The following is a 56,982-nucleotide window of genomic DNA, read 5'->3' on the forward strand; positions in this document are numbered from 1 at the left end:
GAATTCCGGCCAGCGTGTTTGATGGGGCGCCTAAGATCAAAATCAAGGTCAAAAGCCAGATCAACAGCCTGGTCCTGCGGTTAGCTTGCGTTCGCGGGTTTGTTGAATTCAGCCGCTTCACTCACTTCTTTCATCTGTTTACGGCCCATCAACAGCACCATCACGGCGCCCGCTGTGCACAGCGCTGCGAGTGGCAGCAGCGCAATGGCGTAGCTGCCTGTAGCGTGATGAATTGTGCCGTAGACGTTGACCATGATCCCGCCACCTATCAGGTTGGCCATCGCGCCGACAGCGGCCAGGCCAGCGGCGGCGGTGGAGGAGGACAGCCAGGTGGAGACCAGTGCCCAGAACGGTCCCTTCATGGAGTACGCACCAATCAGCACCATCGACAGCATCAGCACGGTGGCGACCAAAGACGACGTCACCAGCGCCATCAGCAAGCCGGCGGTGATCAGCAGCAAGGTGGTCGCGGTGTGCCAGCGGCGTTCACCGGTTTTGTCGGAGCTGCGGCCCCACACGATCATCAGGATTGAGGCCAAGCCGTAGGGGATGGCGTTGACCAGGCCGATTTCCAGGTTGTTCAGGCCGAAGGTCTTGAGCAATTGCGGCGCCCACACGCTCATGGTGCTGCCTGCTGCCGAAGCGCCGGAGTAGATCAGGGCCAATACCCAGATGTGTTTGTGGCGCAGCAGTTTCCACAGTGAGATATGCCCGATGGCGGTCTTGCGGCTGCGTTCTTCATTCAGTCGGCTGGTCAGCCAATGACGTTGTTCGTTGCTCAACCAGGTGGCGTGTTCAGGGCGGTCGGTGAGCACGAACAGGCAAGCGATACCCAGCAGTACAGCCGGAATACCTTCAATAATGAACAGCCAATGCCAGCCGCGCATGCCGAACCAGCCGTCCAGGCTCAGCAATAATCCCGACAGGGGCGAGCCGATGAAGTTGGCGCCGGGAATGGCCACCATGAAGATCGCGACCATGCGTCCACGGTAGGCCGCCGGCAGCCAGTAGGTGAGGTAAAGCAGTACGCCTGGAAAGAAGCCCGCCTCAGCCGCGCCCAACAGGAATCGCATGACGTACAGGGAGTTGGCGCCGGTGACAAAGGCGGTGCCGGCGGAGATCAGCCCCCAGGTGATCATGATCCGCGCAATCCACACCCGCGCGCCGAAGCGTTGCAGGGCCAGGTTGCTCGGCACCTCCACCAGGAAGTACGAGACAAAGAACAAGCTGCTGGCAAAGCCGAAGATCGCCGGGGTTAGGCCCAGGTCCTGATTCATCTGCAGGGAGGCCATGCCGATATTGCCGCGGTCGATGATCGCGAGCAGGTAACAAACGATCAGGAACGGCAACAGTCGCCACGCCACCTTGCGCATGGTTGCGCGCTCGAGCGCGCTGATTTCGGTAGAACTGATAGGCATGACTCTCTCCCGTGTTGTTTTTTTTGGAGATAGGTAATGAACCCGCACCCAAAGTGCGGGCGATGTCAGTGTGCGTAGAGGTGGCGGTTGACCACCGCTCGCGGCTCCGGTGCGGTGCCATCCCAGAAATCGATGATTTGTTGCAGCGCCAGCAGACCCACGCGGTCACGCGCTTCAGCGGTGTTGGCGCCCACGTGCGGGGTAGCCACCAGTGTCGGCAAGCCCCACAGCGCCGAGTCCGCAGGCGGCGGTTCGGGGTTGAAGGTATCAAGGCCGGCGCCGGCGATCTGGCCGGTGCTCAGGGCGTGCACGAGGGCGTCGGTGTCGATCAACTCACCGCGTGCCGTGTTGATCAGAATGCTGCCCGGGCGCATGCGCTTGAACTGCGCCGGACCAAAGAGGTTGCGGTTCTGCTCGGTCAGCGGGCAATGCAGGCTGATGATATCGCAGCTCGCCAGCAGCTCATCAACGCTGTCGACACGCTGCACATTGGGCAGGTCTGCGAGATACGGGTCGAATACCTTGACGGTCATGCGCAGCGGGGCCACCAGCTCCATCAGGATCCGGCCAATGGCGCCGAGGCCCACCAGGCCGAGTGTCTTGCCCGACAGCTCGATGCCCACCGACGTGGCTTTGTCCCAATGCCCATCACGCATGCGCGCATCGAGCAGGGCGGTCTGGCGGGCGACGCTGAACATCAGCGCCAGTGCGTGCTCGGCCACGGACTGGGCGTTGGCGCCCAGGGCGATGGTCACCGGGATACGGCGTTCGGCGGCGGCGGCAATGTCGATGGTGTCGTAGCCCACGCCGTGTTTGGCAATGATCTTCAGCGAGGTCGATGCGTTGATCATCTCCCGGGTCAATTTGCCCTGGCGCACGATGATCGCGTCGGGCTGTTCGCGGGCAATGATCGCGGTGAGTTCCTCGGCGGGTGCGTAGGGCGTCGTGGGGATGACACGCACGCCATGGGCGGCGGCGTGGGCCATGGCTTCGACGGTCAGTTCCGGGCCGGTCAGCAGCAGGGTTCGGGTCATTTTGTGCACCTTGGTGTTCTTATCGGTGTGCAGTTGGAGCGCGTTGCAGCGTTCAACAGTGGTTGAAACCTATCATAATGAAATGGCGTTGCAATAAATAAATTTTTAGAGCGGCGCCGGAATACACGCGATATTTTTGGTTAAGTCCTTTGCCCACTGAGATTTAAGGCCTTTTTGGCGTTTGTTTACCGTTGGTGGCAAGCGATCTGACGTCAGCCTGGAGTCTTGTTGATTTCAATTCATGATGTTAATTTTGAAATAGCGTTTCGAAATTAAATAAAAATTAGCAGAGGAATACCCCATGTCCATTGGATTCAGAGTGCTCAAGCAGCAACGCAAAGTCGCTGCCGAATGGGTCGAACGTTATCGGACCGTGCCTGTTGCCAATGTCAGCGACTCGATGAACCGCATGACGGCGGGCGGCGCCAGCCTGCAACCGATGCATCGCTCTGGTGTGCTGGCGGGGCCTGCACTCACGGTCAAGGCGCGTCCCGGGGACAACCTCATGCTGCACCACGCGCTGGATATCGCAGAGCCGGGCGACGTGATTGTGGTGGACGCCGGCGGTGACCTCAGCAATGCGTTGATCGGCGAAATGATGGTGGCTTACGCGATCAAGAAAGGCGTGGCGGGCATTGTCATCAATGGCGCCATCCGTGATGCGGCCAGCATTGGCGCGGGAGAGTTTCCGGTGTTCGCCGCCGGCGTGACCCATCGCGGCCCTTACAAAGACGGCCCGGGCGAGGTCAATGTGCCGATTGCGGTGGGTGGCATGGTGATCGAACCCGGCGACCTGATCATCGGCGACGAAGATGGTTTGCTCTGTGTGCCGTTCGAACAGGTCGGCGAGGTGTATGATCGCGCCTACGCCAAACATGCCGCCGAGCAGAAGCAACTGGAACAGATTGCGCTGGGCGAAAACGACCGCTCCTGGGTCCTGAAATCCCTTGTACAAAAGGGCTGCGAGTTTATTTGAACCCTGCTTCTACCTCCCGCTGGCCCGCGCCGATCCGTGCGCTGAGCCATCGCAATTTCCAGATCTACTTTGTCGGCCAGGGCCTCTCCACCCTGGGCAAGTGGGTGCAACAGGTCGCGCTGTCCTGGCTGGCGTACCACCTGACGGGCTCGGCCGTGTTGCTGGGGGCGATTGCGTTTCTGACGCTGTTGCCTCAATTGCTGGTCGGGCCATTGGCGGGTGCCTGGTCCGACCGGCATGACAAGCGCCGCCTGTTGATGGGCGTACAAGCCATACTGGCGCTGCAATCACTGGCCCTGGCCGTGCTCACCTGGCAGCACTTGATGGGGCGTGAAGTGATCATCGCGATGGCGCTGCTGCTGGGCCTGCTCAACGCACTGGAAACACCCTTGCGGCAAGCCTTGATCGCCAGCTTTGTCGACGACCCCAAGGACCTGCCCAACGCGCTCGTGCTCAATGCCATGTTGATCAACGCGGCACGCTTTATTGGCCCGCCCTTGGCGGGTTTGTTGATTAACTGGAGTGGCGAGGCCGGCTGCTTTTTGCTGACCGCCTTCGCGTTCGGCATGTTGCTGATTGGCCTGGGCAAGGTGCAAAGTCGCGCCCAGGCGCGAGCCCAAGGCTCGACCGGCGAGATCTTTCGTGAAGGGTTGCGTTACCTGTGGGGCACGCGGTCCATTCGGCAACTGCTCATCAGCGTGGTGATGGTCAACCTCCTGGCGTCTTGCTACACGGTGCTGCTGCCGATTCTGGCCAAGCACGTGTTCAGCGGTGACGCACAAACCCTGGGTTGGTTATGGGGCGCAGCCGGTGCGGGTGCGTTTGTGGCCACGATCTTCCTGGCGTTCGCCGGCAGTTCGTCGAACCTGAGCCGTATCATCGCGGCGGGCACGGCTGTTTGCGCGGTTTCATTGTGTGCGGTGGCGGCCGACCCACCTTTGTGGTTCACCCTGGCGGCGCTCGCCGGGCTGGGCTTCGGGATCACCGTGAGTAATGTCAGCAGCAACATGACCCTGCAAAGTGCCGCACCGGAAACGCTGCGGGGCAGGGTGATCGCCTTCTACATCGCCATGCGTTTCGGTTTTGAAGCCATCGGCGGATTATTGGCCGGCCTGCTGGCGGCGGCACTGAGTGTGCAATGGACATTGCTGCTGGCGGGGAGCTTGCTCGGGTTCTATCAGCTAGTCAGTTGGCGCCTCAGCCGTGGGCGCGGCTGAAAACAACCACCGGCCCACGGCGCGTTGTCAGCGGAGCGCGGGTTCTACCTGCTGCAGAAACTGCCCCACACACGCCATGCACGCCTCGCGCTCTTCCACGTGAGGCATGTGGCTGGACTGCTCGAAAATCTGCCAGCGTACGTCAGCGATGCCGTCGGCGAACGGCTGCACGGTCGCCGGGGTGGCTTCATCGTAGCGCCCGGAAATCAGCAGCGTCGGCACCTGAATGCGCGACAGGCGATCGATGATGCTCCAGTGACGCATGCTGCCGATCACGTGGAACTCGTTGGGGCCATTCATGGTGTGGTAGACGGTGGGGTCGTCTTCGATGGCTGCGTCGGTGCGCGCCACCTCGTCGGGCACCGGGTTGAGGCGGCACACATGGCGCGCGTAATACACGTCCGAGGCGGTGCGGTATTCAGCGCTGTCGGTGGTGCCGGCAGCTTCATGCCGTTGCAGAGTGGCCTGCACTTCGGCCGGCAGCGCCCGACGCAGCTCGTCGGCCGCCTCGCACCACAGGCCCATGGAGGCGGGTGAGTTGGCGATGATCAGTGCTTTGAGGCCGGCCGGTTGGCGCACCGCGTGTTCGGCGCCGAGCATGCCGCCCCAGGATTGGCCCAGCAACACGTAGTCGCGGATGCCCAGGTGAGCGATCAGGTTGTTCAGTTCGGCAAGGAACAGCTCCACCGTCCAGAAATCGCGGGTCGCTTCGCGCAGGTGGGTCGAGCGGCCATTGCCGAGTTGGTCGTAGTGCACCACGGCGCGGCCGGTGCTGGCCAAGTCCTTGAAGCTGTCGACGTAGTCATGGGTGCAGCCGGGGCCGCCGTGGGCAATGATCAAGGGCAGGCGCCCTGAATCCAGGTCGCCCGTGACCCGGAACCACGTCCGATGGCCACGGAAATCGGCATAACCTTCACGGACTTGCATGTTCTGTACCTCCTTGGTGAGCAATGAGGTACAGGCTAGCCAAAAGTGCGCGAGAAGGGCACTGGCAAAAATGATAGGTTCTGTAGGCGCCCTTAAGATCGCTATCGCCGGTAAGCCAGCTCTTACACAAGCAGAATGGGGTGCGCCGCGAACCTGTAGGAGCCGGCTTGCCGGCGATGGCGTCCGCAAAATGGCTATCGCCGGCAAGCCAGCTCCTACACTTCGATGGCGTCCGCAAGGTCGCCACCGCCGGCAAGGTCAGAACTTGAAGCGGCCCACCAACCCCTTGAGCTGACCGGAAATATCCGTCAACCGCCCGGAACCGGTCTGCGCCGAATGGGCAAAGCCTTCGACCAACTGCGCATCCGCATGGATCTGCGCGATGTGCCGGTTGATCTCCTCGGCCACCTGATGCTGCTCTTCGGCGGCGGTGGCGATCTGGGTGTTCTGGTCGCGGATCGAATCCACCGACCCGCGGATCTTGTCGAAACTGTCGCGGGCCTGTTGGATGCGTTCCACGCTGGTGTGGGACACCAACAGGCTGCCCTGCATCTGCTGCGTGACTTCCTGGGTGCGGCGAGCAAGGTTGCCCAGCAGGCTGTCGATCTCGCCGGTGGAATCGGCGGTGCGGCGGGCGAGGGCGCGCACTTCGTCAGCCACCACCGCAAAACCACGGCCCTGGTCACCGGCGCGGGCCGCCTCGATTGCCGCGTTGAGCGCCAGCAGGTTGGTCTGTTCGGCAATCGAGCGGATGGTGTCGAGGATGGTGTTGATGTTTTTGCTGTCCTGCTCCAGCTGCTGCATGGTCTGGGTCGAGCGCTGCAGGTCTTCACTCAACTTGAGCACGCTGCCGGTGGCTTCGCCGATGTGCTGCTGGCCGTCATGCACGTCGCGGTAGCCTTCGTCGGCACTCGACGCGGCAGCGCTGCAGGAGCGGGCCACTTCGTTGGCGGTGGCGACCATTTCATTGAACGCGGTGCTCACCAGTTCCACGGCTTCCCGCTGGCGCCCGGCCGCCTGGTTCATGTTGTGCGCCACCTCGCTGGTGTCGGCGGCGGCGGTCTGCAGGTCGGAGGACGCGTTGCCGATGCGCTGCACCAGCTGGGCAATCATGCTCAGGAACTGGTTGAACCAGCCCGCCAGGCTCGCGGTTTCGTCCTTGCCCTCGACCTTGAGCTGGCGCGTCAGGTCACCTTCACCTTCGGCAATCTCCTGCAGGCCGTCGGCAACCCCGCGGATCGGACGCACGATCACCCGGGCAAAACTGGCACCGACAATCGCAAAGATTACCGCCAGCACCGCCGCGATGGCGGCGATCAACCAGGTGAGGCTAGCGGCCTGGGCCATGACCTCATCGCGCTTGATCAGGCCGATAAAGCGCCAGCCCAGGTCTTTGGAACTGACCACGTTGGCCATGTAGGTCACGCCGTTGATGTCGATCTGGGTCACGCCATCGCCACGCTTGGCCAGCTCGGCGTAATTGGCGCCCAGGTCAGCCAGGGGCTTGAAGTTGTGCTTGGCATCGCTGGGGTCCACCAGCACGTTGCCGTTAGCTTCGACCAGCATCAAGTAGCCGCTGTCGCCGAGCTTGATGTTGCGCACCAACTCAGTGAGCTGCTTGAGCGACACGTCCAGGCCGACCACGCCAAGGATATTGCCGCTGGCATCGGCCACGGTGTGCACGGTGCCGATCAGCGTCACGTCGTCCGGCGCCCAATAATAGGCGCCGGTGCGCACGGTCTTGCCCGGCGCGGCGATGGCCGCCTGGTACCAGGGGCGCACGCGTGGGTCGTAGTTGTTCAGCTTGGTGTCGTCGGGCCAGCTGGCGTAGCCGCCATCCTTCAAACCCAGGGACAGGTAGGCGGTGCTCGGGTGGCTCTTGGCGAACTGGTCGAAAATCTCCAGCAGCGTCTTGTTGGTCGGGGTGAGGGGGATTTGCGCGGCGTCGGCGCCGGCGTAGCTCTTAAGGTCCTTGGCCGCGACAACGCGCGGGTCCTTGGCCACGTAGTCGACGTTCTGGCTGATGCCGTCGAAGAACTGCTTCATGCCATTGTCGATCTGGCGGATCTCGCGGCCGCTGCTGTCGAGGAAATTGGCCAGGGCCCCCTCGCGCAGGTTCAGCACAACCAGCACCGCGACCAAAATAACCGGGACGCACGCGATGGCGGCAAACGCCCAGGTCAGCTTTTGCTTGATATTCATGACTTCACCTGCGGGTATTTATAATTTTGGCAAGGAGAAAACAGTAGCGTCGAGCGTCGCATGTGTTGTTTTGAGGGGATAGGGCCCATGCGTACCCCCTGTATATCGACTGCGGGGGAACGCACTTTAGGCCGTAAGGCGGGTTTAAACGATACGCTCGCCGCCCAGCGCATCACGCTGCATCGACTGCAGGTTTTTCTCGATGGTTTCGCAGATCGTTTCCATCTGGATCTGGTGTTCGCTGGAATGAAACGGGCTTTGCAGGTCGGTGCCGATGCGCTCGATGGCCAGCAGCATGAAGCCCACCACCGTGGAGGCCAGTGGGGTGAACCAGCCCAGGGATTCCACCAGACCCACCGGCACGATCAGGCAGAACAGCGAAATGAACAGGCGCGGAAAGTACACGTAGGGGTAGGGCAGTGGCGTATTGGCGATGCGCTCCATGCCGCCCTGGGCGTTGGACAAGTCCACCAGCGTCGACTCCAGCCGCGCCAGGCGGATGCTGTCCAGGTGGCCGGCCTTGTATTCCTTGGCGAGCAACGCGGCGGAGCCGGTGAGGATGTCATTGGCAAAGTTGTTGGTCGCGCCGCTGCGGGCGAACTCCTCTGGCGGGATAAACGCACGCACTTCGTCGGGGCACGGCTGGCCCTTGAGGTGGGCGGCCAGGCAATTCACATAGGCCACATGGCGGCGCAGCAGGGTGGCCTTGACCGGGTTGGCCTCGCTGCCGTCATCGTCCAGCAGGGTCAGCACCTGGCGCGCAAGGCTGCGCGAGTTGTTGACCATCGCGCCCCACAGCGTGCGTGCCTCCCACCAACGGTTGTAGGCGCTGCTGTTGCGAAAACTGATCAGCACCACCAGGGCCGAACCCAGCAGGGTCAGTGGCATCAGCGGCAGGTTGATCTTGGCGTTGAGGAACAGCATGAAATCCACCGTCACGGCGATGTCCCACAACAACAGCCAGAACAGGGCCCAGCCCACGTAGCCCATGGTCTTGATGATCAGGCGGTACTTCTTGAGGATGGCGGCTTTCAAACGAGAACCTCGCGGCGGTTGGCAACAGTGCCTTAGCTCGGACGCAGGTTCATGCACAAAGGTTCGACGCCGCTGAATCGTTTCTACTGCCCGGCCGCCAAGGGTTCGATGATATGCGGCCCCTCGTGGCGCGGGTTGCCCACCGCACAGTCCACCTTGAACCACTCAAAAACGTCCGAGGGCTCGCCCTGCAACAACACCATCTGCTCGGCGCGGCCGCGCGGCGTCGCCGGGTCCAGCCATTCTCGGGCAAGCGTGGGGTTCAACACCACGGGGCGGCGATCATGGATGTCGACCATACCGCCGGCGCTGTCGGCGGTGATGATCACAAACCCGTCGTGTTCGCCCGCGCCCTCATCGGCGTCGGGCAATTGGCCGATGGCCGCGCAGAGCACGGGCGCGCCATCGCGTCGACGAACCAGGTAGGGCTGTTTTTTCGGGCCGCCTTCATCCACCCATTCGAACCAGTTGTCGACCGGGGCGATGGCCCGGTGTGGCCAGATCGCCCGAAAGAACGCGCCATTCGCGACTTTTTCCACACGGGCATTGATCGGCGGCGCGCGGTCCTTGGCCCAATGCGGGCGCCAGCCCCAGCGCACACGGTCGGCATGCAACACCGCCTGCTCCAGGTGCAACAGGGCAACCCCTGTCGAGGGCGCCACGTTGTAGCGCCCAAGCGGTTGCTCGCCCACGCTGTTGACCAGGGCATTGGGCATGCTCAAGGCCGCCACGAAGTCATGGATACCGCGGTACTGCGAGAGTCGTCCGCACATGGCCGCTTCCTCCGGCTGAACCCTGAGCGTAGACGCTGTTGCAGTGGCCGTTATTCGATGGGGTATTTCCTAAACGCCGGGTGCTCCTCCAGCCGCTCGGCATGGCGCTTCAGGTGGGGGAACGCATCCGCCCTGACCACCGACGCCACGGTGAACTGGCTGAACGACCAGGCGACGGCGGCCGTAATCGACGCCTGGGTCAGTGCCTCACTGTCAGGCAGTTGTTTTTCCAGCAGCGAGTAGGCCGCCAGCAATTGGCCGCTGACCCGATCCAGCCACGGTGCATGCTGTTTCTCGGCCGGGCGCAGGTTGTGTTCATAGACGATCTGCACGCTTTTCTCGCAGGCCGCCAGGGCCAGGCCCAGCAACTGCAAGTCACGAGCGCGGGCGGCGGGCGCCTGGGGCAGCAGCTTTTTGTCGGCTGGGGCGAGGGTTTCCAGGTAGTCGAGGATCAGGCTGGAATCCATCAGCACCGTGCCGGCGTCCAGCACCAGGGTCGGGGCCTTGACCACCGGGTTGATCTGGGCGAACTCATTGAAGGTGCGAAACACCGACAGCGGTTCATGCACGAATTCCACGCCGTACAGCTCCAGGGAAATGGCCACGCGGCGTACGTAAGGCGAGTCCAGCATGCCGATCAGTTTCATGAAGCCTCCATTGCTTACAGTGACGGGCTCAAGAGAGTAAGGGCTCAGGATCGGCGTGCGCAATGGCCTCGTGCAGGGCTTGATAAGCCTCCACCAACTGCTCCAGATTGAATGCCAGGTTGCGCCCGCTGGGGTTGGGCAGCACCCACACCGCTGCGCCGCCGAAAGCCTGTGGCTGCAAACCCCAGGCGATGTCGCGCTGGCCTGACAGCGCGCTGTAGCCGGCCTTGCCCAGGAACGCCACGAAGCGGGGCGCGCAACGGCGGATTTTCTGTTCGAACGCTGCTGCTGCATCCTTGAATTCATGCCGTGCCAACTCGCCCGCGCTTGCTGTGGGCCGCTCCACCACGGTAGTCAGGCCGCAGCCGTAGTGCAACAGCGTGAGGCCATCCTGCGGGTGGAATTCATGGGGCGTGAAACCGGCGAGGTGTAAGGTGCGCCAGAAGCGGTTGCTGCGATTGGCAAAATGCAGGCCCAGGGCGGCGGAGCCCTTGCCGGGGTTGATGCCGCAGAACAGCACGTCCAGGTGGTCGGCGAGGATGTCGTCGAGGCGGTCGTTCATGTCGGGTCTACCTGCAAATGGGTCAGCAGCCACGCCGTGAAACTGCGCGCCAGCGGGTCGTGCTCGCTGTCGCGATGGGTCAGCAGCGCCCAGCTCGGCCCACGGATTGTCGCTTCCACCAAGGGCACGAGCAGGCCGTCTTGCTGCGCTTGGCGGCACAGCAACTGGCTGACCAGGCCAATCCCCAGGCCGGTGCACACGGCGTCCAACAACAGGCCAGGGTCGGAGAAGTTCAGTCCCTGGTCTTGTTGGCCCACATCAATCCCGGCTTCCACCGCCCAGTGGCTCCAATCCATTTCGCGCTCGCCGTGCAGGGTGGTGCGTTGCTCTTTGGGCTGCTCCAGCACGCGCGGGTGGCAGGCGGGAAACAAGCGATCGGCATGCAGCACCCGGAAGCTGCATTCGGCCTGGGAGCTGATGTCGTCGCGCACCGCCAGGTCGATGGTCTGGCTGACCATGTCGGGCACTTCGTCGGTGCTGAAGATCCACAGGTCGACTTCCGGGTGTTGCCGGCGAAAATCCGCAAGCCGCGGCAACAGCCAGTGACGCGCAAAGGTGGGTGTGGTGTTGAGCACCAGTTGGTTGGGTTTGCGGTACTGCCCCAGGCGCCGCACGCCCACCGCCAGTTGCTGTAACAGGGCCTGGGTGGTGCTGAGGAAATCGTGACCGGCGTCGGTCAAGGCCACGCTGCGCCCGCTGCGAAAAAACAGCGGTTGTTCCAGGTACGCCTCCAGGCTGCGGATCTGCTGGCTAATCGCCGATTGGGTCAGGTGCAGTTCTTCGGCAGCCTTGTGGAAGCTGCCCAGCCGGGCCGCGGCTTCGAAGCCGCGCAGGGTGCCGAGGGGCGGCCAGTGGTTGAGCATGCTGATAAGTTCCTCTAATCAGTTTTCTACAAAATCCATCGTTTGTCCGGCTTTGCAGCCCGCCATAGCATGTACGCCAAGACTCCGTGGGCAGTTTTAACTGAACACAATGACTTAACTGAAGGGTACTTGTCATGCAGCAGAATGCAATGCAAAGCAATGGTTGGTGGATGCCTGCGGAGTGGGCTCGGCACGCGGCGACCTGGATGGTCTGGCCGCATAACCGCGCCTTGTGGGAAACCACCTGGGGCGTGACCCTGGCGCAGGTGCAGCAGGATTTCGCACGGGTCGCCAATGCGATCGCCCGCTTTGAACCGGTGAAGATGCTGGTCGATCCGTCCGCAGTCGCGGGCGCCAGGGCCCTGTGCGGTCCCGGCATCGAACTGATCGAGCAGGCCGTCAACGACAGCTGGTGCCGCGACTCCGGCCCGAGCTTTGTCTGTCACCCGCAACTGGGTACGGCCGGGGTGAGCTGGCGCTTCAATGCCTGGGGCGGCAAGTCGGCCCATGACCTGGACGAAAGCCTGGCGCGCCGGGTGCTCAATCACCTGGGCCTGGAGTGCTTCGGCACGCCGCTGAGCAACGAAGGCGGGGCGATCCATGTGGACGGCGAGGGCACCTTGATCACCACCGAATCGGTGCTGCTCAACCCCAACCGCAACCCCGGCGTGACCAAAGCCGAGATGGAGGCGATTTTTGCGCGGCTACTGGGCATCAAGAAGACCATTTGGCTGCCCGGCGACCCGAACTACGTCACCGGCGACATGACCGACGGCCATGTCGACGGTGTCTGCGCATTCGCCCGTCCCGGAGTGTTGCTGGTCGATGCGACCCATGATCAGGGCTCTGTCTACGCCGAGGTGGTGCGGGAAAACCGCCGCGCCCTGCAACTCGCCACCGACGCCCAAGGCCGGCATTTCGAGCTGATCGACTTGTATGAAGCCACCGACGCGGTCGACACCGAGGCCGAGGTGTTCTGCGCGTCCTATACCAATTTCTACATCGCCAACGGCGCAATCATCATGCCGGCCTATGGCATTGCTGCCGATCAGGTGGCGGCCGAGGTCCTGGCCGGGGCGTTCCCGGGGCGCGAAATCGTGCCGGTGCAGATCAACCACCTGGCCCATGGCGGCGGTGGCGTGCACTGCATCACCCAACAACAACCTGCGGGGGTGCAGCCATGAGCCTGCTGACGATTGCGACGACCCAGATGCCTTGCACCTGGGACTTGCCGGGCAACCTCGACCGTGCCGAGCAATTGGTGCGAGAGGCGGCGGCGCAGGGCGCCCAGGTGATCCTGTTGCAGGAGCTGTTCGCCACGCCGTATTTCTGCATCGAACAGCATCACAAGCACCTGGCGCTGGCCGAGGAATACCAGCACAGCGGCGTGCTCAAGCGCTTTGCCGCGTTGGCCAGGGAACTGGGTGTGGTGCTGCCGCTGAGCTGGTTCGAACAAGCCGGCAATGCGTTCTTCAATTCCCTGAGCGTGGCCGATGCCGACGGGCGATTGCTCGGCGTGTACCGCAAGACTCATATTCCGAATGCCATCGGCTATCAGGAGAAGGAGTATTTCAGCCCCGGCGATACGGGTTTTCGCGTGTGGGACACGGCCTTCGGACGCCTCGGCGTGGGTATCTGCTGGGACCAATGGTTTCCCGAAACCGCCCGTTGCCTGGCCTTGCAGGGTGCCGAGGTGCTGCTGTTTCCCACGGCCATCGGCTCGGAACCGGGCTGCGCGACCCTCGATTCCCGCGACCATTGGCAGATGACCATGCGCGGCCACGCGGCGGCGAACCTGTTGCCAGTGGTGGCGGCCAACCGCGTCGGGCGTGAAGTGGCGACCACAGATCCTGCCTTGCAAATGGACTTCTACGGCTCGTCGTTCATCTGCAACCACAAGGGCAAGCTGCTGGCCGAGGCCGATCGCGACAGCACCGGCGTGCTCGTGCACAGCCTGGACCTGTCTGCCATGCGCGAAGACCGCCTGACCTGGGGCATCTTCCGCGACCGCCGCCCGGAAATGTACGGCGGCCTACTCACCCTGGATGGGCGCCCATCATGAAACGTCTATTGAGTTGCGTACTGATGCTCACGAGTGCCTGCGCCCTGGCCGACGACAAAACCCTGAGGCTCTACAACTGGGCCGACTATTTTGCCGCCGACACCTTGGCCAAGTTCACGGCCGAGACTGGTATCCAGGTGATCTACGACGTGATGGATGGCAGCGAAACCCTGGAAGCCAAGTTGATGGCGGGCGGCAGCGGTTACGACTTGATCTTCCCCGGTGACACCGTGGCCGAGCGCCTGATGCGGGCGGGCAGCCTGCAACCGCTGGACCCTGCCAAGCTCACCGCGTTGAACGATATCGAACCGGGTCTGCAAACGCTGCGCACCCATTACGTCAATTCGAACAAGGCAACGGTGCCCTACACCTGGGGCACCATTGGCCTGACCTACAACACGCGGCAGATCGAGCAGCGCTTGCCAAACGCGCCGGTCAACAGCCTGGACCTGCTGTTCAAGCCTGAGCTGGCGGCCAAATTTGCTGATTGCGGCATCTCGCTGATCGACTCGCCGGACGAGGTGTTGGCCGTGGTGCTCAACTACCTGGGCCGCGACCCGCGCAGTGCCAAGCGTGAAGACCTGGCCGCCGCCAGCGAATTGCTACTCAAGCTGCGCCCTTACATCCGCAAGTTCCAGTCGCAACCGGTCACCGACCTGGTCAACGGCAACCTGTGCCTGTCCCTGGGCTACAGCGGCGACATGACCCAGGCCCAGCGCGCCGCCGACGCTGCCGGCAAGCCGGTGAACTTTGGTTATCACATCCCCCGCGAAGGCACGACGGTGTGGATGGACACCATGGCCATTCCCGTTGACGCCAAGCACCCGGAATACGCCTACGCGTTTATCAACTTCGTGATGCGTCCGGAAAACATGGCCGCCATCACCAACTTCACCGGTTACCCCACGGCCAACGCCAAGGCCCGGCCGGAGGTGGAGGCCAGCATGCGCGACAACCCCGACATCTACCCGGACGCGGCCACGTTCGAACGGTTGATCGCCGGCAAGGACATCCCCCAGGCGGACATGCGTGCACGGATGCGCGTGTGGACTAAATTCAAAACCCAACAATGAACGTTTTTCAATTCAATACCGTATGCAGGAACCACCATGCCAACCCGTCGTACCTTCATCAAACAAGCCAGCGTGGTCTGCGCCATGACATTGCTCACTACCCACGTGCGAGCTGCCGTCAAAGGCCGCTTCTACATGCCCGACGAGGGTGAAAAACACCGCCAGGCGTTCATTGCCTTTGGCGCCCAGGATGCCATCTGGGAAGACTTCACCGCCGACGTGCAGGTCGCGTTGGGCCGTATCGCCAGGGCGATTGCCCAATACGAACCCGTCACCGTGTTCTGCCGCGAAGAAGAACGCGCCCTCGCCGAGCAGCACTGCGGCTTGCGCAATATCACCTTTGTGGAGACCGAACTGGACGACATCTGGATGCGCGACACCGGCGCCAATTTCGTCATCGACGGCACGGGCGGCCAGGCGGCGGTGGACTTCAATTTCAACGGCTGGGGCAACAAGCAGCAGCACGCAGACGACGCGCACGTGGCGGCCCTGGTCGCCGAAGAAACCGGCGCGCGCCACATTCGCAGCGAACTGGTGGGCGAGGGCGGTGCCATCGAGGTGGATGGCCTGGGCACCGGCATCATGACCGAAAGCAGCTGGATCAACCGCAATCGCAACCCCGACTGGAGCAAGGCCGACGTCGAAGCCGAACTCAAGGAGCGCCTGGGCTTGCGCAAGATCATCTGGCTGCCCGGCATCAAGGGCAAGGACATCACCGACGCCCACGTGGATTTCTACGCGCGCTTCGTCGCCCCGGGCGTGGTGCTGGCCAACCTCGACACCGACCCCGAGTCCTACGACCACAAGGTCACCCTGGCGCACCTGGACATCCTCAAAAACGCCACCGACGCCGACGGCCGGCCGCTGACCGTGCACACCGTGTCGCCACCGCTGAACCCGCGCAAAAGCAAGTTCAGCCGGGGCAATGAGGATTTCGCGGCGGGGTACATCAATTACTTCGTGATCAACGGCGCGGTGATTGCGCCAGAGTTTGGTGATGCGGTGGCCGACCGCAAGGCGCTGGACCTGCTCTCGCAGCTCTACCCGAACCGCAGGGTGGTGCAGCTCAATATCGACGCGATCGCGGCGGGTGGCGGTGGCATTCACTGCGTGACCAACCACCAGCCGATGGCTTAGTCGTCCTTGGCCAGCAGCACCTTGGCAAATTCGTCGGAGGCGATGAAGTCCAGGGTCTGGCGCAACTGCGCCGCAGCTTCGCGGCCGAACGCCTGATCGAAGCGTTCGGCCATTTTCAGCGACACCTGCCGGGCCACCGCGTGGGTCTGCACACCGGCTTCGGTCAGCAGCACGCGGCGGGTGCGACGGTCCAGTTCGTCCACGCGCAACTCCACCAGCCCGTCACGCACCAGCGGCTTGAGCGTGTGGCCCAGGGCCGACAGGTCCATCACCAGGTTTTGCGCCAACTCACCCATCTTCGGCGTGCCGGCCTTGGCTATCTGATTGAGCACTGCGTACTGGGTGGCTTTCAAACCGCAGGGGGCATACGCCTCGTCATAGATCTGGCCCAGGCGGCGCGACGTGCGACGCACGGCACCGTTCACGCAGGCGCTGGGGCTCTCGGAGCAAGGCTTCGCAGCTTTCAAGGGCGGATACTCTCTGATACAAAAAACGACGTGGCAATTATGCCGTTCGAACCCTTCAGGACAAGGCTTTTCGGCCCGAACATGCCCTTTCAGATGAAGACTGAGACAGCTTGAAACAAATTAGTTGCGTACGCCACTAAATTCGATATCGTGGCTTATGCCTCTTTGTGACCCGGATGTCGTTGCAAATTCCCCAGGAAGCGCATGGGGCGAGGCGGGAAAAATGGCGCGGCTTTGCCGGCTCGAACATCCAACCCCCTGTCTGGATCACCTCCTATGCTGAGCCTCGTGCGCATCGCGTTGCGGCGCCCCTATACCTTTCTGGTATTGGCCATTTTCATTCTGATCATCGGCCCGCTGGCGGCCTGGCGAACACCCACCGACATCTTTCCCGAGATCCGCATCCCGGTCATCGCCGTGATCTGGCAGTACACCGGCTTGCCGCCGGACCAGATGGCGGGGCGCATCACCTCACCGTTCGAGCGGGTGCTGACCACCACGGTCAACGACATCCGACACATCGAAGCGCAGTCGATGAACGGCTACGGCATCGTGAAGATCTTCTTCCAGCCCGGCGTCAACATCAGTACCGCCAACGCCCAGGTGACCTCGGTGTCCCAGGCAATCCTGCGCCAACTGCCGCCGGGCACCGTGCCGCCGCTGGTGCTCAACTACAGCGCGTCCACCGTGCCTATCGTGCAGCTGGCCTTGTCGGGCCCAGGCCTGAGCGAGCAGCAGCTGGGCGATATCGGCATCAACTCCGTGCGCCTGATGCTCACCACCGTGCCGGGCGCGGCGCTGCCGTACCCGTTCGGCGGCAAGAGCCGGCAGGTGCAGATCGACCTCGACTCGGCGCGCATGCAAGCCCGTGGCCTGTCGGCGCAAGACGTCGCCACCGCCCTGGCCACCCAGAACCTGATCACCCCGGTGGGCACGCAAAAGATCGGCAGCTACGAGTTCAACCTGCAGTTGAACAACTCGCCGTCGGACTTCCATGACCTGGAAAACCTGCCGATCAAGACCGCCGACGGCACCACCGTGCTGATCCGCGACGTGGCCACGGTGCGCGACGGCAACCCGCCACAAACCAACATCGTGCACGTGAACGGTAACCGTTCGGTGCTGCTGACCGTGCTCAAGACCGGTTCAGCGTCGACCTTGGGCGTGATCGCCGGGGTCAAGGACAAGCTGGCCGACAACAAGGCCGCGTTGCCGCCCAACCTGAACATCGACCTGATCGGTGACCAATCGCTGTTCGTGCGCTCGGCCATCGGCGGCGTAGCCCGTGAAGGCTTGATCGCAGCGGCGCTGACCAGCCTGATGATCCTGCTGTTCCTCGGCAGTTGGCGTTCCACCGTGATCATCGCCACCTCGATTCCCCTGGCGATCCTGGCCTCGATTGCCACGCTGTCGGCCCTGGGCGAAACCCTCAACATCATGACCCTCGGCGGCCTGGCACTGGCCGTGGGGATCCTGGTGGACGACGCCACGGTGACCATCGAAAACATCAACTGGCACCTGGAGCAGGGCAAGCCGGTGGAGACGGCGATTCTTGACGGTGCGGCGCAGATCGTGACCCCGGCGTTTGTCTCGCTGCTGTGCATCTGCATCGTGTTCGTGCCGATGTTCTTCCTCGACGGCGTGGCGCGCTTCCTGTTCGTGCCGATGGCCGAAGCGGTGATCTTCGCGATGATCGCCTCGTTCATCCTGTCGCGGACCCTGGTGCCGACCCTCGCCAACTACCTGCTCAAGCCCCACGTGCACGGCGAAGACGGGCATGCGCCGTCGCGCAACCCGTTGGTGAAATTCCAGCGCGGGTTCGAGCGGCACTTTGAAGCGTTCCGCGAGCGCTACCACGGCGTGCTCGACACGGCCTTGCATCATCGCCGCGCAGTGGTGGTGGGCTTGCTGGCGTTTGTCGCGGTGTCGTTTGCGCTGGTGCCGTTTTTGGGCCGCAACTTTTTCCCCGAGGTCGACTCCGGGCTGATCCTGTTGCACGTGCGTGCCCCGGTGGGCACACGAGTGGAAAGCAATGCGCACCTGATCGCCGACATCGAGAATTCGATCCGCCGCAAGATCCCGGGCGAAGACCTCAAGGCCCTGGTGGACAACATCGGCCTGTCCATCAGCGGTATCAACGTGGTGTACAACAACACCGGCACCGTGGGCTCCCAGGACAGCGACATTCAGATCAGCCTCAACGAAGGCCATCGCCCGACCGCCGAATACATGCGCGAGCTGCGCGAAAGCCTGCCACGGGAATTCCCGAGCGCGGTGTTCTCGTTCCCGGCGTCGGACATCGTCGGGCAGATCCTCAACTTCGGTTCATCGGCGCCGGTGGACGTGCAAGTCACCGGGAACAACCTGGCCGCCAACTTCACCTACGCCAGTGCCTTGCTGCGCGATATTCGCCGCGTGCCGGGGGTGGTGGATGCGCGTATCCAGCAGTCGCGGCAGTTGCCCACGTTCAACATCGACGTGGACCGCACCCGTGCGCAACTGGTTGGCCTGACCGAGCGTGATGTGACCAACAGCCTGGTGGTCAACCTGGCTGGTTCCAGCCAAGTGGCGCCGACGTTCTGGTTGAACCCGGCCAACGGCATTTCCTACCCTATCGTCATGCAAACCCCGCAGTACAGCCTGGAAAGCCTGGCGGCCCTGCATAACCTGCCACTCAGTGGCAGCGCCGGCGCGGCCACCGATCAGACCCTGGGCGGCCTGGCCACTATCCAGCGCAGCCACAGCAACTCGGTGATCACCCAGTCGGATATCCAGCCGGTGGTGGAAGTGCTCACTGCGATCCAGGGTCGTGACCTGGGCGCCGTGGCGGCCGATATCCAGAAGATCATCACCGCCCACGCCAGTGAAGTGCCCACCGGTTCCAAGGTGCTGTTGCAGGGCCAGGTGCAGACCATGAACGCCGCGTTCAGCGGCTTGTTGTTCGGCCTGCTGGGGGCGGTGGTGCTGATCTACCTGTTGATCGTGGTCAATTTCCAGTCGTGGAGCGACCCGTTCGTGATCATCACCGCCTTGCCGGCTGCCTTGGCGGGGATCGTGTGGATGCTGTTTGTCACCCATACGCCGCTGTCGGTGCCTGCGCTGACGGGGGCGATCATGTGCATGGGCGTGGCCACCGCCAACGCCATCCTGGTGGTGAGCTTCTGCCGCGAACGCCTGGCGGTGCATGGCGATGCCGTGCAGGCTGCATTGGAAGCCGGCTTTACCCGGCTGCGGCCGGTGTTGATGACCGCCATTTCGATGATCATCGGCATGGCGCCCATGGCCCTGGGCCTGGGGGAGGGCGGCGAGCAGAACGCGCCGCTCGGCCGTGCGGTGATTGGCGGCCTGGCGTTTGCCACCATCGCCACGCTGATTCTGGTTCCGCTGATTTTCAGTCTTGTCCACGGGCGTCGCCAGCACGCCACGCTGGCGACCACCGTTACCCAAGGGGTTTGACATGTCCGTTTCTCTTTCTAAACCGAAGTCTTCCCGTGGGCTGCTCTGGCTGATCGTCGGCGGGGTGTTGGTGGTTGCCATCGTGGGTGTGGGCATCGGCGTGCGCGCCAATGAATCCCGTGACCTCAAAACCTGGACCGATGCGCAGGCGCTGCCCAGCGTGAAGTTGATCAAACCGTTGGTGCAGGCCCAGGGCCCGGTGCTCAACCTGCCGGGGCGCATGGAAGCCTATTCCCGTGCGTCGATCTTTGCGCGGGTCAACGGCTACCTCAAATCCTGGAACGTCGACATCGGCACCCGGGTGAAAGCCGGCCAGGAGCTGGCTGAAATCGACACCCCGGAACTCGACCAGCAACTGCTGCAGGCCCGTGCCACCTTGGCCTCGGCCCAGGCCGATGCGCACCTTGCCGAAACCACCGCCAAGCGCTGGCAGGCGATGTTGGCGACCGACTCGGTGTCGCGCCAGGACGTGGACGAGCGCACCGGTGACCTGACCGCCAAACAAGCCAAGGTGGCGGCGGCCAAGGCCAATGTCGACCAGTTGGTGGCGACCAAGGGCTTCCAGCGCCTGGTGGCGCCGTTTGCCGGCGTGGTCACCGCGCGCAGCACCGACGTGGGTGCGCTGATCAGTGCCGGTGGCGCTGCCGGCAAAGAGCTGTTCGCCGTGGCCGACGTCAGCCGCCTGCGCGTGTACGTGCAGGTGCCGCAGACCTTTTCGCCGCAGATCCGCGAAGGCACCACGGCGCGCCTGAGCGTGCCGGAATACCGCGGCGAAACCTTCACCGGCAAGGTGATCGCCACTGCCGACGCGGTCAATGCCGCCTCCGGCAGCACCCTGGTGCAACTGCTGGTGGACAACCCGGGCGGGCGCCTGCTGCCGGGCGGCTACACCAGCGTGCAGTTCGACTTGCCGGTGCAAGCCGATGTGCTGCGGGTGCCTTCCAGCGCCCTGGTGTTCGATGACCACGGCATGCGCGTCGCCACCCTCGACAGCACGGATCACGTGCGCTTCAAGACCGTCAGCATTGCCCGCGACTTTGGCGACAGTGTGGAAATTGCCAGCGGCCTGCAAGCCGACGAACGTGTGATCGACACACCGCCCGATGGCCTGGCCGACAACGACGCGGTGCAATTGGCGGCCGCTCCCGCCGAGGTCAAACCCCATGGCTAAGCGCACTTTCTTCGGCCTGGTCGCCACCTTGAGCCTGGGGGCGTGCTCGTTGGCGCCGCCGCTCAAGGTGCCCGAAACCCCGGTGGCGGCACAGTTTCATACCCAGGCCCCGTGGACCGTCGGCACCCCCAACGACCAGGCCAGCCGCGATGGTTGGTGGCACATCTACAACGACCCGCAGCTGGACGCGATGCAGCAGCAGTTGCTGAAAAACAACCCCGACCTGAGTGCGGCACTGGCCCACTACGAGCAGTCCCAGGGCTATGTGGCCCAGGCGCGTTCGGGGCTGTTCCCGACGGTGTCGGCCATCGGCAACGGCCAGCGTATTCGCCAGTCCGACACCAAGCCGCTGCGTTCGGCCACCTCGCCAAATGTCTACAACTCGGCCACCCTGGGCCTGGAAGTCGACTATGAAGTGGATCTGTGGGGCCGCGTGCGCGACACCGTCGCCGCCGGCACCAGCGACTCCGAAGCGGCCAAGGCCGACCTCGCGTCGGTGCGCCTGAGCCTGCAGGCGCAATTGGCCGACAGCTACATTCGCCTGCGCGGCATCGACTGGCAGAACCAACTGCTGGAACAGACCCGCGACGCCTACGCCAAAGCGTTGGGCCTGACCGAAGGCCTGCACGGCGGCGGGATTGTCTCCGGCCTCGACGTGGCACGGGCGCGCACGCAGCTGTCCACGGTCAAGTCGCAGTTGAGCCAAAGCCTGGTACAGCGCGCAGTGCTGGAGCATTCGATTGCGGCGATGCTGGGGGAGTCGGCGTCGACCTACTCGGTGGCGGTCAACGTTGCGCCGATTGCCTTGCCGAACGTGCCCACCGGTGTGCCGTCGAACCTGCTGCAACGCCGGCCGGACATCGCCGCCGCCGAACGCCGCATCGCCGCAGCCAACGCACGTATCGGCGTGGCCAGGGCCGCGTGGTTTCCGCAGATCACCTTGAGCGCCCAGGGCGGCTATCAGAGCGATGAGTTTGCGCGGCTGCTCAGCGCGCCCAACCTGTTCTGGGCCATCGGCCCGTCACTGGTGGGCACGCTGTTCGACGGTGGTGCGCGCCAGGCGCAGGTCGACATTGCCAAGGCCGCCACCGATGAAGCCGCCGCCAAATACCGGGGCGTGGTGTTGGGGGCGTTCGAACAGGTGGAAGACAACCTCTCGCAGATCGCCGGGCTGGGCAGCGCCCTGGACGACCAGCGTGATGCAGCGGCCGCTGCGCAGTACGCCGAGGACCTTTCCACCGCGCGTTATCGCCAGGGCGCCGTGGCCTACCTCGATGTGGTGACCGCCCAAGTGGCTGCGCTGGAAGCCAAGCGCACGGTATTGCAACTGCAAACCCAGCAATTGAGCGCTAATGTGGGCCTGATCAAGGCACTGGGTGGCGGCTGGAACGTGGCGCAACTGGCGGCGTCGAACCCTATTCAACCCAAGGAGCAGTAACGATGACTGACTACGTACCCCCGAAAGTCTGGACCTGGGACACCGAAAGCGGCGGCACTTTCGCCAGCATCAACCGGCCCATCGCCGGAGCGACCCACGAGCAGGAATTGCCGGTGGGCAAGCACCCGCTGCAACTGTATTCACTGGCCACGCCCAACGGGCAAAAGGTCACCATCCTGCTTGAAGAACTGTTGGCCCTGGGGCACAGCGGCGCGGAATACGACGCCTGGCTGATCAAGATCGGCGATGGCGACCAGTTCGGCAGCGGCTTTGTGGGTGTCAACCCGAACTCCAAGATTCCCGCACTGCTGGACCGCAGCGGCGCCACGCCGATCCGGGTGTTCGAGTCGGGAGCGATCCTGCAATACCTCGCGGAGAAGTTCGGTGCGTTCTTCCCGACCGAGCCGGCGGCACGTGCTGAATGCCTGTCGTGGCTGTTCTGGCAAATGGGCAGCGCGCCATACCTGGGCGGTGGTTTCGGGCATTTCTACGCGTATGCGCCGAGCAAGATGGAATACGCGATCAACCGCTTTGCCATGGAGACCAAGCGCCAACTGGATGTGCTCGACCAGCGTTTGGCCGTGAGCGAATACATTGCCGGGGATGAATACACGATTGCCGACATCGCGATCTGGCCTTGGTACGGCGGCCTGGTGAAGGGCCGGTTGTACGGCGCGGCGGAGTTCCTGTCGGTGCATGAATACAAGCATGTGCTGCGCTGGGCGGACGCCATCGAGGCACGGCCTGCGGTACAGCGTGGACGCCGGGTGAACCGCGTGTCCGGCGAACCGCACGAGCAACTGCGCGAGCGCCACGACGCCAGCGACCTGGATTGAATATCTGCCTGCAGGCGCCTCGGTGCATCAGGTACACCGGGTAGAGGCCATCGCCGGCAAGCCGGCTCCTACAGGTGACTGCGCGCGGCCGCCTTTTTGTAGGAGCCCGGCTTGCCGGCGATGCAGGCGGCTCGGTGTATCAGGCAAAATCGGTTGCGCGGGAAACGCTTTCCCAGGCGCTGATCTCGGCTTGCAACGCCGTGAGCTTGGCCGTCACATGCTCCACCGCGTCATTGCCCAGCAGCAAATGCGCCGGTGGCTCGGCGCTTGCCACTACCTGCATCATCGCCAGGGCGGCTTTTGCCGGGTCGCCGTCCTGCCGTCCGCTGCGGGCGTGTCGCGCTGCTCGCACGGCATCAAACGAGGCGTCGTAGTCGGCGATGCTGCGTTCGGCCCTGACCATCGAACGACCCGCCCAATCGGTGCGAAAGCCCCCCGGTTCAATTGCGGTGACGTGAATGCCGAATGGCTTCACCTCCTTGCCCAGCGCCTCGGAGATGCCTTCCAGCGCAAACTTGCTGCCGTGGTACACGCCCAGGCCGGGGAAGGTGGTCAGGCCGCCCATCGAGGTGATGTTGAGAATATGCCCGCGACGGCGCTTACGCATAAACGGCAGCACCGCCTGAATCATCGCCACCGCGCCGAACACGTTGACTTCAAATTGCTGGCGTACATCGTCCAGGGACGACTCTTCCAGTACGCCCTCAAAACCGTAGCCGGCGTTGTTGACCAGTACATCAATCGCGCCAACGTTCTTTTCGATCTCGGCCACCACGGCCGGGACAAACAGGCTGTCGGTGACATCCAGCAAGCGTGCAAAGGAATAGCCAGGTTTGATGCGGTCGAACGCGTCGATGGCCTCCGGCGTGCGCACGGTGCCGACGACGCGCTCGCCGGCAGCCAACAGGGCCTCGGCCAGGGCTTTGCCGAAGCCGGAACTGATACCGGTGATAAGCCAGGTTTTCTGGGGTTGTGCAGGCATGGTGATCTCCCGTGAGTGTGCCTGGGATCTTTCTCCGTTAAGGCCAGGCACACAATCGGGCAGACGCTGCTCAGGCTTTGAAGCCGTGCTTCACAATGTTTACTTGTAGCGCTGTTCAAACATCGCCACTTGCTCGGGTTTGATCAGCTCGAAGGGCACCCAGACTTCTGGCTCGATGGGCTCACCCTTGATCATCCGGATGGCCGCCTGCACGGCCTGGGTCGCCTGAGCCTTGGGGTCCTGGAACACCGAGGCGGTCAGCAGGCCACGCTTGATGGCCGACAGGCCATCCGGCAAGCCATCGATGCCGATAATCGCCACCTCGCCCTTGGCCTTGCCGGATTGTTGCAGCGCCATGGCGGCGCCGATGGCCATTTCATCGTTGTTAGCGACGATCGCATCGAACTGCGTACCCGCCAGCAGCCAGTTACTGGTCAGGTCCATGCCCTTGCTGCGCTGCCATTCGGCGCTTTGCTGCTCCACCACCTTGATCCCGGGGAATTCCTTGAGCACCTGCCTGGCGCCTTCGGTGCGATCATGGGTGGCGTTTTGCGCGAGGTCTCCCATGATGATCGCCACGTTGCCTTTGCCACCGAGCTTTTCTGCGAGGTAGCGCATTTGCAACTGCCCGGCCTCGATGTCGTTGGAGGCCACGGTGACCACGCCCTTGGGCAGGGTGCGTTCATCCGGGTGGCGGTTGACGTACACCAGCGGCGTCTTCGCGGCGACGGCGGCGCGGGTCATGTTGGCGGTGGCGGCGGTGTCCACCGGCAACACGATCACGGCGTCGACCTTCTGATTGAGAAAGCCTTCGACCTGATTGAGTTGGCGCACCACGTCGCCCTGGGCGTCTTCGAACTGGATCTGCACATCTTGCTGTTTGGCGGCGGCTTCGAGGCCGGTGCGCACATAGGTCATGAAGTTATCGTCGACCCGGGCGATGCTCACACCGATGCGGTAGGCGGCGAAGGTCCATTGGCTGAACAGCAACAACAGCGTGGCAACGAGCAATGAATAGCGATGCATGAGGGTGGTCCTTTTATTGTTATAGGGTGAAGGCCTGGCGGAAACGCTCCAGGGCCAACTCGCTGTCGCCACTGGCCCAGCCTTCCAGCCCGACCACGCCGGTATAGCCCATGGCGTGCAGGGCCCTGGCAATGGCCGGGTAGTGGATTTCGCCGGTGCCGGGCTCCTTGCGGCCTGGCACATCGGCCACCTGGATTTCACCGATGGAACCGCCGGCGCGCTGGATCAGTTCAATCAGGTTTCCTTCGCCAATCTGCGCGTGGTACAGGTCCAGGTTCATCTTCAAGTGCGGGCTGCCCACGGCTTCGATGAGCGCCAGGGTGTCGTCGGCGCGGGCGAAGGGCGTGCCGGGGTGGTCGACCTCGGTGTTGAGGTTTTCCAGCAGGAACACGCGACCGGCGTCCTCTCCCAGGCGGGCGATTTTTTCCAGGGTCTTGCAGGCGCTCAGCCACATGCGCCCGGTGGTCTGGTTGACCGGTTGCACGGGCAGGCCGCCTTCACCCAGGCCGGTGCCGTGCAGGTTGAGGCTGGGGCAGTCGAGTTGCTCGGCGATGCCGATGGATTCGCGGGCGCTGTCGAGCAATTGGCGGATGCCGTCGGGGTCGGTGAGGGTGCCGCTGATGTAGCCGGTCATGGAGGTGAAGTCGGCGCCCGTGGCGGCGAGGGCGCCGATGTCCTTGTCGGTCCAGTTCCAGATTTCCGCACTGAACCCCAATTGATGAATGCGCTTCACGCGCTCGATGAAGGGCAGGTCGAGAAAGACCATTTCGGCGCTGATCGCCAGCTTGAAAGGGATCATGGGCGGGTTCCCTGTACGGCCACGGCCTTGCCGGTTTCGAATGACTCGATACAGGCGCGAGCGATCGCCAGGGCGGCGCGGGCGTCTTCGCCGCTGGCCATCGGCTTGGCGCCCGTGCGCAGGCAGTCGGCGAAATGGTTGAGTTCGGCGATGTAGGCGTCGCGCAGCAGGTCGGTGTCCATGCGTTGGGTGTCGGCCTGGATGCCCTGGGCCAGGTAGCGCACCAGGTCGCAATCGTTGAGGCTGCCCATGCTCAACATGCCTTCGCTGCCAAACACTTCTCCGCGCACGTCGTAGCCGTACACCGCCTGGAAGTTGGCTTCGGCGGTGGCGATGGCGCCGTTGTCGAAGCGGATCGCGACCACGGCAGTGTCGAGGAAACCTTTGCTTTTGAAGGCCGGGGCGATCAAGGCGTCGGCCATCACATAAACCTGCACCGCCTCGGCCCCGGGGTTGAGGTAGCGCAGGGTGTCGAAGTCGTGGATCAGGGTTTCCAGGAAGATCACCCACTGCGGCGAAGCGGCCGGATTGTTCAGTGCCGGGTCGCGGGTCAGCGAGCGCAGCAACTGCGGGGTGCCGATACGGCCGGCAGCGACATCCAGGTGAGCGGTGCGAAAGCTCTTGGCGAAACGCCGGTTGAAGCCGACCTGCAACGGCACCCGCGCATCGGCCGCAGCGGCAATGGCGCGGTCGGCTTCGTCGAGGGTGATGGCCATGGGTTTTTCGCAGAAGATGCCCTTGCCGGCGCGGGCGGCGCTGATCACCAATTCGGCGTGGCTGCGGGCGGGGGCGGCGATGATCACGCCGTCGATGTCCGGATCGTCGAGCAACTGTTGCGGGTCGGTGTAGACCTTGGCCACCCCCAATTCAGCGGCGAGGCGCGCGGCCTGGCCTGGTGTCGGGTCGGCAATCGCCACCAGGCTGGCGCCGAGGATGTGCCGCGCAGCGGTCAGGCCGTGGAAGCTGCCCATGCGACCGGCACCGATCAGACCCAGGCGGATGTTCTGTGTATTCATGAATTGACCCCTTCTTATTGTTGGCCTCAGGACGGTCCTGATGGGCAATGAGGTAGGAGCAAGGGCTGTGCCAATTCATAAGCCACTGATATTTATTGATTAATTAATCTTTATAAACAAAAAGTGTTCATTTAAATGACATGTCTATACTGGCATGTCGAAAATATGAACATGGGTACCCCGGATGAGCATGGCGTTCAGCGTACAAGACCTCGATTACCTCACGGCCCTGGGGCCTGCGGCGCTGAATGACGGCCCCGTTCCAGCCCTGGAGCAGGCGTGGCGAGCATGCCTGGCGGGTGAGGTCGAGCGCCCGGCCGGGGTGCGGCAGGTCATCTGGGATTCGTGGCGGCGCAGCGTCGAGGCGGGGCTCGACCCGGCTGACAGCGCGTATCGCTTTGTCGCCGACGAAGCACTGGCCGCCACCCTGGCCACTCACCGCGTCCTGATCGGCGCCGCCGCGCACGTCATGCATGGGCTGTTGGCCTATAACCCACGCGGGCATATCAACCTCACCGATGCTCGCGGCACCACCTTGTACTTCTGCGGGCTGGATATCACGCCGGTCGGCAGCCGCCTGCTGGAGTCGGTGCAGGGCACCAATTGCACCGGCCTGGCCCTGGCCGAAGACCGCCTGGTGTATGTGCTGGCCGAAGAAAACTTCGCCACGGGCTTGCGCCAACGCCGCATGCACTGCGCCGCCGCGCCGATCAAAAACGCCCAGGGCCAGACCCTGGCGATGCTGACCCTCACGGCCGAGCCTGGCTGGTTTCATTTCCATACCCTGGGCACCGTGCAGGCCGCAGCCGAAGCAGTGTCGCGGCAGATGGCGCTGCACGGTTTGCTGGAAGAGCAGCAAGCCGTGCTCGAAGTGCTCAACGAAGGCCTGGTGGTGCTGGATGAGCGCGGTTGCATCAAGGCGCTCAACCGTTATGCGCGGCAATTGTTCGGCGTGGGCCCGGAGCTGGTCGGCAGCCCGTTCCAGCGTTTGGGCCGCAGCGAGTTGAGCGACGTGCTGGGCGAGCCGGTGCGCGACCTCGATTGCACCTTTCACCTGCAGGACCGCAGCCAGCTCGCCTGCCTGGTTTCGGTGTGCCCGCTGGAGCAGGGCGGGGTGATCGTGTCGCTGCGCGAGAACCGGCGGATCCGCGAGATTACCCGACGTATCATCGGCACCCAGGCCCGCTACACCTTTGAGACCATCCAGGGCGGTTCGCGGGCCATCCACGACGCGTTGCACTTGGGGCGCATCGCCAGTCGCAGCGATTCCACCACCTTGATCCTCGGCGAAAGCGGCACCGGCAAGGAGCTGTTCGCCCAGGCGATTCACAACGGCAGCGACCGTCATAAAGGCCCATTCGTGGCGGTCAACTGCGGTGCGATCCCGCGGGACCTGGTGCAAAGCGAGCTGTTCGGGCATGTGGAAGGCGCGTTCACCGGTGCCACCCGTGGCGGTTCGGCGGGCAAGTTTGAATTGGCGGATGGCGGCACGATCTTCCTGGATGAGATTGGTGACATGTCCTTCGATGCCCAGGTGAGTTTGCTGCGGGTGTTGCAGGAGGGTGAAGTCACCCGCGTGGGCGCGAAAAACTCGCGGCGGGTGGATGTGCGCATCATTGCGGCCACCCATCGCAACCTGAGCCTGGCAGTGGCCGAGGGCGCCTTTCGCGAAGACCTCTACTATCGCCTCAACGTGCTGAACCTCACCGTGCCGCCGCTGCGTATGCGCCGCGAAGACATCCCATTGCTGGCACGGCATTTTCTTGCGCGCTTTGCCCGCTCACTGCGTAAATCGGTGCAGGGTTTTGCGCCGGAGGCGCTGGCATTGCTGTCGGCCTACGGTTGGCCGGGCAATGTGCGCGAGTTGGAAAACAGCATCGAACGGGCAACCAACCTGGCCACGGGTGAGTTGATCCAGGCGAGCGACCTGCCGCTGGAGACCCGCCACCGAGCGCCGGCACGCGCTTATGAGCCGCAGCCTGCCCAAGACCTGAGCAGTCATGAAATGCAGGCGATTGCGGCGGCTTTGCACAGTACCGGTGGCAATATCCGCCTGGCTGCGCGGCAGCTCAACGTGTCGCGGGGCGGGCTGTACAACAAGATGAGCCGCTTGGGCCTGAATGCCGCCGATTTCCGAACAAGCACCCCAGCCCCGTAGGAGCCGGCTTGCCGGCGATGAGGCCATTGTTTTCAGCACATACCTTGAGGCCGCCATCGCCGGCAAGCCGGCTCCTACAAGGGTTTGAGTTGCTTCCAGTCGATGCCGAAGCGCGCCAGGTATTTGCGCAGGCGGTCTGCGTCGTTCGGCTGGGCCTTGGCTTGGCGCGAGACGCCGAACAGGCGGCGGCCGGCGTCGGAGAGGCTGTCGGCCTGCAGGCACACATCGATCACCGCCTTGAGTTGCAGCTGGTCGAACAGGTCCAGGTCGTCGGGCAGAAAGGCCTGCGGCTCGGACAGTCCCCAGGCGTAGCGCAGGCGCCGAATTTCTTCTTCGACCTGGGTTTCATCAATGCGACCGCTGTCGGCCAATGTTGCCATGCGGGTGATCGACGCGGACAGTTCGCGAAAGTTACCCAGCCACGCCGCTTCGCTGGAGCTGGCGAACGCCAGGTAGCGGCGGCGCGCTTCCAGGTTGAAGCGCACGCGGCGGCCTTGTTCGCGGGCATGGCGTTCCAGTTCGAAGTCGAGGTTGGGCTCGATGTCTTCCCGTCGGCCCGCCAGGCCGGGCAGGTCGAATGTCCACAGGTTGATCCGCGCGTACAGGTCTTCGCGAAACAACCCCTCGGCCACGCGCCCGCGCAGGTCGCGGTGGGTGCCGGCGATGATCAGGAAGTCGCTGGCCACTTCGCGGTCGGCGCCCATGGGGTAGAAGCGTTTTTCTTCGATGGCCTTGAGCAGCATCGCCTGTTCGTCCAGGCCCAGCTCGCCGATTTCATCAAGGAACAGCATGCCGCCGTCCGCCGCGCGCAGCAGGCCGTCGCGGGCGTTTTGCGCGCCAGTGAAGGCGCCTTTGATATGCCCGAACAATGCCGACATCGCGCCGTCGCCGCGTAGGGTGGCGCAGTTCACTTCGACGAAACGCCCCTGTACTTGATGGCGGCTGCGCTTGAGTTCAAAGATGCGCCGGGCCAGGAAGGATTTGCCGGCGCCCGTGGGGCCGATCAACAGCATGGGCGCGGTGGAGCGCACGGCCACCCGTTCGATTTGTTCGATGGACGCATTGAACGCGCTGTTGCGCGTGGCGATCCCGGATTTCAGGAAGGCCAGGCCCTCCAGGCGCTGATGGGCAAAACGCGAGGCGATGCGGTCGTAGCGCGACAGGTCGAGGTCGATCAGGGTATGGGTGCCGGTGGCGGGCGCCGTTTCGTCCAGGCGGCGCGTGGGGGAGGTCTGGACCAGTCGCGCTGGCAGGTTGCGCGCCTCGGTCAGCAGGAACCAGCAGATCTGCGCCACGTGGGTGCCAGTGGTGATGTGGACCAGGTAGTCCTCGTGCTCGGTGTCGAAGCGGTAGTTGGCGGTGAAGTCGTGCAGCGCGCCGTACACTTCTTCGAAATCCCAGGGGTTGTTCAGCGGCATCGGGTGCAGGCGCACGTCGGTGTGCGGCGAGACTTGCCCGATGTCGGCGCGTATCCGCTCGGCAATGCTGACGTCGCGGGCGTCGATGTCGTGGATCAGCTCCAGGCGATCAATTTGCAAGTTGTCCTGCTGGCACAAGCCGACGCTGGGGCGCCAATGGTTCCAGCGATTGGCGCCCTTGCCGACGCGATCCAGTTTGGAGCCGATAAATCCGATGGCGACCGTGCGCTTGCGTTTCATGGATAGACCAAAATATAAGTGACGATAGGTAAGGATATGGATGTGATGAAAGGGCTGTCATGGTTTTTTCGTAGAGATTTCTTGATTGTGAAAAATACCTATTAAAAACAATTGGTTAAAAATTTTATGTGAACTTTCTGAATATCTGGCATGACCGCTGCTATATCCCAGCCAACGCCGCAGTGACGGCTTTCAAGAAAAGAATCGAGATCATGCAAGAGAAGACCTACCAACTGCTGGAAGTGGCCAACGGCAAGCCGATCAAACTCTGGACCCAGGGCGTGCCTGTTGAACCCGAAGCCCGCCAGCAATTGATGAACACCGCCCAGATGCCGTTCATCTTCAAACACCTGGCGGTAATGCCGGATGTGCACCTGGGCAAGGGGTCGACCATTGGCAGTGTGATCCCCACCGTGGGCGCAATCATCCCGGCAGCGGTGGGGGTGGACATCGGTTGCGGCATGATCGCCGCCCGCACCACGTTGATGGCCGGTGACTTGCCCGACAACCTGTTTGGCTTGCGCTGCGCCATCGAGGCCGCCGTGCCCCATGGCCGCACCCGCAGCCGAAAAGGCCGTGACAAAGGCGCCTGGGAAGATGTACCGGCCGAGGCGGATCAGGTGTGGGCGGCGTTGCACCCGCGCTTCAAGGCGATCACCGACAAGTACCCGCAACTGGAACGCGCCAACCACCGCCAGCACCTGGGTACGTTGGGCACCGGCAACCACTTTGTCGAGGTGTGCCTGGATGAAGCCAACCGTGTCTGGTTCATGTTGCACAGCGGTTCCCGTGGCGTCGGTAACGCGATCGGTAACTTGTTTATCCAGCTGGCCCAGGCCGATATGCGCCAGCACATCGCCAACTTGCCGGACCGTGACCTGGCGTATTTCGAAGAGGGCAGCCAGCACTTCGATGACTATGTAGAAGCGGTGGGCTGGGCCCAGGATTTTGCCCGGCAGAACCGCGAGTTGATGATGCGCGCCGTGGTGCAGGCCACGCGCCAGGTGATCAAGAAGCCGTTTGAAGTGGCGTTGGAAGCCGTGAACTGCCATCACAACTACGTGCAGAAAGAACGGCATTTTGGCGAAGAGGTGCTGGTCACGCGCAAAGGCGCGGTGTCGGCGAAGAAGGGCGAGCTGGGGATTATCCCGGGTTCCATGGGCGCCAAGAGCTTCATCGTGCGCGGCCTGGGTAACGAGGAGTCGTTCTGCTCTTGCAGCCATGGTGCCGGCCGCACCATGAGCCGTACCAAGGCGAAGAACACCTTCACCGTGGCCGACCAGGTGCGTGCGACGGCCCACGTGGAATGCCGCAAGGACGCCGATGTGATCGATGAAATACCGATGGCCTACAAGGACATCGACCAGGTCATGCACGCCCAGCGCGAGCTGGTGGAAGTGCTGCACACCTTGCGCCAAGTGGTGTGTGTCAAAGGATAGGAGGGGAATCAGGATGGAAAGGGAAGAGCGTCACCCACTCTGCGACGCCATGCGTGCGCGGGTGTTGCAAGAGTTGGAACGAATCGAGCGCGAGCGCAATGTCACGGTGTTGTACGCCTGTGAGTCCGGCAGCCGGGCCTGGGGCTTTGCCTCCACCGACAGTGACTACGATGTGCGCTTCGTCTACGTGGAGAAGCCCGATTGGTTCATGCAGGTGGACACGCCACGGGACGTGATCGAGCGCCCGCTGGATGACGAACTGGATATCAGCGGTTGGGAACTGCGCAAAACCCTGGGGCTGCTGCGCAAATCCAATCCCACGTTGCTGGAATGGCTGGATTCGCCGCTGGTGTATCGCCAGGACGCTACCGCCACCGCGCAACTGCGTGGGTTGGCCGAGGCGTTCTACAGCCCGCCGGCTGCGCGCAGTCATTACTTGTCGATGGCCAAGAAGAATTTTCGCGGTTACCTGCAAGGCGATTCGGTGCGTTTCAAGAAGTACTTCTACGTGCTGCGCCCGTTACTCGCGGTGCGTTGGATCGACCTGGGCCTGGGCCGCCCGCCGATGACCTTCGCCGACCTCCTGGGGACGGTGGATGACGCGCAACTGTTGGATGAAGTAGCGGCCCTGCTGGTGTTGAAGCGCAATGCCGACGAGGCGGCCTACGGGCCACGGCGACCGGCATTGCATGCCTATATCCAGCGTGAACTGGAACGCCAAGTGCCGTCATTGCCACGCACCCGCGCAGACTCACAACAGCTGGATGACTACCTGCGCAGCACGGTCAAACACTTTGCATAAGGATGTACGAAATGATTGAGCTTGATGGCGCCATGGGCGGTGGCCAGGTGCTGCGCAGTGGCTTGAGCCTGGCGATGGTCACCGGGCAGGGCCTGCACATCTGCAATATCCGCGCCAAGCGCAGCCGGCCGGGGTTGATGCGTCAACACCTGACGGCTGTGCTGGCGGCGGCACAGGTGTGTGGTGCCAAGGTGGAAGGGGCCGAGTTGGGCTCCCAGACGCTGCGCTTTGAACCGGGCGCGATTCAGGGCGGTGAATACCGCTTCAGCATCGGCACTGCCGGCAGTTGCACCCTGGTGCTGCAAACCTTGTTGCCAGCGTTGTTGCGCGCACCGACGGCCAGCCGCGTGACGATCTGCGGCGGCACCCACAACCCACTGGCGCCGCCGGTGGACTTCCTGCAACGCGCCTGGCTGCCGTTGTTGCGCCGCATGGGTGCGCGCATTGAACTGAGCCTGAATCGGTATGGATTTGCCCCGGCAGGCGGTGGCGAACTGGAGGCTTTTATCCAGCCGTCCGAACTGGCTCCGCTGCACCTGATGCAGCGCGGCAAGTTGCTCGAATCACGCGCCATTGCCCTGAACGCCGGACTGCCCGCCGAGGTCAGCGAGCGTGAGCTCAAGCGCGTGGGCCAGCGCCTGGCGTTCGACGACACGCAACTGCTTTCGGTGGCCATCGACCCCGAACAAGGCCCCGGTAATCTGCTGATGCTGGAGTATGTGCACGAACACGTCACCGAGGTGTTCAGCGCCTTCGGCATGCACAGGCTGCGTGCCGAAAAGGTGGCTGACCAGGCCATCGAACAGGCACAGGCATGGCGTTGCACGCAGACGGCGGTGGGTGAGCATTTGGCCGATCAACTGCTATTGCCGATGGCAATGGCCGGTGGCGGCAGTTTTACCACGCCGCACATGAGCGACCACTTGCACAGCAATATGCACGTGATCCAGCGCTTCCTGCCGGTGGCGATTGACAGCCATGTGCTGGAAGAGGGCGGGCTTAAAATCGAGTGCCGCGCGCTTTAAAGGTTCTCCGAGGTCACGATCTGCGGCGCAATGTACATCCGGTGCCGCACCGGGTCGAAGGTCTCGGCGGTCTGCAAATCCACCAGCAATTCGATCAGCGCAGTGGCCGTCTGGCGCGGTTGTGAATCCATCACCACATCGATCAGGCCTTGGCGCAACGCCTGGCGCGACAGTTCGGTGGACTCCTGCAGGATGCAGCACAACGCCGGTCGTTTGGGCAACTGCGCCAGGGCGCTGATGATGCCGTCTCCGCCACCACCCACTACGCACAGGCCGCGCAGGTCTGTGTGGCGGGTGATCAGGTCGAGGGTGGCCTCTTCGGTGATGTCGCTGTTATCCAGGTTGATCAGCGGCTCAAGTGGCTTGAGCCCCGGTGCGTGTTCGGCCAGGTAGCTGTGCAAACCTTCGACCCGCGCCTGGTGGCCGAGGAAGCGATGGCCGCCCAATAGAATCCCCACACTGCCTTTGCGCGCCCCACAGGTGCGGGCCAGCAACCAGCCCATGGTGCGCCCGACCACATGATTGTCCTGGCCCACATAGGGTTCGGCGGCGTGTTCGTGGATATCCGAGAGCAGCGCCACCACCGGCACGCCGGCTTCGCGGATTTGCGCCAATGTGGCGTTGATCAGCGGGTGGGCAAAACTGACCACGGCGAGGGCGTCGCATTGCACGGCCAGGTGTTCGATCTGGGCGGCGATCACGCTTGGCGTGCGGTCCACGATGTACTCGAACTGGCAGGTCAGGTTGGCACCGGCGTGGTGCTGCGCCGCTTCGCCAATCGCCTGCGCCAGGCTGGCGTAGAACGCTTGAGCGGTGGCCAGCAGCAGGATGCCGAAACGGTAGGTTGGCCGACGTTCGCGAATGCGCTGCCCGATCAGCCGCGCGGCAAAATAACCCACGGCTTCGGCGGCTTGGAACACTTGCTCGGCGGTCTGTGGGTTGACCGGCGCGCGGGCGTTCAACACCCGGTCGACGGTGGCCACGCTCAGCCCTGCATGGGCGGCAACGGTGGCGATGGTTGGGCGTTTGTTGTTGTTCATGGCTGGCCCTGTCTGCGTCTTGATAGAAAACTATCAAGCCCCGCTGGACCTGGATGATAGCTTGATAGGGAATGGATTCAAGGCCTTGAGGGTGAATTACCCGTTCTCTATCGTGGGTTTCGCAAAGCCCCTGAAACCCACGCTTGCGGAGAACAATAACAATGCCTCAACCCACCCGACGCGACTACAGCCTCACCGGCCCCGAAGCGGCCCGCGCGGCCGAAAAGGGCCTGGTATCAGCCAACTGGTACCAATCGCCGATTGCCCGCAAACGCATGAAGGAACTGATGCAACGCCGCGACGGCCCGGCACTGCGCGACACCGCCATTTGGGTGAGCGCGCTGTTTGCCACCGGCTTTGGCGGCTACTGGTTCTGGGGCACCTGGGCCTGCGTGCCGTTCTTCATCGCCTATGGCGTGCTGTACGGCACCGCCTCCAACCCGCGCTGGCACGAAACCGGCCACGGCACGGCGTTCAAGACGCGCTGGATGAACGACGGGCTGTATCAGGTCGCCAGCTTCATGTGCATTTTCGAGCCCCATGTGTGGCGCTGGAGCCATGCGCGGCACCACACCGACACCATCGTGGTGGGTCGCGACCCGGAGATTGTCGAACCGCGTCCGCCCAGCCTCCTGATGATGTTCCTGAGCCTGTTCAACCTGCCTCTGGCCTGGAAAACCTTCAGCGGCGTGGCGCGCCATGCCATCGGCAAGATGAGTGTCCAGGAAGCGGATTTCATCCCTGAATCCGAATGGCCCAAGGTGTTCCGTGCGGCGCGGATCTGGGTGGGTATCTATGCCGTGATCATCGGCGCCGCCCTGTATCTGCACAGTTGGCTGCCACTGATGCTGGTAGGCCTTCCGAGCCTCTACGGTGCGTGGCTTGGCTACCTGTTCGGCCTCACCCAACACGTAGGCCTGGCCGAAGACGTGCTCGACCATCGCAGCAACTGCCGCACGATCTACATGAACCGCGTGCTGCGTTTTATCTACATGGACATGAACTACCACCTCGAGCACCACATGTACCCGATGGTGCCGTACCACGCCCTGGCCCAGTTGCACGAAGAGATCCGCAACGACTGCCCGCCGCCCTACGCCAACCTGCTGGAGGCCTACAGGGAAATCCTCCCGACGATCTGGCGCCAGCGTCGCGACCCGAATTACTTCATCCAACGCCCCATCCACCGCCACGACGATACCCCTGTAGTGAGCGAGCTTGCTCGCGCCGGGTTCCAAAGCAGCCCCCAATAACGCCACCGCGTATTCTCAAACAACCTTGCGGCATATGTGCTGCCGCCGCGCGAGCAAGCTCGCTCACTACAGGAACCATCATGAACGACCAATGGATCGACGTCTGCGCCGTGGGCGAAATAGACGAAGAAGACGTGCTGCGCTTCGACCACGGGCCGCACACCTACGCGGTGTACCGTTCGGCCGATAATGAATTCTTCGCCACGGCGGGCCTGTGCACCCACGAGAAAATCCACCTCGCCGACGGCCTGGTGATGGACCACATCATCGAGTGCCCCAAGCACAACGGGCGCTTCGATTACCGCACCGGCAAAGCCATGGGCGCACCGGTGTGCGTCAACCTCAAGACCTACCCGGTGCGGGTCGAAGCGGGGCGAGTGCTGCTCGCTGTCATGGCCTGATGATGAACGCCCCCCTGATTATCGTCGGCGCCGGCCATGCCGGTGGCCGTGCGGCGCTGACCCTGCGCGAAGAAGGCTACACCGGGCGCCTGATCCTGATCGGCGATGAAGCGCACTTGCCCTACGAGCGACCGCCACTCTCCAAGGGATTGTTGCAGGGCACCACGGACCTGGCCGGGTGCAGCCTGCTCAGCAGCGAGCGACTCGCCGAGTTGGGCATCGAGCATATTGCCGGTAACCCGGTGAGCCGGTTGGAACCCTCGCAACATCGCCTGCAATTGGCTGACGGCCAGTGGTTGCCTTACGCCGGGCTGTTGCTGGCGACCGGGGGCAGGGCGCGCCGTCTGCCCCAGGAACAGGCCAATGTGCTTTACCTGCGCAGCCATGATGAAGCCCTGGCTTTGCGCAGCGTGCTGAACCCGGGCACGCGGCTGGTGGTGGTCGGCGGCGGCTTTATCGGCCTGGAAGTGGCGGCGACCGCCCGCGGGCTCGGCTGTGAAGTCACGGTGCTGGAAGCCGGGTCACGGCTGGCGGGCCGCGTACTGCCGCCCGTTATCTCGCAGGCGCTGTTGGACCTGCATCGCGAACACGGCGTGGACGTGCGATTGAATGTGGCGCTGGAATCCATCCAGGCCGATGCCGTGTGGCTGGTCGACGGTCAACGTTTGCTCTGCGACCGCGTCGTGGTCGGTATCGGCATGCAACCCAATATCGAACTGGCCGCTGGCGCAGGGTTGGAGGTGGGGCAGGGTATCCGTGTCGATGAATACCTGCGCACCAGTGCGCCGAACATTTATGCGGCGGGTGACGTGTGTGAGTTTCGCCTGGGGGGCCTCTATCAACGCCAGGAGACCTGGCGCAACGCCGAGGCCCAGGGGCGCCATGCGGCACTCAATTTGTTGGGGCGTGAAGTGCCGTTCGAAACGATCCCGGGTTTCTGGTCCGATCAGTACGACTGGGGCTTGCAGACCGTGGGGGTGCTGACGCCGATGGCGATCAGCCGCCCACTGCCGGGAGGCGGCATGCTGCTGTTTTGCCTGGATGCCGATCAGCGTTTGCAAGGTGCCTGCGGCTGGGCCCCGGGCAACGGCGTGGCCAAGGACATCAAGCTGTGCGAGCGCCTGATCACCGCACGGATTGCCCTCGACGCCGCTACGCTGGCCGATCCCGGGCAGTCCCTTAAACACCTGCTGCGAGGCTGATATGCGCCAACTCCTGGTATTCCAATCCCTATGGGCGATGCAAACCGAATCCGGCCCGCTGGAGGCGCAACTCGACCGCATCAAGGCTGCGGGATTCGATGGCATCACCGACCACTACTGGCAGCCTGCCGACGTGGCCCGGCTGCATGCAGCGGCCACGGCCAGGGGCTTGCAGATTGAAGGTCAGTTGTTCCCGCAAAGCGTCGACGACCTGGCCGCAGCGTTGGACGTGATCAGCCGCTACGGTTGCCATCACCTCACCCTACAAGCCGACGTGCGCCCGCGCACCCAGAGCGAAGCCGCGCGGTTGGTGGTGGGTTGGCAGCGATTGGCCGAGCAGGTGGACTTTCCGGTACTGCTGGAAACCCATCGCTATCGCCTGACCAACGACCTGCTGTTCACCCTCGACCTGCTGGCGCAAATGCCCGACCTGAAACTGCTGGCCGACCTGTCTCACTACGTAGTCGGGCGTGAACTGCCCGAGCCTGGCGCGCTTGAAGACGACGAGCAGATCCGCACGATCCTGCGCCATAGCTGGGGTTTTCACGGCCGTGTCGCCAGCAGCGAGCAGGTGCAGGTCTCGCTGGACTTTCCCCAGCACCAGGCCTGGGTGCAGCGGTTTACCGAGTGGTGGCGCTACGGGATCAACGACTGGCTGGCCCGCCCCGACACGCCGCAGAGCTTGTCTTTCACCTGCGAACTCGGCCCGCCGCCCTATGCGATCACCGGCGCCGATGGCCACGAGATCAGTGACCGTTGGGCCGAAGCCTTGAAACTGCAGGCACTGATTCGCACCCTATGGCACAGCTGCACCCACCCCCTGTAGGAGCCGGCTTGCCGGCGATGGCGCCCGTAAAATCGCCATCGAATCTGCTAATCTGCCCGGGTCTTTAGCCCCCAGCCCGGACCTTCACCATGTCGACATCCTCCGTTCAGCCGCCCCTGGAACCGCAATCCGTCTGCCACCCCATCACCAGCAGCGCCATCTTCATGGTCGCCACCATCACCCCCGGCAGTGAAGACACGGTGCGCGGCTGGTGCGCCGACATCGCCGGGCTGGTGCGTTCGGTGGGCAAGCGCGTGCCGGCAGGCAACCTCACCTGCGTGTGCGGGTTTGGCTCGGATGCCTGGGACCGACTGTTCGGCGCGCCTCGCCCGGCCGCACTGCACCCGTTCCGCGAATTCGGTGTGCCAGGGCGCCTGGCGGTGTCGACACCGGGGGATATCCTGCTGCACATCCGCGCCGAGCAGATGGACCTGTGCTTTGAACTGGCCACCCATCTCATGGCGGCCCTGGGCGACGCGGTGAAGGTGGTGGATGAGGTGCAGGGTTTCCGCTACTTCGACATGCGCAGCATCATCGGCTTTGTCGACGGCACCGAGAACCCGGTGGGGCGCAAGGCCGAGGGTTTCACCATCGTGGGTGATGAAGACAGCGAATTCCGTGGCGGCAGCTATGTGCTGGTGCAGAAGTACCTGCACAACATGACGGCCTGGAACGGCCTGACCGTGGAGGCCCAGGAGAAGGTGATCGGGCGCACCAAACTGTCGGATATCGAGCTGGACGAGGAGGCTAAGCCAAGCAATTCCCATAGCGCGCTCACTGTCATCACGGACGAGAACGGTGAGGAAGTGAAGATCCTGCGCGACAACATGCCCTTCGGCCGGCCGGGGGCAGGGGAGTTCGGCACCTATTTCATTGGGTATGCACGCTCGCCGCAGCCGTTGGAGTTGATGCTGGAGAACATGTTCGTCGGGCGCCCGGTGGGCAATTACGACCGCTTGCTGGATTTCAGTACGGCGGTTACTGGCGGGTTGTTCTTCGTACCCTCGGCCGACCTGCTCGAAGCATTGGCCGACCGCTAACCACGATCCCCTGTAGGAGCCGGCTTGCCGGCGATAGCGGTGTATCAATCAAAGGGTGTGCTGATTGACCTGACGTCATCGCCGGCAAGCCGGCTCCTACAGGGGGGGGTGTCAGGCCAGTAGGCCGGTGCTCACGGCCACAATCAGGAACACCCCGAGCAACGCCCGGTAGATCACGAACGGCCAGGTGGAGAACCGCTCCAGGAACTTCATCAAGCCCCAGATCGCAAAGAACGCCGAGACGCTTGCCACCACCAGCCCGAAGATCAGGTGTGGCCAGGCGTGGGCCGGCATGTCCGCATGCAACAACACCCACAGCTCCTTCAAACCGGCGAGGGCGATGGCCGGCAGGCCCAGCAGGAAGGAGAAGCGTGCCGCTTCTTCACGCTTGAAGTTGAGGAACAGCGCGGCGGTGAGGGTGGAGCCGGAACGCGACACGCCCGGGATCAGCGCGCCAATCTGTGCGATACCCACGATCAGCGCATCGCGCAGGCGCATTTCGCTCACCTCGCGGGTGTGGCGTGCGCGCACTTCGGCCACTGCCAGCAACACCGCCATGACCACGCAGGAAATGCCGATCACCATCAACCCGCGCAACGGCGAGTTGCAGGCGTTCAGGGTCGAGGACAGCGCGAGGCCGGCAATCCCGATCGGGATGGTCGCCAGCACAATCGCCACCGCCAGCTTGAACCAGCGGTCGTTGTAGTCGCCCCGGCGCACTGCGCCGATGCTGCCGGTGGTCACTTGGCGCACATCACGCCAGAAGTAACTGACCACCGCCGCCAGCGCCGCCAACTGCATGGCCGCCGAAAACGCCGAGCCCGGGTCTTGCCAGCCGAGCAGGGCGGGCACCACCCGCATGTGGGCAGTGGACGACACCGGCAACAGCTCGGTAATGCCCTGGATCACGCCCAGGATGAAGATCTGCAGGTAATCCAGGGAGGCAAAGCCCACATCCAGGCCGGCGGTACAGACGTTGGTCAAAATACATGTCCTTAAAATGAATAACCGGAACCTGTAGTGAGCGGGCTCGCCCCGCGCCGCCGCGACACCGAACTCAAACGGGAGAAACCCGATGCCAGGTAGGGCGCCGCGCGGGGCAAGCCCGCTCACTACAGTTCTGGGGAAGTTTATTCTAAATGTTTCAGGATTTTGGACGGGGCCGGGTAAATCCGCAATCGGTTCAGCAAACAGAAAGGTTATGCAATGTATTGGCCTGCGCAGGGCTTTTGTGAACAATGGCGCCCTGCGTTTTTTGACCGAGAGCCCCATGCCTGAAACCACCGTCGAATTGATCCAGACCGGCCCTGACGCCCTGGAGCTGATCCGCAATCTCTACCAGTACTACGCCTATGAGTCCTCCGACTGGGAACAGGAAGATGTCGAGTCCGACGGACGCTTCTATATCCACGACGAGCACCTGGTGCGCTACTGGGAAGACCCGCAGTGGAGCGCCCACCTGCTGCTGGTGGAGGGTTACATCGCCGGTTTCCTGCTGATCGAAGGCAGCGAGTTGCCCGGTGTTGATGCCCTGGAGCTGGCCGACCTGTTCATCCTCAAGCGCTATCGGCGCAAAGGCATTGGCCGCGCAATCGCCACCCAGGTGCTGTGCAGCGGCGAGCGCAACTGGCTGGTGCGTTTCTATGACCAGGACGAAGTGTCCCAGGCGTTCTGGCGCACGGTGCTGGACAACCTGCCACGCCCGGTGCAGGCCCTGGACCTGGACGATGACCCGCAGCTGGTCAATTACCTGATCACGCGGGTGGCGCTGCATTGAGGATTGGCGGGTTCATCTAAAAGAGGCTTCGGCCTCTTTTTTTTGTCTGCGTTTCAGCCCATTCGCTGTAGCTGTCTCTGACCTTAATGTTTTTATGTGCATAAAAAAACATTTACAGGCATGGTGCATGCTGTGAATATGTCCCGGCGAATTTAAAAAAACAAAAATCATCCGCGGCCATGACCTCGCTCAGGCCATAACAATAACGACCTAACACAGGCTTGAAGCCGGCTCCTGCCCCAGGCCGGTCTTCTCAGCGAAGGAGAACGTCTCCCGTGAATCGCTTACTCAATGGAACGCTGTGCGTCACCCTCGCACTGGGCGCCGGCCTCGCGCAGGCCCAGAGCACTTTGCGCGTGGGCTTGAACGCCGATATCCGCAGCACTGAACCGGGCGTCAACCGTGATGAGAACACCGACACGGTGATGCTGCACATCGTCGAGGGTCTTGTGGCTCACCGTGAAGACGCCTCCGTCGGCCCGTTGCTGGCCCGCGAAGTGCTGCGCTCGGACGACGGCATGACCTACACCTTCAAACTGCGTGAAGGCGTGCACTTCCAGAATGGCGCCACCCTGACCGCCCAGGACGTGAAGTGGACCTGGGAGCGTTACCTCAACCCCAAGACCCAATGGCGCTGCCTGGCCGAATTCGATGGTCGTGGCGGGGCGAAGATCACCGGCATCGACACGCCGGACCCACTCACGGTGGTGTTCCACCTTGACCAGCCCAGTGGCTTGTTCCTGGCCTCGATGGCACGCCCCGACTGCGGTGGCAGCGGCATCCTGCACCGCGACTCGCTGGCGGCCGATGGCAGTTGGAAGGCGCCGGTGGGCACTGGCCCGTTCAGCCTCACCGAATGGAAGCCCGGCCAATACGTGGTGTTGTCCCGTTTCAAGGACTACAGCCCGCGTGACGAAGCCGGGCCGGATGGTTTCACCGGCAAGAAGCAGGCGCTGGTGGATGACCTGCGCTTCATGGTGATACCCGACCCGTCGTCGGCCAAAGCCGCCTTGATGTCCAACAACATCGACCTGCTGCCCAACGTCAGTGCCAGCGATGCCGAGGAGCTGAAAGCCACGCCGGGAGTGCAGATTTCGTTCAGCCCGATCATGGCCATCTGTGGCTTGCTGTTCCAGACCAACGACCCGCTGCTCAAGGATGTGCGTATCCGCCGGGCCATCGCTGCCTCCCTCGACTATGGGCAGATGGTCACCGCGCTGTCCAATGGCACCTCCGAGCCGAACAACTCGGCGATCCCGCAGACCAGCCCGTTCTACAGCGCCACCGCCAAGCAGGGTTACCACCACGACCCGCAACTGGCCCAGCGCCTGCTCAAAGAGGCCGGCTACAACGGCCAGCCGATCAAGATGATCGTCAACAAGCGTTACTCGCAGATGTTCGACATGGGCCTGCTCAGCCAGGCCATAGCGGTGGCCAGCGGCTTGAATATCCAGATGGAAACCCTGGAGTGGGGCACCCAGCTGGAGCGCTACCAGAGCGGCAACTACCAGATGATGGCGTTTTCTTATTCCTCGCGCCTGGACCCGGCCACCAGCTTCGACTCGCTGATGGGCGACAAGACCAAGGAACCCCGCAAAGTCTGGGACAACCCCCAGGCCCAGGCAGTGCTGCGCGAAGCGGTGCGTGAGAGCGACACGGCCAAGCGCCAAGCGCTGTTCGACCAACTGCACACGATGATGATCCACGACACGCCGATGGTGATCATCTACAACGGCACGGTCGCCGCAGCGCTGCGCGACAGCGTCAAGGGCTTCCATTCGTGGCCGGTGTCGTCGCCACGGTTGTGGGGCGTCAGCCTCGCGGCACAGTAACAGGGCCTGAACATGTTGCGTTTTATCCTGCAAAAACTCGGCATGGCGGTGCCTACGCTGTTGCTGATTTCGGTGATGGTGTTCGCGTTGATCCGCCTGATTCCCGGCGATCCGGCGCTGCTGATGTTGGGTGATATGGCCGACCCACAAAGCCTGGCGGACATGCGCCACACCCTGGGCCTGGATCACTCGCTGGTGACCCAGTTCCTGATCTGGTTCAAGGCCGTGCTGAGCTTTGACCTGGGCTTCTCCATCAGCACCAAACAGGCGGTGCTGCCGCTGATTCTCGACCGGTTCAGCGTCAGCGCGACCATCGTGCTGGTGGCGGTGTTGCTGGCCACGTTGATCGCGGTGCCGATCGGCTTGGTTGCCGCCTGGAAGCAGAACAGTGCCCTCGACCTGGGGTTGGTGTCCGTGGCGACCTTGCTGCTGTCGATCCCCAGCTTCTGGCTCGGCTTGTTGTTGCTGCATGCCTTTGGCATCCAGTTGGGCTGGCTGCCGGTGGTGGGCTACGTGAGTTTCGCACAGGCTCCCTGGCAAGCCATGAGCTACATGGTGCTGCCGGTTGTGACCCTGACTCTGGTGGAAGTCGGCGCGATCACTCGCATGGCGCGGGCCAGCACTATCGAAGTGCTGCGTCTGGAATACATTGCCCATGCCCGGGCCAAGGGCCTGTCGGAGCGTGCCGTACTGTGGAAACACGCCTTGCCCAACGCCTTTGCGCCCACCTGGACCCTGGTGGGGTTGATCCTCGGCAACCTGCTGGGGGGGATTGCGGTGCTGGAAACGGTGTTCACCTTGCCGGGTATCGGCCGGTTGATGGTGGACGCGATTTTCGCCCGCGACTATCCCGTGCTACAGGGCTGCCTGTTGCTGATCACCTTTATCTACGTGCTGGTCAACCTGTGTGTGGATCTGCTCTATCCGCTGTTCGATCCAAGGGTGAAGTTATGAGTTCGACAATTGCCGTGTCGGCGCCCGCCAAGCGCCGCCGCGCTTGGGCACCGGCCAACGCCTTGATCGGCGGCGGGTTACTGGTGGCTCTGGTGGCCCTGGCCTTGATGGGGTTGGTGTGGTCGCCGTACGACCCGCTGAAGATCGACTTGCTGTCGCGCTTCCAGGCGCCATCGGCCGCCCATTGGCTGGGCACCGATGAGTTCGGTCGCGATGTGTTCAGTCGCTTGTTGATCGGTGCGCGCACCAGCCTGTGGGTGAGCCTGCTGACGGTGAGTGTGGCGGTGATCGCCGGCACCTTGATCGGCATGCTCGCCGGTTACCTGCGTGGCTGGACCGACCGCCTGTTGATGATGTTCAACGATGCGCTGCTGGCATTCCCCGGCATCCTCATGGCCCTGGGCATCATGGCGATCATCGGCGCGAGCAAGTACGGCATCGTGTTGGCCCTGGGCATCGCCTACACGCCTTCGGTGGTGCGCGTGGTGCGCGGCACGGTGTTGTCCCTGCGCGAGCTGGAGTACATCGAAGCGTCGCGGGTCATCGGCAATTCCGAGCTGTACACCATGCTGCGGCACATTGCACCGAACTGCCTGGCACCGCTGTGCGTGCTCGCCACCAGTATGTTCGGCTGGGCATTGCTGTCGGAAAGTGCCCTTAGCTTCCTTGGCCTGGGCGTGCCGCCACCGGCCGCGACCTGGGGCAACATGCTCGCCAGCAGCCGCCCCTACATCGCCTCTGCACCCTGGCTGGGCGTATTCCCCGGGCTGTTTATCTGCCTGACGTTGCTGGCGATCAACCTGTTTGGCGATGCACTGCGTGATCGCCTCGACCCACGGATGAGGAAGTGAACATGTCGACCAATCCTGTTTTGCTCAACGTGGAACACCTGAAAATCCGTGTGGGTGAGCACGGCCCGTTGGCGGTGGATGACTTGAGTTTCAGCATCGCCCCCGGTGAGATCGTGGCGTTGGTGGGCGAGTCTGGCAGCGGCAAGACCATGGCCGCCCGCGCCGCCATCGGCCTGCTGCCGTTGCCCATGCAGGTGTGCGGTGGGCGCCTGGATTTTCAGGGGCGTGACCTGGCCAGTGTGAGCAGCGAAGAGCTGCGCGGCATTCGCGGCGCGAGCATCGGCATGGTGTTCCAGGAGCCCATGGTGTCGCTCAACCCGGCGTTGAAGATCGGCCAGCAGATGAGCGAAGCGCTCAGGCTGCACACCGACCTCGATCCGCCGCAGATTCGCGAACGTTGCCTGACCATGCTGCGGCGCATCGGTATCAAGGCGGCCGAACGTTGCCTGGAGTCTTACCCGCACCAGTTCTCCGGTGGCATGCGCCAGCGCATCATGCTGGCCTCGGTGATGCTGCTGCGCCCGGCGTTGTTGATCGCCGACGAGCCCACCACCGCGCTGGACTGCCTGGCGCAGCTGGACGTGATCGGGTTGATGCTGGAACTGACCCGCGAGCAGGGCACCGCGATCCTGTTTATCAGCCATGATCTGTCCCTGGTCGCTCGCTATGCCCACAAGGTGGTGGTGATGCGCCACGGCAAGGCCGTGGAGCAGGGCAGCATCGACGACATCCTGCTGGCGCCCAGGGCCGACTACACCCGCCAACTGCTGGAAGCCTTGCCCCGGCGTGGCGAGCTGGCAGCGCTGCCGGCGAGTAATGGGCCATTGGTCGAGGTGGACCAGGTGTGCATCGAGCACCCCGGGCCGACCTCGTTCTGGGGCAAGCGCCAGTTCAATCGTGTGGTGCATTCGGCCAGCCTGATGATCGCCCCGGGCGAAACCCTGGCGCTGGTGGGTGGCAGCGGTTCGGGCAAGACCACCCTGGGGCGTTCGCTGGTGGGGTTGATCAAGCCCTGCGCCGGGGCGATCCGCTTCAAGGGCGTGGACATCCTCAAGGCGGCCAACCGTACCCATCGCTTGCAGTGCCAGATGATTTTCCAGGACCCGTATTCGTCCCTGAACCCACGGATGAAAATCGGTGAAATCCTCGCCGAACCGTTGCGCCACGAGCCCGGCCTGAACGCTGCCGAGCGCCGCGAGCGGGTGACGCAGACCCTCAAGGACATCGGCCTGGGCGAGCAGTTTGTCGAGCGCTTCCCCCATCAGCTCTCGGGGGGGCAGCGCCAGCGCGTGGCCATCGGCCGGGCCCTGGTACGTCACCCGCAACTGGTGATCGCCGACGAGCCGATCTCGGCCCTGGACATGACCATCCAGAAGCAGATCCTCGAGCTGTTCGAGCGCTTGCAGGCCCAGTACGGCTTTGCCTGCCTGTTCATTTCCCATGACCTGGCAGCGGTGGAGCGCATCGCCCATCGGGTGGCGGTGATGCACCAGGGTAATGTGGTGGAAGTGGGGTCGCGCGAGCAGATCTTCGATCACCCGCAGCACCCGTACACCCGGCAGTTGCTGGCCGCCGCCAGCCCGTTGGAACAGTTGCCGGACGGCGGCTACCGAATACGCCCGGCCATTTAAAAACCCTGATTTCACTCGGCGCGCAGGCCTTGAAGCCTGCGCGATGGGGAACGTCGCGCCCAGAAAAACAATAAGACCTACTCACTCCCAACGACTGCCAGGAGCCAAGACCATGCATAACAACAACACGCTCAACCTGATCCTGAAGGGCGCCGGCCTCGTGAGCGGGGGCCTGCTGTGCGCCCCCGTCCAGGCGGATTTCATCAAGGACAGCAAGGCGGATCTGGAGCTGAAAAACTACTACTTCAACCGCGATTACCGTGAAGACGCCGGGCAATCCAAGCGCGAGGAATGGGCCCAGGGGTTCGTCCTCAACCTCAAGTCGGGGTTCACCGAGGGCACCGTGGGATTGGGTGTCGACGTGGTCGGCATGCTCGGGCTGAAGCTCGACTCCAGCCCGGATCGTTCCGGCTCGGGCCTGTTGTCCCGGGACAACGACGCCACGCCGGGCAAACCGAGCTACGCCAAGCGCGCCCATGATGAATATTCCAAATACGGCGTGACCGGCAAAGTGCGCTTTGCCAAGAGCGAACTGCGCAGCGGCTACCTGCTGCCCGACCTGCCGACCTTGCAGCCCAACACCAGCCGGTTGTTCCCGCAGACCTTTCGCGGTACCCAGGTGACCTCCACCGATATCGCCGGGCTGGCCCTGATCGGCGGGCAGATCGACCAGACCAGGCAGCGCGAGTCCACCGACTACGAAGACATGGCGCTGACCAGCCAGAACGGCGCTTATAAAAGCACGGGCAAGAGTGATCGTTTCCGCTTTGCCGGTGGTGATTACAAGCTCACTCCGGGCATGACCCTCAGCTATCACTTTGCGCAGTTGGAGGACATCTACCAGCAGCACTTTGTGGGCGTGAAAAACAGCTTTGCCCTGGGCGGCGGCACGCTCAAGACCGATATCCGCTATTTCGACGCCGACAAGTCCGGCGCCGGCCTGGCCGGCAAGGTGGACAACCGTGCGCTGAGTACGCGGGCGATGTTCAGCTACAAGGGCCACAGCTTCGGTGGCGGCTATCAGGAACAGTACGGTGAGACGCCGTTCACCTACGTGGACGGCACCAACACCTACCTGTTTTCCGAGTACCAGTTGAGCAACTTTTCCCAGACCAACGAGCGGGTCTGGCATGCGCGTTATGACTTCGACTTTGCGGCACTCGGGGTGCCCGGGCTGACGTTTTCCACGCGGTGGGCCAAGGGCGACCAGGCCGAGGTGAAGGGGTTTGCGGGGGAGGGGCGTGAGTGGGAGCGGGACATCGACCTGGGCTATGTGTTTCAGTCCGGAGCGCTCAAGGGGGTGTCGCTGCGCTGGCGCAATGGGCTGAGCAAGGCCAACTATTTCCGGGACATGAATGAGAACCGGGTGATTGTTGGCTACACCGTGGCGCTCTGGTAATGACGATGGGCGGGGTGTGGCGTGCTCGGTCCACATGTGGGAGCTGGCTTGCCTGCGATAACGGTCTCTCGGTGTGCATATCCGTTGCGGCAGTCAAACCTGCGTTCGGCCAGCGTGCTCGGTCTCCCCGCACGACGCCAAGGTCATTAGCCCTTGTTCCTGGCCACCCGCAACTTGCTCGCCACATCCAAATGCCGGTGCAACAACGTCGATGCCCACTCGTTATCCCCTTGCTCCAGCGCATCCAGGATTGCCAGGTGCTCGCAGCACGACACCTTGACGCGCTCCGGGTTGTTGACGGTGTGGAACTCGGTCAGGCGGCGCAGGCGGTTCTGCTGCTGGATGGCTTGCAGGAGGTAGCCATTGCCCGATGCCGCCGCCAGCAGTTCATGGAACTCGGCGTTGTACTCGATGAAGCGTTGCCCATCGACCTTGCCTTCAAGCAGTTCCATCTGGCGTTCGCGGCAGCGGCGGAACTGTTCGGGGTTGATCTTGAAGGTCGGCTCCATCAACCCCGCAGGCTCCAGCAGCATGCGAAAGCGGTAGCTCTCGAAACGGGTCTGTGGGCTGTTCAGGGTCGGCAGGAACTGCCAGCCGTGGCCGTGCTTGCGTTGCATCACGCCTTCGTCCGACAGGCGCAGCAGGCAGCGGCGCAACACGCTTTTGCCGACGCCGTAGCGGCGCAGCAGGTCGCTTTCGGAAATCTGATCGGGCAGCACCTGGTTCAGCCGGTCGTCAATCAGCCGGGTGTACAGCGCGTCCTCTTCGTTGTGCAACTGCGTGAACTGTTGCACCAGGCCATCGGCCGCTTCCAACGGCACGCGATAGCCCTGCTGGGGCAGCGGCTCGATGGCCTTCTGTTCGGCCAGGTACACCAGCGCGCTGCGGATCGGCGAGCGCGATACCCCCAGGCGCTGGGCCAACTCCACTTCCTTGAGGTGCAAACCGGGTTGCAGGTCGCCGCTGGTGATGGCGGCCAGGATCTGGCCGGCGACTTTGGTCTGCAGCGAAGTGAGTGAGGACATGGCGCGTGATCGTTCCTGTGACAGGGAGGGCAAGGATACCCGGAAAGTCTGGATTATAGAGGGCTCAAATACATCTGGGCCGCTGCGAACAAATCTTTATCTGCATTATTTGAAATATAAAAACATTTTCGAGGACCCATCATGACCTACATCCCGCTGCCAAGGGCCTTGCCCGCCGACCGTGGCGTCGATCCCGCCGGCGTTGTCGACTTCCTCCAGGCCGTCGCCGACATCGGCCTCGAACTGCACAGTTTCCTGCTGTATCGCCAAGGCGCCGTGGTGGTCGAGGCCTATTGGCAGCCCTATTCGGCCCACCGCATGCACGTGCAGCATTCGGCAACCAAGAGCTGGACCGCCACCGCGATCGGTCTGTTGATCGACGACGGCCGCCTGAGCCTGGATGCCAAGGTGGTCAGCTTCTTCCCCGAACTCTGCCCGCAGCCCATCAGCGCCAACCTCGCGGCAATGACCGTGGAAGACCTGCTGACCATGCGCACCGGCCACTCTCGCGGAATCTCCGGGGGCGACTGGCGCAACCTGCAGAGCAGTTGGGTCGAGGCGTTCCTCAATGAGCCGGTGGATGAGCCACCGGGTCAGTCATTCATCTACAGCAGCGCATCGAGTTTCATGTTGTCGGCCATTGTGACCCAGGTCACTGGGCAAACGATGCACGCGCTGTTGCAGGAGCGCGTGCTCGGTGACTTGGGGCTCGACCACCTGGAATGGGACCTGGCCCCGGGAGGTTTCAACTCCGGGGGCAATGGCCTGAGCTGCACCAGTGAAGACTCGCTGAAATTCGGCGTGCTGCACCTCAACCGGGGCCAGTGGCAGGGGCGCCAGTTGTTATCGCCACACTGGGTGGCCGATGCCACGCGTAACCAGGTGGACGACGTGTGGATGGGCGAGTTCGACGGCAAGCAATACCTGCCGCGTGACAAGAACAAGGCCAATGAGGCCCAGCGCGAAGGCTACGGCTACCAGTGGTGGATGACCGAGCACGGCGGCTACTACGCCTCGGGTGTGTTCGGCCAACACTGCATGGTACTGCCGGACCAGGACACGGTGATTGTCTTCACCAGTGGCTTGCGCCTGGGGGAGAAACGCTTGCACGCGGCGCTGTGGCAGCACCTGTTCCCGGCGTTGGGCCGCACGGCCATCGATGCCCAGGCCAGCCAGGCACAGCTGGAGGCGCTGATCGACGGCCTGCGTTTGCCGAGCTTGCATGGTTTGAAAACTTCGCCGGCCAGCCAGGGCTTGCAAGGCCGTTTCGCCATGGAGCCGAACGAAGACGGCGTGCGCGAAATCGCCTTTGATTTCCAGGGCGATCACTGCGATTTCACCCTGGTGGATCATCGCGGCACTCACCACGTGCGCGCCGGTTTCCAGCAGCCGCTGGAGACGCTCACCAGCATCACCGGCAACTACCTGCACCACCAATACCAGCCGGAACAGACCCCGGTGATCGCCCAGGCACGCTGGTCCACCGAGGGGGCGCTGATCATGGATTGGCGCTTTGTCGAAACGGCCTTCGGTGACCATGTCAGCTGCCGTCTGCAGGACGGTCGCTTGCGCTTCGACCGTGGCGTCAACACCAACGCCGGCAGCCTGCAACGTCCGACCCTGAGCGGGTCGCGCATCCAGCTTTAAGGAGTACACCTCATGACTTCATCCCTGTGGGCCCCGTTTACCGCGATGCGCCCGTTCAACCGCCAGCCGATGCTGTTCGACCGCGCGGCCGGCATGCACTACACCACCCCCGAAGGCCGTCAGGTGCTGGATGCCATGGCCGGGTTGTGGTGCGTCAATGCCGGGCACGGTCAGGCGCAGATCGTCGAGGCGATTCGTGAAGCGGCGGGGCGCCTGGACTTCGTGTCCTCGTTCAAGATGAGCCACCCGGCCGCGCTGACCCTGGCCGACCGCCTGGTGGACACGGCCCCGTCCGGCCTGGACAAAGTGTTCTTCACCAACTCCGGTTCCGAAGCGGTGGACACTGCGCTGAAGATCGCCCGTGCCTACCACCAGGCCCGGGGCGACTGCCGCAGGACCAAGTTAATCGGCCGTGCCAAGGGCTATCACGGCATGGGGTTTGGCGGGTTGTCGGTGTCGGGGATCGGCCGGCAGAAACGGGATTTCGGCCCGTTGCTCGGCGACGTGGCGCACTTGCCGTTGCCCTATGACGCGGGTTCGCGGTTCAGTGCCGGCCAGCCAGAGCAGGGTGCGCACTATGCCGATGCGCTGGTGCAACTGCTGGAGGTCCACGACCCGGCCACTGTGGCGGCGGTGATTGTCGAGCCGGTCACCGGTTCCGGTGGGGTGTATGCACCGCCACTGGGCTACCTGCAAAAGCTGCGCGAGCTGTGTGATCGCCATGGGTTGTTGCTGATTTTCGACGAGGTCATCACCGGCTTCGGGCGCGTGGGGCATTCGTTCGCCGCCCAGGCGTTCGGTGTGACGCCAGACCTGATGTGCCTGGCCAAAGGGCTCACCAACGGCGCCGTGCCCATGGGCGGTGTGCTGGTCAGCGGCGCGGTGTATGAGGCTTTCATGCAAGGCCCGGAACAGGCCATCGAGCTGATGCATGGCTACACCTATTCAGCCCATCCGCTGGCCTGCGCGGCCGGTTTGGCCACCCTGGAGGTGCATGCGGCACTGGGTATCAATGCCCGTGTGCAGCAGATTGCACCACTGTGGCAGCGCACCGCCCTGGGGTTGCGTGATAACCCCTGGGTGCAGGACGTGCGCGCCATCGGCTTGCTGTGTGCCGTCGAACTCAAACCCCGCGACGGTGCCCCGGGCGCCAGGGCGGGCGAGGTGGCGCAGCACTGTTTCGACGCCGGTGTGCTGGTACGGGCTTCCGGGGAAAACATCGTGCTGTCGCCACCGTTGATCATCGACGAAGAACAGGTCGCGCTGGTGTTCAACAGCGTGCGCCACGCCCTTGAGGTCACCCGATGAACAGCCTGGATTTCTATATCGACGGTGCCTGGGTCAAACCGTCGGGCGGCGAAACCTTGTCGGTGATCAATCCTGCCACCGAACGCCCCATCGCGACCATCAGCCTGGGCACTGCCGTCGACCTTGACCGTGCCGTGGCTGCGGCCAGGCGCGGATTCGACGGCTACGCGCAGTGGTCCCGCGAACAGCGCCTTGACCTGCTGGCGGCCATCATCGACGGTTACCGCCAACACAGCGAAGCGCTGGCGCAGTGTGTACACCAGGAGATGGGCGCACCGTTGTCCCTGGCTCGCAGCGCGCACGTTCCGGCAGGTCTGGGCCACTTGCAGCGTGCCCATGAGGTGCTCAAGGACTATGCCTTCGACCAGATCCACGGCAGCACGCTGATCAGCCGCGAGCCGATTGGCGTGTGCGGCTTGATCACACCGTGGAACTGGCCGCTCAACCAGCTCACCTGCAAACTCGCCCCGGCCCTGGCGGCGGGGTGCAGCGTGGTGCTCAAGCCGAGTGAAAAAGCGCCGTTGTCGGCCATGTTGCTGGCGGACATCCTGCATCAGGCCGGCGTGCCCAAGGGTGTATTCAACCTGGTCAACGGTGATGGGACGACCCTCGGTGACGGCATCGCTCGGCATGCCGGTATCGACATGGTGTCGTTCACCGGTTCCACCGGGGCGGGCATTGCAGTGGCGAAGGCAGCGGCGGATACGGTCAAGCGGGTGTCCCAGGAATTGGGTGGCAAGTCGGCCAACCTGATCCTGGCCGACGCTGACCTTGAGGTTGCCGTGCGCCATGGCGTGAGCAGTTGTTTTCGCAACAGCGGGCAGTCGTGCAATGCGCCGACGCGCATGCTGGTGCCCCGTGCCTTGCAGGCCCGTGCGGTGGCGATTGCCCGGGACGTCGCTGCTGGCATCTGCTTTGACGACAGCCACCCTGGGAGCGCCATGGGCCCCTTGGCCAACCAGGCCCAGTTCGAACGGGTACAGGCGTTGCTGGGTAGCGTGGACATTGCACCGGTGTGCGGCGGCGTGGGGCGGCCCGAAGGCTTGACCACAGGCTTCTACGCACGACCGACGGTGTTTGCCGATGTGCACCCTGAGTCGCCCATTGCCCGTGAGGAAGTGTTCGGCCCGGTGCTGGTGATCATCCCCTACGACAGCGAAGAACACGCTATCGCCATCGCCAATGACAGCCCCTACGGCCTGTCGGGTTATGTCACTGCTGGCACCCTGGAGCGGGCGCAGGTCGTGGCACGGCGCTTGCGCACCGGTATGGTTCATCTCAATGGCAGCAAGGCCGACAACGGCGCGCCATTCGGTGGCTACAAACAATCGGGTAACGGCCGCGAGTGGGGGGTGTTTGGCCTGGAGGATTACCTGGAGGTGAAGTCGCTGTTCGGCTACCAACCGGGAGAGGGTTGACGATAAGGTTGAACTTAGCCGAGCCTGCTGGCTCCTAGACTCGTCGGCCGCTCTGGCCCTGAATTTCACAAGGAAGCGAAATGAGCCTGTTCCCTTTGCCAAAAATGCTTGTCAGTGCCGCGTTGCTGTTGACCCTGGGCGGTTGCGTGACGATGTCCGGCGATTACAACGTCACGGCCGTGGACGCCAATGGCCAGCCGATCAAGATGGTGATGACCAGCCATGGCAGTGCGATCTACTCCTCGCGCAACGCGTTCTGCAGCAATTTCCCGAAAGCCACGGTGACCATCCGTGACTTCCACACCGGCGAAGAACTCAAGAGCGAAAGCCCTTACCACTGCCGTTAGGCGTTCTAGCTCCTGAACACCTGCTGCATGGCCTGGGGCGGTTGCCCGAAGGCCCGCAGGAAGGCCTGGCGCATGCGCTCGCGATCACCGAAGCCGGTTTCGCGGGCCACCACCTCGACCGGGTGGCGGCTGGTTTCCATCAGCACCCGGGCGGCTTCCACCCGCAGCGACTCAATAGCCTTGGCAGGCGTCTGCCCGGTTTCCTCGCGGAACACCCGGCTGAACTGGCGTGGGCTCAAGCGCGCCACATCGGCCAGGGCGTCCACTGACAGGTCGTGGGTGAGGTTCTCGCGGGCATAGGCCAGGGCCAGTTGCACGCGGTCGGACCTGGGGTCCAGCTCCAGCAGGGCCGACACCTGCGACTGCTCGCTGCCCCGACGCTGGGCGATCACCAGCTTGCGTGCGATGCGTCGGGCGAGGTCGTGGCCCAGGTCGTTCTCCACCATGGCCAGTGCCAGGTCCACGCCGGCGCTCATGCCGGCCCCGGTCCACACCTGGCCGTCGACCACGAACAACTTGTCTTCTTCCAACTGGATATGCGGATAACGCTTGCGAAAGGCCGGTGCGTGGATCCAGTGGGTGGTGGTGCGCTTGCCCTCCAGCAAGCCGGCGTCGGCCAGCACGAAGATGCCCATGCACAGCGAGGCCACTCGCCGTGACTGGGCCGAAGCGGCCTTGACCTGTTCCAGCAGGCTGGCCTCCGGCAGGCGGAACTCCATGTAGCCGCCGACGATCAATGTGTCATAGCCCTGTGGCCGGATCGGCGTGGTGTTCACCGAGAAACCCTGGGACGTCATCACCGCGCCGCCGTTTTCCGACACCAGGTGAAATTCATAGACCGGCTCGCCCTGCAACAGGTTCGCGCATTCGAACACCGAGGCCACGCTGAGGCTCAGGCATTCGAAATTCGGGTAAACCAGCAGCGCAACACTGTGCATCGTCATTCTCCAAGGGGCATGGCAAGGAGGGGATTGTCGGCGGCGGGTGGGCAAACGGCAACTGCCATCGGGCATGTCCGAAAACCTTGCGGATATGACGTTGTGGCAACACTCCCTGGCTCCTAAGCTTCAACCCACACTCATCCCGAGGCACTCGACAATGAAAGTATTGATGGTATTGACCTCTCACGATCAGTTGGGAGACACCGGCCGCAAGACCGGCTTCTGGCTTGAAGAGTTTGCCGCACCCTATTACGCGTTCAAGGACGCCGGTGCCCAGATCGTGCTGGCATCCCCGGCCGGTGGCCAGCCGCCGCTGGACCCGGTCAGCGACCTGCCGGACTTCCAGACCGAGCAGACCCACCGCTTCGCCGCCGACCCGGCTGCGCAACAGGCCCTGGCCAACACGGTGAAGCTGGACACGGTCAGCGCCGCCGACTTCGACACGGTGTTCTACCCCGGTGGCCACGGCCCGCTGTGGGACCTGGCCGAATCGCCCACCTCCATCGCCCTGATCGAGGCGTTCGAGCGGGCTGGCAAGCCCATCGGTTTCGTGTGCCACGCGCCGGGCGCCCTGCGCCACGTCAAGGCCGCCAACGGTGAGCCGCTGGTCAAGGGCCGCCGCGTGACCGGGTTCTCCAACTCGGAAGAAGCCGCCGTGGAACTGACCGATGTGGTGCCGTTCCTGGTGGAAGACGAATTCAAGAAACTGGGCGGCCTGTACGAGAAGGGCGCCGACTGGCAATCCTTCGTGATCGTGGACGGCACGTTGGTCACCGGGCAAAACCCCGGCAGCTCCAGTGACGTGGCCAAGGCCCTGCTGAAACTCACCGCCTGATTTAATTAATCCCCTTATTGATTGGCGACTCCCGGGAGTCGCCAATGCTTTTGCTCGTCCAAAATTTGGAAAACCTCCCATGACAGACCCCATTTTAAGCACCCCGGTAACACTGGGCGGCCATACCTTGCGCAATCGTATTGTGCTGCCGCCGCTGACCCGCCAGCGCAGTGCCCAACCCGGCGATATCGCCACCGACCTGATGGCGCAGTATTACCGCCAGCGCGCCACGGCGGGCTTTATGGTCAGCGAAGGCACGCAGATCGAACCCCGTGGCCAGGGTTATGCCTGGACCCCGGGCATCTACACGCCGGAGCAAATCGACGGCTGGCGCAAAGTGATGACGGCGGTACACGCCGAAGGCGGGGTGATCTTTGCCCAGCTGTGGCATGTGGGGCGCGTGTCTCACCACGGCTTGCAGCCAGAGGGTGAGGCCCCGGTGGCGCCGTCGGCGCTCCAGCCCCGGCAGGTCAAAGCCTTTATCGAAACCGGGCCGGGGGCCGGGGAGTTGGTTCAACCGCCGGTTCCACGCGCGCTAAGGACAGAGGAGGTCAAGGACTTGGTTCGCCTGTACGCCGAGGCCGCACGCAACGCGATGGCGGCGGGTTTTGACGGTGTGGAGATTCATTCGGCCAACGGCTACCTGGTCAACCAATTCATTTCGGCGCACGCCAACACCCGTGACGACGAATACGGCGGCTCGGTGCACAACCGCCTGCGTTTCCTGCGTGAAATCGTCGCCGCCGTGAGTGAGGTGGTCGGCCCGCAACGCCTGGGTGTGCGGTTCTCGCCCTTGTTCAGCGGCACCGACCAGGACCGCGTGTACATCGGCCTGGTGGAAGAGGACCCGCATTACACCTACCTCGAAGCGATCAAGCTATTGGAGGCGGCCGGTATCGCCTACGTGTCCATCGCCGAAGCTGACTGGGACAATGCCCCGGAACTGCCGGACACCTTCCGCCGTGATGTGCGCGATACCTTCAGCGGGCGGATCCTCTACGCCGGCCGCTACACCGCCGAGCGCGGCGCGCGGCTGATCGAGGCGGGGCTGGCGGA

At 63.4% G+C, this 56,982-nt stretch carries 49 protein-coding genes and 2 pseudogenes (1 of these 51 only partly in view); 31 read left to right on the top strand and 20 right to left on the bottom strand.

Annotated elements, in window-relative coordinates; genetic code table 11:
• Positions 1-80 precede the first annotated feature (80 nt).
• Complete coding sequence (locus tag HX792_RS19725) at positions 81-1,418, bottom strand: MFS transporter (RefSeq protein ID WP_176997656.1); 1,338 nt, start codon at positions 1,416-1,418, stop codon at positions 81-83.
• Positions 1,419-1,483: 65 nt separating this feature from the next.
• Positions 1,484-2,452: a hydroxyacid dehydrogenase gene (locus HX792_RS19730; protein WP_176997657.1), complete on the bottom strand. Its 969-nt coding sequence runs from the start codon at positions 2,450-2,452 to the stop codon at positions 1,484-1,486.
• 301 nt (positions 2,453-2,753) lie between these two features.
• On the opposite strand from HX792_RS19730, the gene HX792_RS19735 reads away from it, so the two are divergent.
• Positions 2,754-3,428, top strand: a complete 675-nt coding sequence (locus tag HX792_RS19735; protein ID WP_176997658.1) for an RraA family protein — start codon at positions 2,754-2,756, stop codon at positions 3,426-3,428.
• Positions 3,425-4,645: an MFS transporter gene (locus tag HX792_RS19740; RefSeq protein WP_176997659.1), complete on the top strand. Its 1,221-nt coding sequence runs from the start codon at positions 3,425-3,427 to the stop codon at positions 4,643-4,645. Before HX792_RS19735 ends, HX792_RS19740 begins: the two co-directional genes overlap by 4 nt.
• 27 nt (positions 4,646-4,672) lie before the next feature.
• On the opposite strand, the gene HX792_RS19745 is transcribed toward HX792_RS19740, so the two are convergent.
• The 8 genes and pseudogenes from HX792_RS19745 to HX792_RS19775 form a co-directional block, all read right to left on the bottom strand.
• The gene (locus HX792_RS19745) at positions 4,673-5,572 is read right to left on the bottom strand and encodes a proline iminopeptidase-family hydrolase (protein WP_176997660.1); all 900 of its coding nucleotides are present in this window, start codon (positions 5,570-5,572) and stop codon (positions 4,673-4,675) included.
• A 258-nt stretch (positions 5,573-5,830) separates the two neighbouring features.
• Positions 5,831-6,373 (bottom strand): annotated as a pseudogene (locus HX792_RS30680) (methyl-accepting chemotaxis protein); the annotation flags it as partial.
• A 321-nt stretch (positions 6,374-6,694) separates the two neighbouring features.
• Positions 6,695-7,774: pseudogene (locus HX792_RS30685) on the bottom strand (cache domain-containing protein); the annotation flags it as partial.
• Between the two features lie 144 nt (positions 7,775-7,918).
• Positions 7,919-8,809: a bestrophin family protein gene (locus HX792_RS19755; RefSeq protein WP_176997662.1), complete on the bottom strand. Its 891-nt coding sequence runs from the start codon at positions 8,807-8,809 to the stop codon at positions 7,919-7,921.
• An 83-nt stretch (positions 8,810-8,892) separates the two neighbouring features.
• Positions 8,893-9,582, bottom strand: coding sequence for an SOS response-associated peptidase family protein (locus HX792_RS19760; protein WP_176997663.1), 690 nt, complete (start codon positions 9,580-9,582; stop codon positions 8,893-8,895).
• A 50-nt stretch (positions 9,583-9,632) separates the two neighbouring features.
• Entirely contained in the window at positions 9,633-10,229 is a 597-nt protein-coding gene (locus tag HX792_RS19765) for a glutathione S-transferase family protein (protein WP_176997664.1), read from the bottom strand.
• Positions 10,230-10,257: 28 nt separating this feature from the next.
• Positions 10,258-10,791 carry a G/U mismatch-specific DNA glycosylase gene (gene mug / locus HX792_RS19770; RefSeq protein ID WP_176997665.1) on the bottom strand — a complete coding sequence of 178 codons (534 nt, stop codon included), beginning with the start codon at positions 10,789-10,791 and terminating at the stop codon, positions 10,258-10,260.
• Positions 10,788-11,654 carry a LysR substrate-binding domain-containing protein gene (locus HX792_RS19775; protein ID WP_176997666.1) on the bottom strand — a complete coding sequence of 289 codons (867 nt, stop codon included), beginning with the start codon at positions 11,652-11,654 and terminating at the stop codon, positions 10,788-10,790. Before HX792_RS19775 ends, mug begins: the two co-directional genes overlap by 4 nt.
• A 134-nt stretch (positions 11,655-11,788) precedes the next feature.
• On the opposite strand from HX792_RS19775, the gene HX792_RS19780 reads away from it, so the two are divergent.
• From HX792_RS19780 to HX792_RS19795, 4 genes are read left to right on the top strand one after another with little or no spacing between them, the layout of a single operon-like run.
• A complete protein-coding gene (locus HX792_RS19780) occupies positions 11,789-12,838 on the top strand; it encodes an agmatine/peptidylarginine deiminase (protein WP_176997667.1) in 1,050 nt (349 codons plus the stop codon).
• Positions 12,835-13,716, top strand: coding sequence for an N-carbamoylputrescine amidase (aguB, locus tag HX792_RS19785; RefSeq protein WP_176997668.1), 882 nt, complete (start codon positions 12,835-12,837; stop codon positions 13,714-13,716). The genes HX792_RS19780 and aguB overlap by 4 nt, the downstream gene beginning before the upstream one ends.
• Positions 13,713-14,789, top strand: a complete 1,077-nt coding sequence (locus tag HX792_RS19790) for an extracellular solute-binding protein (protein WP_176997669.1) — start codon at positions 13,713-13,715, stop codon at positions 14,787-14,789. The genes aguB and HX792_RS19790 overlap by 4 nt, the downstream gene beginning before the upstream one ends.
• Positions 14,790-14,825: 36 nt before the next feature.
• On the top strand, positions 14,826-15,926 hold the full coding sequence (locus HX792_RS19795; protein ID WP_176997670.1) for an agmatine/peptidylarginine deiminase: 1,101 nt from the start codon (positions 14,826-14,828) through the stop codon (positions 15,924-15,926).
• On the opposite strand, the gene HX792_RS19800 is transcribed toward HX792_RS19795, so the two are convergent.
• Entirely contained in the window at positions 15,923-16,393 is a 471-nt protein-coding gene (locus HX792_RS19800; protein ID WP_218172726.1) for a MarR family winged helix-turn-helix transcriptional regulator, read from the bottom strand. The two genes, HX792_RS19795 and HX792_RS19800, sit on opposite strands and share 4 nt — an antisense overlap.
• Positions 16,394-16,669: 276 nt before the next feature.
• On the opposite strand from HX792_RS19800, the gene HX792_RS19805 reads away from it, so the two are divergent.
• The 4 genes from HX792_RS19805 to yghU are packed head-to-tail and all read left to right on the top strand — an operon-like array spanning position 16,670 to position 23,294.
• A complete protein-coding gene (locus tag HX792_RS19805) occupies positions 16,670-19,849 on the top strand; it encodes an efflux RND transporter permease subunit (RefSeq protein WP_176997671.1) in 3,180 nt (1,059 codons plus the stop codon).
• A gap of 1 nt (position 19,850) precedes the next feature.
• Positions 19,851-21,020, top strand: a complete 1,170-nt coding sequence (locus tag HX792_RS19810) for an efflux RND transporter periplasmic adaptor subunit (protein WP_176997672.1) — start codon at positions 19,851-19,853, stop codon at positions 21,018-21,020.
• Positions 21,013-22,458, top strand: a complete 1,446-nt coding sequence (locus HX792_RS19815; RefSeq protein WP_176997673.1) for an efflux transporter outer membrane subunit — start codon at positions 21,013-21,015, stop codon at positions 22,456-22,458. Before HX792_RS19810 ends, HX792_RS19815 begins: the two co-directional genes overlap by 8 nt.
• A gap of 2 nt (positions 22,459-22,460) precedes the next feature.
• Positions 22,461-23,294, top strand: coding sequence for a glutathione-dependent disulfide-bond oxidoreductase (gene yghU, locus HX792_RS19820; RefSeq protein WP_176997674.1), 834 nt, complete (start codon positions 22,461-22,463; stop codon positions 23,292-23,294).
• A 139-nt stretch (positions 23,295-23,433) separates the two neighbouring features.
• Here yghU and HX792_RS19825 read toward each other — a convergent pair whose 3' ends face one another.
• The 4 genes from HX792_RS19825 to HX792_RS19840 all read right to left on the bottom strand — a co-directional run bounded on the left by HX792_RS19825 (position 23,434) and on the right by HX792_RS19840 (position 27,117).
• On the bottom strand, positions 23,434-24,276 hold the full coding sequence (locus HX792_RS19825) for an oxidoreductase (RefSeq protein WP_176997675.1): 843 nt from the start codon (positions 24,274-24,276) through the stop codon (positions 23,434-23,436).
• 99 nt (positions 24,277-24,375) lie between these two features.
• The gene (locus HX792_RS19830) at positions 24,376-25,302 is read right to left on the bottom strand and encodes a sugar ABC transporter substrate-binding protein (protein WP_176997676.1); all 927 of its coding nucleotides are present in this window, start codon (positions 25,300-25,302) and stop codon (positions 24,376-24,378) included.
• Between the two features lie 19 nt (positions 25,303-25,321).
• Complete coding sequence (locus HX792_RS19835; RefSeq protein WP_176997677.1) at positions 25,322-26,101, bottom strand: TIM barrel protein; 780 nt, start codon at positions 26,099-26,101, stop codon at positions 25,322-25,324.
• Positions 26,098-27,117: a Gfo/Idh/MocA family oxidoreductase gene (locus HX792_RS19840; RefSeq protein WP_176997678.1), complete on the bottom strand. Its 1,020-nt coding sequence runs from the start codon at positions 27,115-27,117 to the stop codon at positions 26,098-26,100. Before HX792_RS19840 ends, HX792_RS19835 begins: the two co-directional genes overlap by 4 nt.
• A 184-nt stretch (positions 27,118-27,301) precedes the next feature.
• On the opposite strand from HX792_RS19840, the gene HX792_RS19845 reads away from it, so the two are divergent.
• Positions 27,302-29,275, top strand: a complete 1,974-nt coding sequence (locus HX792_RS19845; RefSeq protein WP_176997679.1) for a sigma-54-dependent Fis family transcriptional regulator — start codon at positions 27,302-27,304, stop codon at positions 29,273-29,275.
• A 74-nt stretch (positions 29,276-29,349) separates the two neighbouring features.
• Here the strand turns inward: HX792_RS19845 and rtcR are convergent, their stop codons facing one another.
• Complete coding sequence (gene rtcR, locus HX792_RS19850) at positions 29,350-30,933, bottom strand: RNA repair transcriptional activator RtcR (protein WP_176997680.1); 1,584 nt, start codon at positions 30,931-30,933, stop codon at positions 29,350-29,352.
• Between the two features lie 212 nt (positions 30,934-31,145).
• Between rtcR and HX792_RS19855 the strand changes: the two genes are divergently transcribed.
• From HX792_RS19855 to rtcA, 3 genes are read left to right on the top strand one after another with little or no spacing between them, the layout of a single operon-like run.
• Positions 31,146-32,372: an RtcB family protein gene (locus tag HX792_RS19855; RefSeq protein WP_176997681.1), complete on the top strand. Its 1,227-nt coding sequence runs from the start codon at positions 31,146-31,148 to the stop codon at positions 32,370-32,372.
• A 13-nt stretch (positions 32,373-32,385) separates the two neighbouring features.
• A complete protein-coding gene (locus HX792_RS19860; protein WP_176997682.1) occupies positions 32,386-33,174 on the top strand; it encodes a nucleotidyltransferase domain-containing protein in 789 nt (262 codons plus the stop codon).
• Between the two features lie 2 nt (positions 33,175-33,176).
• Positions 33,177-34,199 carry an RNA 3'-terminal phosphate cyclase gene (rtcA, locus tag HX792_RS19865; RefSeq protein ID WP_176997683.1) on the top strand — a complete coding sequence of 341 codons (1,023 nt, stop codon included), beginning with the start codon at positions 33,177-33,179 and terminating at the stop codon, positions 34,197-34,199.
• On the opposite strand, the gene HX792_RS19870 is transcribed toward rtcA, so the two are convergent.
• Positions 34,196-35,239, bottom strand: coding sequence for a LacI family DNA-binding transcriptional regulator (locus tag HX792_RS19870; protein ID WP_176997684.1), 1,044 nt, complete (start codon positions 35,237-35,239; stop codon positions 34,196-34,198). The two genes, rtcA and HX792_RS19870, sit on opposite strands and share 4 nt — an antisense overlap.
• Before the next feature lie 161 nt (positions 35,240-35,400).
• On the opposite strand from HX792_RS19870, the gene HX792_RS19875 reads away from it, so the two are divergent.
• The 5 genes from HX792_RS19875 (at position 35,401) to HX792_RS19895 (ending at position 39,961) form a co-directional block, all read left to right on the top strand.
• On the top strand, positions 35,401-36,492 hold the full coding sequence (locus HX792_RS19875; protein WP_256349873.1) for a fatty acid desaturase family protein: 1,092 nt from the start codon (positions 35,401-35,403) through the stop codon (positions 36,490-36,492).
• A gap of 80 nt (positions 36,493-36,572) precedes the next feature.
• Positions 36,573-36,893 (top strand): MocE family 2Fe-2S type ferredoxin, encoded by a 321-nt coding sequence (locus tag HX792_RS19880; protein ID WP_176997685.1) that lies wholly within the window; start codon positions 36,573-36,575, stop codon positions 36,891-36,893.
• Positions 36,894-36,895: 2 nt separating this feature from the next.
• On the top strand, positions 36,896-38,095 hold the full coding sequence (locus HX792_RS19885) for an NAD(P)/FAD-dependent oxidoreductase (RefSeq protein WP_176997686.1): 1,200 nt from the start codon (positions 36,896-36,898) through the stop codon (positions 38,093-38,095).
• A gap of 1 nt (position 38,096) precedes the next feature.
• Positions 38,097-38,921 (top strand): sugar phosphate isomerase/epimerase, encoded by an 825-nt coding sequence (locus HX792_RS19890; RefSeq protein WP_176997687.1) that lies wholly within the window; start codon positions 38,097-38,099, stop codon positions 38,919-38,921.
• Positions 38,922-39,010: 89 nt separating this feature from the next.
• Positions 39,011-39,961: a Dyp-type peroxidase gene (locus HX792_RS19895; RefSeq protein ID WP_176997688.1), complete on the top strand. Its 951-nt coding sequence runs from the start codon at positions 39,011-39,013 to the stop codon at positions 39,959-39,961.
• 111 nt (positions 39,962-40,072) lie between these two features.
• Here the strand turns inward: HX792_RS19895 and HX792_RS19900 are convergent, their stop codons facing one another.
• Positions 40,073-40,945, bottom strand: coding sequence for an undecaprenyl-diphosphate phosphatase (locus HX792_RS19900; protein WP_176997689.1), 873 nt, complete (start codon positions 40,943-40,945; stop codon positions 40,073-40,075).
• A 286-nt stretch (positions 40,946-41,231) separates the two neighbouring features.
• On the opposite strand from HX792_RS19900, the gene HX792_RS19905 reads away from it, so the two are divergent.
• The 6 genes from HX792_RS19905 to HX792_RS19930 all read left to right on the top strand — a co-directional run bounded on the left by HX792_RS19905 (position 41,232) and on the right by HX792_RS19930 (position 48,405).
• Positions 41,232-41,738, top strand: coding sequence for a GNAT family N-acetyltransferase (locus HX792_RS19905; RefSeq protein ID WP_256349874.1), 507 nt, complete (start codon positions 41,232-41,234; stop codon positions 41,736-41,738).
• 275 nt (positions 41,739-42,013) lie between these two features.
• Positions 42,014-43,570 (top strand): ABC transporter substrate-binding protein, encoded by a 1,557-nt coding sequence (locus HX792_RS19910; RefSeq protein WP_176997691.1) that lies wholly within the window; start codon positions 42,014-42,016, stop codon positions 43,568-43,570.
• Between the two features lie 12 nt (positions 43,571-43,582).
• Positions 43,583-44,524, top strand: a complete 942-nt coding sequence (locus tag HX792_RS19915; protein WP_176997692.1) for an ABC transporter permease — start codon at positions 43,583-43,585, stop codon at positions 44,522-44,524.
• Positions 44,521-45,375, top strand: a complete 855-nt coding sequence (locus HX792_RS19920) for an ABC transporter permease (RefSeq protein ID WP_176997693.1) — start codon at positions 44,521-44,523, stop codon at positions 45,373-45,375. Before HX792_RS19915 ends, HX792_RS19920 begins: the two co-directional genes overlap by 4 nt.
• A gap of 2 nt (positions 45,376-45,377) precedes the next feature.
• A complete protein-coding gene (locus HX792_RS19925) occupies positions 45,378-47,006 on the top strand; it encodes an ABC transporter ATP-binding protein (RefSeq protein WP_176997694.1) in 1,629 nt (542 codons plus the stop codon).
• A 112-nt stretch (positions 47,007-47,118) separates the two neighbouring features.
• Positions 47,119-48,405: an OprD family porin gene (locus tag HX792_RS19930; protein WP_176997695.1), complete on the top strand. Its 1,287-nt coding sequence runs from the start codon at positions 47,119-47,121 to the stop codon at positions 48,403-48,405.
• A gap of 146 nt (positions 48,406-48,551) precedes the next feature.
• Here the strand turns inward: HX792_RS19930 and HX792_RS19935 are convergent, their stop codons facing one another.
• Positions 48,552-49,430, bottom strand: coding sequence for an FCD domain-containing protein (locus HX792_RS19935; protein ID WP_176997696.1), 879 nt, complete (start codon positions 49,428-49,430; stop codon positions 48,552-48,554).
• Positions 49,431-49,571: 141 nt separating this feature from the next.
• Between HX792_RS19935 and HX792_RS19940 the strand changes: the two genes are divergently transcribed.
• The 4 genes from HX792_RS19940 to HX792_RS19955 all read left to right on the top strand — a co-directional run bounded on the left by HX792_RS19940 (position 49,572) and on the right by HX792_RS19955 (position 54,150).
• Positions 49,572-51,077, top strand: coding sequence for a serine hydrolase (locus tag HX792_RS19940; RefSeq protein WP_176997697.1), 1,506 nt, complete (start codon positions 49,572-49,574; stop codon positions 51,075-51,077).
• A 12-nt stretch (positions 51,078-51,089) separates the two neighbouring features.
• Positions 51,090-52,385, top strand: coding sequence for an aminotransferase class III-fold pyridoxal phosphate-dependent enzyme (locus tag HX792_RS19945; RefSeq protein ID WP_176997698.1), 1,296 nt, complete (start codon positions 51,090-51,092; stop codon positions 52,383-52,385).
• On the top strand, positions 52,382-53,803 hold the full coding sequence (locus tag HX792_RS19950; protein ID WP_176997699.1) for an aldehyde dehydrogenase family protein: 1,422 nt from the start codon (positions 52,382-52,384) through the stop codon (positions 53,801-53,803). The genes HX792_RS19945 and HX792_RS19950 overlap by 4 nt, the downstream gene beginning before the upstream one ends.
• 80 nt (positions 53,804-53,883) lie before the next feature.
• Positions 53,884-54,150 (top strand): hypothetical protein, encoded by a 267-nt coding sequence (locus HX792_RS19955; RefSeq protein ID WP_256349875.1) that lies wholly within the window; start codon positions 53,884-53,886, stop codon positions 54,148-54,150.
• Between the two features lie 5 nt (positions 54,151-54,155).
• Here HX792_RS19955 and HX792_RS19960 read toward each other — a convergent pair whose 3' ends face one another.
• The gene (locus HX792_RS19960; protein WP_176997700.1) at positions 54,156-55,088 is read right to left on the bottom strand and encodes a GlxA family transcriptional regulator; all 933 of its coding nucleotides are present in this window, start codon (positions 55,086-55,088) and stop codon (positions 54,156-54,158) included.
• Positions 55,089-55,248: 160 nt separating this feature from the next.
• Here HX792_RS19960 and HX792_RS19965 point away from each other — a divergent pair, with 160 nt between their 5' ends.
• Together HX792_RS19965 and HX792_RS19970 are read left to right on the top strand one after the other, a co-directional pair.
• Positions 55,249-55,926 (top strand): type 1 glutamine amidotransferase domain-containing protein, encoded by a 678-nt coding sequence (locus tag HX792_RS19965; protein ID WP_176997701.1) that lies wholly within the window; start codon positions 55,249-55,251, stop codon positions 55,924-55,926.
• Positions 55,927-56,005: 79 nt separating this feature from the next.
• Positions 56,006-56,982 carry the 5' portion of an alkene reductase gene (locus HX792_RS19970; protein ID WP_176997702.1) on the top strand. It continues 145 nt past the right edge of the window, so the window shows 977 of its 1,122 coding nt (coding positions 1-977); the start codon lies at positions 56,006-56,008; the stop codon falls past the right edge of the window.

This window comes from Pseudomonas sp. B6002, assembly GCF_013385985.1.
Lineage (GTDB): Bacteria > Pseudomonadota > Gammaproteobacteria > Pseudomonadales > Pseudomonadaceae > Aquipseudomonas.

Coding starts and splice junctions, on each gene's coding strand:
- HX792_RS19905 (WP_256349874.1), top strand. CDS start 41,232: ATGCCTGAAACCACCGTCGAATTGATCCAGACCGGCCCTGACGCCCTG.
- HX792_RS19835 (WP_176997677.1), bottom strand. CDS start 26,101: ATGATCCCTTTCAAGCTGGCGATCAGCGCCGAAATGGTCTTTCTCGAC.
- HX792_RS19830 (WP_176997676.1), bottom strand. CDS start 25,302: ATGCATCGCTATTCATTGCTCGTTGCCACGCTGTTGTTGCTGTTCAGC.
- HX792_RS19765 (WP_176997664.1), bottom strand. CDS start 10,229: ATGAAACTGATCGGCATGCTGGACTCGCCTTACGTACGCCGCGTGGCC.
- HX792_RS19845 (WP_176997679.1), top strand. CDS start 27,302: ATGAGCATGGCGTTCAGCGTACAAGACCTCGATTACCTCACGGCCCTG.
- HX792_RS19825 (WP_176997675.1), bottom strand. CDS start 24,276: ATGCCTGCACAACCCCAGAAAACCTGGCTTATCACCGGTATCAGTTCC.
- HX792_RS19940 (WP_176997697.1), top strand. CDS start 49,572: ATGACCTACATCCCGCTGCCAAGGGCCTTGCCCGCCGACCGTGGCGTC.
- HX792_RS19895 (WP_176997688.1), top strand. CDS start 39,011: ATGTCGACATCCTCCGTTCAGCCGCCCCTGGAACCGCAATCCGTCTGC.
- HX792_RS19875 (WP_256349873.1), top strand. CDS start 35,401: ATGCCTCAACCCACCCGACGCGACTACAGCCTCACCGGCCCCGAAGCG.
- rtcA (WP_176997683.1), top strand. CDS start 33,177: ATGTACGAAATGATTGAGCTTGATGGCGCCATGGGCGGTGGCCAGGTG.
- HX792_RS19815 (WP_176997673.1), top strand. CDS start 21,013: ATGGCTAAGCGCACTTTCTTCGGCCTGGTCGCCACCTTGAGCCTGGGG.
- yghU (WP_176997674.1), top strand. CDS start 22,461: ATGACTGACTACGTACCCCCGAAAGTCTGGACCTGGGACACCGAAAGC.
- aguB (WP_176997668.1), top strand. CDS start 12,835: ATGAGCCTGCTGACGATTGCGACGACCCAGATGCCTTGCACCTGGGAC.
- HX792_RS19840 (WP_176997678.1), bottom strand. CDS start 27,117: ATGAATACACAGAACATCCGCCTGGGTCTGATCGGTGCCGGTCGCATG.
- HX792_RS19775 (WP_176997666.1), bottom strand. CDS start 11,654: ATGCTCAACCACTGGCCGCCCCTCGGCACCCTGCGCGGCTTCGAAGCC.
- HX792_RS19855 (WP_176997681.1), top strand. CDS start 31,146: ATGCAAGAGAAGACCTACCAACTGCTGGAAGTGGCCAACGGCAAGCCG.
- HX792_RS19860 (WP_176997682.1), top strand. CDS start 32,386: ATGGAAAGGGAAGAGCGTCACCCACTCTGCGACGCCATGCGTGCGCGG.
- HX792_RS19965 (WP_176997701.1), top strand. CDS start 55,249: ATGAAAGTATTGATGGTATTGACCTCTCACGATCAGTTGGGAGACACC.
- HX792_RS19790 (WP_176997669.1), top strand. CDS start 13,713: ATGAAACGTCTATTGAGTTGCGTACTGATGCTCACGAGTGCCTGCGCC.
- HX792_RS19930 (WP_176997695.1), top strand. CDS start 47,119: ATGCATAACAACAACACGCTCAACCTGATCCTGAAGGGCGCCGGCCTC.
- HX792_RS19915 (WP_176997692.1), top strand. CDS start 43,583: ATGTTGCGTTTTATCCTGCAAAAACTCGGCATGGCGGTGCCTACGCTG.
- HX792_RS19890 (WP_176997687.1), top strand. CDS start 38,097: ATGCGCCAACTCCTGGTATTCCAATCCCTATGGGCGATGCAAACCGAA.
- HX792_RS19745 (WP_176997660.1), bottom strand. CDS start 5,572: ATGCAAGTCCGTGAAGGTTATGCCGATTTCCGTGGCCATCGGACGTGG.
- HX792_RS19810 (WP_176997672.1), top strand. CDS start 19,851: ATGTCCGTTTCTCTTTCTAAACCGAAGTCTTCCCGTGGGCTGCTCTGG.
- HX792_RS19730 (WP_176997657.1), bottom strand. CDS start 2,452: ATGACCCGAACCCTGCTGCTGACCGGCCCGGAACTGACCGTCGAAGCC.
- HX792_RS19955 (WP_256349875.1), top strand. CDS start 53,884: ATGAGCCTGTTCCCTTTGCCAAAAATGCTTGTCAGTGCCGCGTTGCTG.
- HX792_RS19760 (WP_176997663.1), bottom strand. CDS start 9,582: ATGTGCGGACGACTCTCGCAGTACCGCGGTATCCATGACTTCGTGGCG.
- HX792_RS19945 (WP_176997698.1), top strand. CDS start 51,090: ATGACTTCATCCCTGTGGGCCCCGTTTACCGCGATGCGCCCGTTCAAC.
- rtcR (WP_176997680.1), bottom strand. CDS start 30,933: ATGAAACGCAAGCGCACGGTCGCCATCGGATTTATCGGCTCCAAACTG.
- HX792_RS19795 (WP_176997670.1), top strand. CDS start 14,826: ATGCCAACCCGTCGTACCTTCATCAAACAAGCCAGCGTGGTCTGCGCC.
- HX792_RS19960 (WP_176997700.1), bottom strand. CDS start 55,088: ATGCACAGTGTTGCGCTGCTGGTTTACCCGAATTTCGAATGCCTGAGC.
- HX792_RS19780 (WP_176997667.1), top strand. CDS start 11,789: ATGCAGCAGAATGCAATGCAAAGCAATGGTTGGTGGATGCCTGCGGAG.
- HX792_RS19805 (WP_176997671.1), top strand. CDS start 16,670: ATGCTGAGCCTCGTGCGCATCGCGTTGCGGCGCCCCTATACCTTTCTG.
- HX792_RS19925 (WP_176997694.1), top strand. CDS start 45,378: ATGTCGACCAATCCTGTTTTGCTCAACGTGGAACACCTGAAAATCCGT.
- HX792_RS19920 (WP_176997693.1), top strand. CDS start 44,521: ATGAGTTCGACAATTGCCGTGTCGGCGCCCGCCAAGCGCCGCCGCGCT.
- HX792_RS19870 (WP_176997684.1), bottom strand. CDS start 35,239: ATGAACAACAACAAACGCCCAACCATCGCCACCGTTGCCGCCCATGCA.
- mug (WP_176997665.1), bottom strand. CDS start 10,791: ATGAACGACCGCCTCGACGACATCCTCGCCGACCACCTGGACGTGCTG.
- HX792_RS19950 (WP_176997699.1), top strand. CDS start 52,382: ATGAACAGCCTGGATTTCTATATCGACGGTGCCTGGGTCAAACCGTCG.
- HX792_RS19885 (WP_176997686.1), top strand. CDS start 36,896: ATGAACGCCCCCCTGATTATCGTCGGCGCCGGCCATGCCGGTGGCCGT.
- HX792_RS19935 (WP_176997696.1), bottom strand. CDS start 49,430: ATGTCCTCACTCACTTCGCTGCAGACCAAAGTCGCCGGCCAGATCCTG.
- HX792_RS19735 (WP_176997658.1), top strand. CDS start 2,754: ATGTCCATTGGATTCAGAGTGCTCAAGCAGCAACGCAAAGTCGCTGCC.
- HX792_RS19880 (WP_176997685.1), top strand. CDS start 36,573: ATGAACGACCAATGGATCGACGTCTGCGCCGTGGGCGAAATAGACGAA.
- HX792_RS19725 (WP_176997656.1), bottom strand. CDS start 1,418: ATGCCTATCAGTTCTACCGAAATCAGCGCGCTCGAGCGCGCAACCATG.